We start from the raw sequence: 57,671 nt of genomic DNA on the forward strand, positions 1-57,671 counted from the left end.
GTCATTATAAAAATAGAGTATAAATTCTATTTTTACTGTCATTTAAATGCAATAATTAACCGACTCATCCCATAGGCTTATTCTTCTGATATGCTTTATTTTTCATCTATTTTAAGAACCTAATACCTAGTTCGCTAAAAACAAAAAAGGCAAGCGAAAATGCTTGCCTTGATGCTGCTATACCCACTAAGAGGATTTTTTGTTCTGCATTGTTTGCGCACTACTGGCACTTTGCTCACGAGCAACCAAATCATCAAATTCAGAGACTCTTGCTAAAAAGGCTGGCTTGTCTTTAGTAGAAATGGAACTCGCTAATGGTAAATCCGCTTTCATAGCATCCACTGCACGATTACGTACCAACACTTCGAAATGAAGGTGTGGCCCAGTTAATCGTCCTGTCGCTCCCGACAATGCAATCTTCTGCCCACGCTTAACATGGTCGCCCTTTTTGACGAGAAAACGGCTTAGATGCAAATAACGCGTTTTATAGACACTATTGTGCTCTATCACTAAGTATTTACCCGCATAAGGATGGTTACGAACCGCTATCACCTTGCCATCGCCAGTTGAGTAAACCGGGGAACCAACTGGTGTTGCGAAGTCCGTACCGTTATGCGGAGAGATTCGTCCCGTAACAGGGTGTTTTCGGTAAGGGTTGAATGGAGAGGTAATACGACGGAACTGTTTGTCGATCGGATAACGGTTAAATGCTTGTTCAAGGCTGTTACCTGCTCTGTCATAAAAACGACCGTCCTCCGCTAAGAATGCTTCAACGTCTTTAGCTCGCATTTTGATCGCGATGCCCTGCACTTCTGCATTACCAGTAAAGTGATCATCAAGATATTGTCGATTCACCAATACATGAAAGCTATCACCAGCACGAAGCTCACGAGCAAAATTTACTTTGTCACGTAATACGCGAGTGATGTTAGCAATCTGCGTTGTGGTCAATCCTTGCTTATGCGCAGAAGAAGAAAAACTGCCATTGATCGTGCCTGAGTACATTTCTTCACGCCACTCTCCCGGCTCCTCAATAAAGTCATAAGCAAACGTGCCATCGTCGTTTTGCGTATAGACCGCGCGTTCGACAAGGCTTTCATGGAAAATCACTTGTTTTAGGGTCTTAGTATCTCTATCTACCACGAGCTCAAGGTGGTCGCCTGGTTTGATGGTATCGAGCTTCAGTGACGTTAAGTCAGCTTCAAGAAGCTTTTGAGTGGTGTCGTATGATACCCCCCATGAGGAAAAGATCGTGCTGAGCGTGTCACCAACTTTAACGAAGTAGTGAATACGCGCGATGTTGTCATGCTTTTTGACTTCACGTTCGGGATTTTGAGGTGTTTCATTTGTTTGAGTCTCGTTTTTTTGAGCGCTCTTTAGTTCTGAATAAGGCGTGACCTTAATGGTGATTTCTTCTGGTTTCGTTTCTGCTTGATAGGTGAGATAAGCTGCAAGAGAGAATGCGGTAGCAGCGACAGCAATTAAGGAATAACGAACAAACTTCATAGTACTAGGGTTAACTGAGAATAGTAATTGTTATGTTATAACATCATGCAGGCACAATTTAAACGTTACGTATTTGAGAACTTTGTTTCTAAGCTTTGCTATTCTCACTAAACGTCTATTTTGCTTAGATAAACCTTACAACAAAAAAGGGAAAATTATCTTACCCTTCCCTATGATTACTAAATCGTTTTGAAGTTCCATCCTCTTTGATGAATTGAAAAGTAAACAAACTAAACGCACATACCTGATTTCAGCACCGATAAACATAGAGCAACGGATACTCAGAAATGAGCTGACGTTAAGGTACAAAGTACGCTTTTAGCTCTTCGATAAAGACTTTGACCTTTCTCGGTGTGTTAGAGCGTGCTCGATAAAGCGCGTAGACCGTTCTTGTTGGTAATTGGTAGTCTTTCAGTACTTCTATCAATTCGCCCTTACACAACTCATCTTCCGCCAATGCTCTTGGAAGCATCGCAACTCCATAGTTTTGTTTTAGCGCCGTTTTCACTGCCTGTACGCTGTTAACGGAAAGAGATGGTGACACCTGCACATCCAGCTCTTTTCCCGCTTTGTTAAATCGCCACACCTTATAATTCTTTAAATTTGGGTCTTCGATAATTCGATGAGAATGCAGATCTCTCGGTTGCAAAAGTGAAGAAGAGGCTTCTAAGTATTGCGGCGAGGCACATATGATATTCCTGTTTTCAGTGATCTTTGTTGCGATCAAATCTGAATCTTGCCTAACCAAACGACCAGATCGAATTGCTACGTCATACCCTTGTGAGGAGATATCATCTAAACCATCATCAAGCAGCAAATTCACTCTTAGCTCCGGATATTTATCACTGAAACCGCAAATAAACGGCATGAGCAAGATTTCTGTCAAACCATTTGGCGCGAGAACATTCAAGGTGCCAGAGATTTCATTACTATCAAACTTCATCGTGTCATTCAGCGCTTCAAGTTGCAAAATCAGAACATGTGCTTCTTGATAATACTGATGACCAGCGTCCGTAAGAGACAGCGCCTTGGTTGAGCGATTCATTAATCGCGTTCCAAGATACGTTTCTAGATCTCTAACATTGCGACTCACGAGAGATTTAGACACTTCTAGTTTCTTAGATGCGCCCGTAAAACTGCCTTCCTCCACGGTGCAAATAAACGATTTAATTAGCGTGATTAAGTTCATCAAAACATTCATTGTTTACTATTTGTTGACAGACTATCGACCTTATCTGATCTATTCAAGCTTCATTTTTTGATTAAAAATCCCAGCAATTCAACAAACAAAGAGAAGATAAATAAATGGAAAGTAAACAAGTCCAAACCATAAGAAATTACTTTAAGATTTGTGTTGACGGTAAGGCAACAGAACGTGTGGGGGAATTTTTCGCTGAAGATGCTCTTATTCACCGCCCTGATTGTGGAAAAACCTTAAAAGGGTTAGTCGAATTTGAAGCCAAGTTGAAATCTTGCGTAACTGAACGTTATGAGAGCCTTGAGACAAGCTTTCAACGCATTGTAGAAGCAGAAGATCAAGTGGTTGTCGCCCTGACTCACAAAGCCAAAAATGCAAATACGTGGATGGAGTTCGATGTACCAGGTAAAGACGTTACATGGACAAGCCTCACCTACTTTCGCTTTAACCAAGAAGGTAAAGTGATTGAAGAAATCGTAGAGCGCAACGAGTTAAGCATGGCAACTCAACTTGGGTTAACGATCACACAATAACCAATGCTGTTACGTAAATGTGAGGGCTCACAAATGGAGTCCTCTTTTTACATTCGATCTATAAGATTATTCAGGCTACCACTTCACGATACCCAGCGTGACTTTAACACCGCCGACTAACGTCGAACCACCATAGTCTTTTGCTAGACGCAGCAAAGTGTCATGAAAACCTAAGTTTGGAAAGGCAGCCTCAACTTCTGCGATGGTTTCTTTACTCAACCCTTTACGAACACGGCCTTTGGTCGCATCAATCCAGTCAGCTTTGCGGCATGCTTCAATGACTTTTTGGTGCGGACCTTTGTACGGAGAAATCTTATGGTGCCAATGAATCGCTCCACGCAAAGCATCAGGATCTAAACCCCATTCAAAGTGTTCATTGTCAGCTAACGCTGCAGCCTCTGATGGCTCCAAATAAGCCAACTCATGATCGGTCCACAGTCCGATATCGTGGTACACAAAAGCCGTTTCAACGAGCGGTTCATACCGTTCATCGTTACCTAGAAAATGCATCGCATAGGTGATTGTCCGATATACATGATTTCGATAACCGGGAAAATCGTCACCGATCTGCTCTTTGTATTTAGCAAACAACAATTCGACGCGTGGTCGATCTCGTTTGATTTCTATTTGCGACATGTTTGGTTTCCACGGATAAAGTCTTTAAAGGATTATAGACTTTGTCTTTTCGTCGGGAGTTATCACCACCGTAAAGCAATTGCGCTCCCCTTGATGTGATACAGAAAACGCATCGGTCATTTGGGCTATGAGCATCAAACCTCGTCCTGAAGGCATCCAACTCTCTTCATCGAATAGATTTGGCGTCTCAATTTGCTTTGAGGTGTAACTTTGGAAGGTTTCATCAGAAATGCGATTACCATAATCAAATACACGCACTTCTATGTTGTGCAGCTCACCTTGTGTTAGTTCGCATTCTAACTCAACCGTTTTTCCGCTTTGTTCTTGATAGGCATGGATGAAAGCATTGTTCATCAACTCAACCACGCATAACTCTAGAGTTTGCGCGACATGAGAAGAAACCGAGTGTTGTTGAAGGAACTCAACCAATTCGAGACTCGCTTGGCGTGAAACTTCTAAAGACGCTTGATAGGATTTTTGGAATACCGAACTTGTCGACTTAACGGCTTGCGATTGTGCACAGCCCAACCATTGCACTTTCAACAAGCTCACATCATCGTCGATTTCTGGTTTTCCTTGCCAGTTTTGCACTTGCTCCAAAACGGCATTGGTTTGTGCCTTTTCTGGCATCGCTTTACTCTCTTCGATGTTAGCTAGCAGTCGGTCAATACCGTAAAGCTCCTCGCCTTGCTTGGCTTCCAATAAGCCGTCGGAGAAAAACCAAAGCGCGTCATTAGGCTTAAGTTGGATACTTCCACCTTGGTACATCATCGGCTCCAATGCCCCGACAATGAAGTTGTTGTCGCCAACAAGTTCCAAGCGGTTTTGCTCCGTCTGTTGCCAAACGAATTTAGGGTGCCCTGCGGTGCAATAATTCAGTTCACCGGTTTCGGTGTTCAACACGGCATATTCGATAGTGAAATAGAGCTTGCTGTTTTGCGTTTGCTGATAGCGTCGATTAAGCCTTTCAATCACAGCAGCAGGCTCACTGATGCGGTATTCGTTGTCGCTCCAGTCTAACGTTATCGACTCCGATTTGTTACGTTGTGACAAAGTTTGTTGAATAGAGAACGCCATTAAAGCCGAAGAAATACCGTGCCCGGAAACATCGAAGACATAAAACGCAACGTGGGACTCATCGAGCTCGACATAGCCCAACATATCCCCACCGATCTTGGTACAAGGAACATAAGTGAAGCTAAATTGTGCCGTGTGAATCTGTTCTTCAACGGGCAACAGTTGTTCCATTAACTCTCCGGCAGAATCCAAATCCTGCTGAATGGTCTGATACGCTAAATCGAGCTCTTGGTTTTTTGTCGTGAGCGTGTTGTGCAGTTCTAAGGTACGAAAGCCCGCACGGATACGCGCTTGTAGTTCCTCTACAGACGTCTTTTTGTCGACAAAGTCATCGGCGCCTGCGTCCATGCCTTTGATGATGGATTCTTGATCGTTACGGGAAGAGAGAAGCACAAAGAAGATATAACGAGAAAACGCCGACGATTTGAGCTCACGGCAAAGCTCAATGCCACTGATGCCCGGCATCATCAAATCACTGAGGACAAACTGAATGTCAGTTCGGTGAGTCAGCACTTCTAACGCAGACTCACCATCTTCAACGGCAATGACCTCGTATCCTTGCTTTTGCAAAGCACTGGTCATGTAGAGCAGGACCGTTTTGCTGTCGTCGACCAACAATATGGACTTCATACCTCTCCTTGCCTGTTTGTTCTATTGCGGCACGCTACTCATGGATTGCGCATCTCTGAAACGGCTGTAATCTTCCGCTAAAAGTTGATGTTGATAACGAGTGTAAGACAACGCCTCATTAGAGATGACGATTTGGTTTTCTTTTTCCATCAATTGCCCACGCAGCAACTCGATCTGTTGATGCTGCTGACTGTGGTTTTGATACATGGCAACGAGTCCGCACACAGACGCTACGAGCAGCGTACACAACACGCCATTGATGGTTTTACTTCGAACACGCATAACCTCTCCTTGTCGCTTGGTGTCCTTCATTACTTGGTGAAGTCCAATAATGATTGGGACGTCTACAAACTAAGAACTCAAGGTTCCAAAACGCCGTGAGAGCCAATTGATGTTGTTTCATTAACAGAGTTAATTATAGGAGAAAGGCAGAAAAAGAAGAGAAAACCTGAACAAATTGAAGATCTTTGCGCTTAAAACGACAAAAAGCAGCAAGTCTACAAAAGCCTTGCTGCTTAGAAAAATCACGCTAGAAGTTAGCCTTGAAACGCTTCACGCACCGATACTTGTTCAAACCAACGTGCAATATTTGGGTAGGTTTCGAACACTTCAATACTCAAACCATTTACGGCAAAACCAACAAAAATGTAGCCGGTAATGTCTACGATGGTGAAGTTGTCCGTGGCGATGTGCTCACTTTCTGACAAGCGCTTGTCGAGAATTGGTAGGAATTCTAATACGCGAGATTTCGACTCGTCACCCCACGCAGCCACACAGTTTTCACGGTCTTGGTATATTGCGGTGATATTGCGAAACGCCTGAAAAGCCGTGTACAAACCTTGGAATTCGACAACGCGATGCCACATTTCCACCTGAGCACGTTCAAGTTGGTTAGCACCAAACAGCGCCAGATCATTTTCAAACGCTTCATCTAGGTAGCGACAAATCGCCACGCTTTCACAGATCGTCGTACCATCATCCAGTTCTAGTAGAGGCACTTTGCCGTTCACGCTTTTCGATTTAAACGGTTCAGATAGGTTATCGCCCTCACGAACGTTCAGCGCAATTCGCTCAACCTCGCCACCGATTTCCTTTAGAAAAATGCTAACTCGCTTACAACTTGGAGTCATTGCGGTTTCATAGAGCTTCATTTCACATCCTTTTATCTTTTTCTAACCGATTGGTTAGGATATACTGTAGCCAGTTTATAAACGATCAGTCAAGAACTTCACTATCAAAAATTTTCAAACAGTTGTGGGTCTGTTTGCTGAGCGAGATTTTTGATGCCGTTTGTGAGTTCACATGAATTTGGGGGCTGATACCCAAGAACAGTTGGGTATTCATCATATTGGTTCAGTTCGAACGCTAGAGGTTCTCTGTACCATCCCTCCAAAGCAATTTAATTACCCGATAAGCAGACCCAGGCAGGTAATTTATGGCAAGAAAAGCCAACTTCGACCGAGATGAAAAGCTTCTCGTGGCTATGGATGTGTTTTGGCGCAAGGGCTTTGCGAACACGTCTATCTCGGATCTCACCGACGAGTTGAACATCAACCGCTTCAGTCTTTACAACACCTATGGTGACAAGCAACAGCTCTACTACGAAGCACTCGATACTTACTTAAAAAAGGTCTCGCTACCGTCACTGAATGATTTGGAAAAAGACGATGCGTCTTTACCTGAGTTAGAATCGTTCCTCAAATCTTTTGCTGAGCTGCAACGCAAACGCAACTGTGGGTGCTTTATTCAAAATGCGTTGATTGAGCACGCTGGCGAAGACGATGACGTACTGCGCAAAGGGCATTTTTTGTTCGACCATCTTATCGACATCATTGCGGATGCGCTGACCAATGCGCAAAAAGAAACCTTAGTGCCGAAAACGCTGAAACCAGAAGAGCTTGCTCGTTTTGTTCTCAACAACATGCAAGGCATGCGCGTACTTGGCAAAGCCAAACGTTATGCCGACTTGGATACGGCGCTTTCCTGCTTGCTGGTTTTAATTAGGAAATAATATGTCGATTGAAGTGATAGCAGTACGTCTTACCAAAGGCATGGACTTAAAACTGAGCCTAGCGAAATTGGTCGAGCAACACGGTATTAAAGCAGGCTCGATTGCCTCATGCGTTGGCTGTGTCTCTGACCTCAACCTTCGTTTGGCCGGTGCAGAGAGTACGTTAACCAAACAAGAGCCATTTGAAATCGTCTCTGTGATGGGAACCCTAACGCCTGAACATCAACACGTTCATATCTCGGTGTCTGATCGTGAAGGACAAGTCTGGGGTGGGCATTTGCTGGAAGGCACAGTGATTGATACTACCGCAGAATTGATCATCCATTCTTACTCAGAGCTTGAGTTCACTAGAGCGATGGACGACTCGACTGGCTATACCGAACTACAAGTGAATCCTTCCAAATAATTGAAAGCTCCAGAGCCATACTGTGCTGTCTCTGGAGCTTTATTCGCTTGCCTCTTACGCTAAGAATTTACTCATATCGAGCAAGCTAATTTCGAGGATCATTCTTCGACTATATGACAAACCTGATTATCGTCGACCGTTACTTGCCACGTTTTTAGACAGTGCGCATCGTCTTCTAAACACTGCCCGCTCTTTAAGCTGAAATGCTGTTTGTACAGTGGTGACGCAACACACATCTCTCCATCAATATCACCGACAATCCCTCGACTCATCACATAAGCCTTACCAATTGGGTCCCAATCTTGAACGGCGTAAACACCGTTATCAGGAATGTAGAATAACGCCACATGCTCGCCTTCAATCAATACAGTGGCACCGATAAACGGCATTAAGTCATCAAGCTGACACAATTTCACTTTGGTTAAAGCTGCCATTTACACCTCCTGTTTCACGGGAATACGCTGACCGCGCACACGTTGGTACGGCAAGACTTTGCTGCCTGACGTGCTGTTCAAGAAAGGACGGAAGCGTTGCAGTTTTTGAGGATTATCCAGCGTACTCTTCCACTCACATTGATAGGTATCTACGACGCGCACCATTTGTTCATCCAATGAATCACATAGGTTGAGCGAGTCATCCAAAATCACTTGTTTAAGGTAATCTAAGCCCCCTTCCATGTTCTCCATCCACACCGACGTACGCTGCAAGCGATCTGCGGTGCTGACGTAGAACATCAATACTCGGTCGATCATGGTGATCAACTCTGATTTGGATAAGTCGGATGCAAACAAATCTGCGTGTCTTGGTCTCATGCCGCCATTACCGCAAACGTATAGATTCCAGCCGTTTTCAGTGGCGATCACCCCAATGTCTTTACTTTGCGCTTCTGCACACTCGCGAGTACAGCCCGATACGGCAAACTTAAGCTTATGGGGCGCTCGCAATCCTTTGTAGCGGTTCTCTAACTCAATGGCTAATCCGACTGAGTCATCAACACCATAGCGACACCACGTAGAACCGACGCAAGATTTCACGGTGCGCACAGATTTACCGTAGGCGTGCCCTGTTTCAAAACCAGCATCAATTAAGGTTTGCCAGATTTCAGGAAGCTGTTCTAACTGCGCACCAAATAAATCCACGCGCTGACCGCCAGTGATCTTGGTGTACAGGTCGTATTGCTGAGCAACTTCGCCTAGCACGATGAGTTTGTCTGGTGTGATTTCACCGCCCGGAACACGAGGCACAATCGAGTAAGAGCCATCTTTTTGCAGGTTAGCCATAAAGGCATCGTTGGAATCTTGTAGAGACTGATGCTGCGGCTCCATGATGTGTTCATTCCACAAAGAAGCAAACACAGATGCTGCTGTCGGCTTACAGATATCACACCCATGCCCTTTGCCATGCAGTGCAATTAAGGTGTCGAAGTCTTTAATTTGTTCCACTTGGCAAATATGGAACATCTCTTGGCGACTTAACTCAAAGTGCTCACAAAGGTGGTTGTTAACCTCTACCCCCATGGCTACCAATTGAGTATCCAATACCGACTTGACCATATTGCTACAGCCACCACAGCCAGTACCGGCTTTGGTGTTGGCTTTAAGGTCCGTCAGGTTGGTAGTGCCAGCTTGTATCTCGGCAACTAAGTCGCCTTTTGTGACGTTGTGACAAGAACAGATGATGGCGCTGTCTGGCATCTCTCCGTCCAGCATTCCGGTATCAAACAACAGGTTCGCGGCGTGGTCTGGTAGAACCGTTTTGTTCAAATAACACTGTAAGAGCGCATCGTAGTCGCTGTTGTCACCAACGAGAATCGCACCAAGCAATTGGGTGCCGCTCGCATCAACCACCAGCTTTTTGTAGATGCCTGCAACCGCATCTTGCAACACCATTTCTTGCGCGCCTTCGGTTTGCATTTGTGCATCGCCGATAGACGCCACATCCACCCCAAGCAGCTTAAGTTTGGTGCTCATGTCTGCACCTTTAAAACCTTCGCTCGGCATACCAGTCAAAACATCGGCAGTGGTTCTCGCCATCGTGTAACCGGGTGCGACCAATCCAAAGATCTTCTGTTCCCACAGCGCACATTCGCCAATCGCGTATATGTTCTCATCGCTGGTTTGGCATTGGTTGTTAATCACAATACCGCCTCGCTCGCCTACTTCTAGCTCAGCCATTTTTGCCAGCTCATCTTGAGGGCGAATACCTGCGGAAAAGACAATCACATCCACTTCGAGAGGATCTTTGTCTTTAAACATCATGCGATGCTTAGCCGTTTCACCATCGCAGATTCGTTCCGTACCCGTTGAGGTGTGAACGGTTAGCCCTAGCGCTTCAATCTTCTCTTTTAGCACTAAGCCAGCACCATCATCTAACTGTACGGGCATCAGGCGAGGTGCAAATTCAATGACGTGAGTTTCTAGCCCCAATAGTTTGAGTGCGTTTGCCGCTTCTAAACCCAACAAGCCGCCGCCAATCACTGCGCCTGTTCTTGCACCTTCACATGCCTTTTTGATCTGTGAAAGATCATCAAGCGTGCGGTAGACAAACACATTGTCGCGGTCTTTACCTTCAATTGGAGGCACAAATGGGTAAGAACCGGTCGCGAGCACGAGTTGGTCGTAACCCAGCACATCTTCACCATCAAGCAGAATGCGCTTTTGCTCTCTGTCGATGCCTGTTACTTGGCTGCCAAGTACGAGTTGGATGCCATGCATGTCGTACCATTCTTGGTTACTCAGCATCAAATCATCATGAGACTTACCCGCGAACAAAGAGGACAACTGTACACGGTCATACGCGATAAAACGCTCTGCACCAATCACGGTAATTCGGTGCTCCAAATGCGCGTTTTTCTGCACTAATTGCTCGACGAGGTGTTGCCCGACCATACCGTTGCCTACCACAACGATGTGGCTCAATGCGTTCTTTACTGGAATCGTTAAAGGACTGTTCATCGCTGCCTCCTTATGCCGTTTGCGCTGCGGTTTTGGGTTGCTCTTCTTTCGAAGCAGGAATCTCGACTTTGGATTGCTTCTCGTAAAGGAACTTCAGCACCGCTTGTCGACACTTCTGATACTGCGCATCATCTGCCAGTGCGACACGCTCACGAGGGCGAGGTAGATTCACTTCTAACACTTCTCCAATGGTTGCTGCCGGTCCGTTAGTCATCATCACTATTTTGTCAGATAGCAGCACCGCTTCATCCACGTCGTGGGTAATCATGATGACGGTATTGTTTAGCTCGGCTTGAATCTTCATCAGTGCATCCTGCAAATGCGCACGAGTTAACGCATCCAACGCGCCAAATGGCTCATCCATCAGCAGAACCTTTGGTTGAAGTGCCAGTGCTCTGGCGATGCCGACTCGCTGCTTCATACCGCCCGAGATTTCATCCGGCTTTTTGTGCGCAGCATGCTGCATTTGAATCAACTCTAAATAGTGGTTCACTTGTTCCTGAATCCACGCTTTGCCCTTTTTGCCGGCAATTTGCTTTACTGCGAGCTCAACGTTTTGATACACAGTGAGCCAAGGCAATAGTGAATGGTTTTGGAACACAACCGCGCGGTCGGGTCCCGGTCCAGCTACTTCTCGTCCATCAACGATCACGCCGCCGTCTGTTGGCATGTGCAGACCCGCGACTAAGTTCAATACCGTTGATTTACCACAGCCAGAGTGACCAATCAGCGATACAAACTCGCCTTTATTGATTTGTAAATCGACGTTCTTAAGCGCGATAAACTCGCCATCTGGCGTTGGGAATCGCATCCCTAAACGCGTTAGATCTAATAATGCTTTTTCCATGATCTTTTCCCTTATCTCAACGCTTGTTGTTTATTCCAAGACAACCACTTTTGAAGTTGCAGCATGCCTCTATCGAGCATCAAACCGATAAAACCAATAGTGATGACTGCCACCATGATGCGACCCAATGATGCTGAACTGCCGTTCTGGAACTCATCCCAAACGAACTTGCCTAATCCCGGGTTCTGCGCGAGCATCTCTGCTGCAATCAATACCATCCAAGCGATACCTAAAGAGAGACGTAAACCTGTGAAGATCATTGGAATGGCAGAAGGTAAAACGATGGTACGAATGTGCTGCCACCACGAAAGTTGAAGCACTTTGCTCACGTTGATTAAGTCTTTATCAACGCTCGTTACACCCACAGCGGTATTAATCAGCGTCGGCCATAAGCTACATAGCGCTACTGTGATCAGAGAGTTAATGAACGACTTAGCAAACATCGGGTCATCACTCACATAAGTGGCACTTACAACCATGGTAACGATGGGTAGCCAAGCTAAAGGTGAAACAGGCTTAAGCAATTGAATGATTGGGTTGAACGCTTGATAAAGCCCTTGATTAAGACCAAGCACGATGCCAAGCGGAATCGCGACAACCGTCGCCAGCAAAAAGCCCGCAGTTACGGTCACTAAGCTTGTTATGATTTGGTCGAAAAACGTCGGTTTACCTGTGTAGGGACGAATCTTCACTTCCGCGTCCGGATTCTTGGCTAACTTCGCAGCATTGCGTTTTTCCTGACGCTCGATAAAAGCTTGTTCCTTTTCTCGCTCTTGCCAATGGTCATCGACAAGGTTGCTGAACTGCTGAAAAGTTTGCACAGGTCCCGGTAGCGTACCTAATGAAGTTTGCACTTCTCTCGCTGCTAAGTGCCACATTGCCAAAAAGATCAGCAAGCCAATGACGGGCAAAAGCACCAACCGACTTCGGTTCACTACCTGCTTAGCAGGAAACAGGGAAATGACATTACTAGACATACTCACTCCTAAGAAATTTACATCCTTGTTATTGCGGGAAGACTCACCTGCCCGCTGTATTTTTTGTAGGACTGCTCATCCTAAACTTTGTCTTTTCCTTTAAGCCCGATAGAGAACTTCTCTAGATATTTATTTGGCTCGCGACCGTCATAAACGATGTTGTCGATAAAGTGTGTTTGTGGCGCACGGAAACCATCTTCAGCACTGAAATCTGGGAAGTCTTTTTTGCTCAACACTCCATCTTCAATTAGCGCTTGAGCTGCTTGTTGGTAGATATCTGGACGGTACACCTCTTTCGCCACATCCATGTACCAATCATCGGATTTCTCGCTTGAGATTTGTCCCCAACGGCGCATTTGAGTCAGATACCAAATCGCATCGCTGTAATACGGATACGTGGCGTTATGACGGAAGAACACGTTGAAGTCTGGCACGTCTCGTTTATCGCCTTTCTCGTATTCAAATGTGCCGGTCATTGAGTTGGCGATAACTTCGGCATCGGCTCCAACGTATTCGCTTTTTGATAGCATCTTCACTGCTTCTTGGCGGTTGGCATTGTCGTTTTCATCCAACCAATGTGCAGCTCGAATCAAGGCTTTCACTACGCGAATGTGCGTGTTTGGATACTTCTCAGCCCAAGCTTTGGAAACACCAAACACTTTCTCTGGGTTGTTCTTCCAGATCTCGTAATCGGTCACAACTGGCGTACCAATACCTTTGAATACGGCTTGTTGGTTCCATGGTTCGCCTACGCAGTACCCTTTGATCGTGCCCGCTTCCATTGTTGCTGGCATTTGTGGTGGCGGTGTAACACTCAAAAGAACGTCAGCATCCAACTGGCCACTGTTATCGCCTGAGTCTGGTGCGTAAAAGCCTGGATGAATCCCACCTGCCGCTAACCAGTATCGCAACTCATAGTTGTGCGTCGATACAGGGAACACCATCCCCATGTTGAACGGTTTGCCTTTATCCAGATAGCTGTCGACAACTGGTTTTAACGCATCTGCTTTGATTGGGTGAACTGGTTTGCCATCTGGTTGCTTTGGAATGTATTGCTTCATCTGTTCCCAAGTATCATTGGAAACCGTGATTGCGTTGCCGTTCAAATCCATACTGAACGCGGTAATCACTTCTGCTTTTGTGCCGACACCAATCGTCGCGCCCAATGGCTGACCAGCAAGCATGTGCGCGCCAGCAAGCTCACCGTCGATGACTCGGTCTAAAAGCACCTTCCAGTTTGCTTGCGCTTCTAAAGTGACGTACAAGCCTTCGTCTTCAAAAAAGCCTTTTTCATAAGCAACCGCCAGCGGTGCCATATCGGTTAACTTAATAAAACCAAACTTCAGGTCTTCAATTTCGGGTTCACCCAACTCTGCCTTTACGCTGACCGTGGTGAATACCGATAACGAAATTGCTGACACTTTCAGCATCGAACTCCATTTCATTGGTTTGCTCCCATAAAAAAAGCGCCACTACTCCGAAGAGCAGTAGCGCCGTTGCTAAGTCTACAATTACCGCCGTTGATAATTGAGATAAGCGATTCAACAATAAACCCAATTCTACTAATCCAATTACTGTGCCAACTTATTTTTCACAGCAAACACAATAAGTTAGTATATCTTGCCGTTTGTTATTCCCTGTTATTGCTTGCTGATAGTGCAACACGCACCACGTTAGAAAACGCACTCTAACCCCAAAGTGGTAGAGCAACTAATCAAGCACCTCCAAAGTAGTTATCAAATTCTTGGCAACTTGTGCGAGCGTTTGGCTCGATTGCATGGCTGAATTTCTAAGTGCTTTATAAGCCTGTTCTTCATCAACGCTGTGCATCTTCATCAGCAGACCTTTGGCTTTTTCCACCAGCTTGCGCTCTTCGATCTTATGGGTCAGCGATTCAATTTCCGATTGCATACTTTCGAATTTCGCTCTCACTAATGTCGCATGTTCAATCCAAGGTTGAAGTGCAAACTCACTATCGTGCGGCATAAGAACATAGTCCATTTTTTCTGATAAACGATTGATATCATTGGATGATAATTGCTTTAAGACGATAAGAAGTGGTGCCGATTTTCTGCGGCAGAAATCGACGATCAAACGCAGTTCCGCGGTTGGTTGCTGCCATCCAACCACAACGCTTGCTGACGGTTCTCGTTGCATTAACGTTTCTAGTTGTGCCAATTGGCAACCCATGATGTTGTCGTAATCTTTGCTCAATAAGCCGGACAATCGAGCCTGCTCTTGGAGGCTATCGCAGCATACTATGATGGGGGTTTTTGACGTTGATTGAGTCATGCACATTCCTTGTTTATATCTCACTCACTAAGAGAGACATAACAAGGAATGTGCCAACTAAAGTAGACGCGCTTTAACTAGAGGCGAGATGTTCTTTGAAGAAGCCGAGTGTGCGTTCCCAAGCGAGTGCTGCTTCTTCCGGTGCGTAGCGTGCTGTTGAGTCGTTATGGAAGCCGTGGTTGACGTTCTCATACATTAACGCTTGATACTGTGCGTCGGTTGCGATCAATTGCTGCTCATAAGCAGGCCATGTGTCGTTAACACGCTTATCGAGCCCTGCAAAGTGAATCATCAACGGTCCTTTGACTTGCTTTTGGATCTCTTGCGCCGCTGGTGTTCCATAGAAAGGCACACCTGCATCGAGCTCTTCTGGCATTACCGCGGCAAGCATGTTGACAATGTATCCACCGAAGCAGAATCCAACCGCGCCCAATTTACCGTTGCCACCCTCGTATTGTTTGAGGAAGTTAGCGGCTGCAATAAAGTCTTGTTCGATCTTTGCTCTGTCCATCTCTTTCTGCATTGCGCGACCTTCATCGTCGTTCCCCGGATAGCCGCCGAGTGGATAAAGCGCGTCTGGAGCGAAAGCAATAAAGCCGTCTTTTGCAAGTCGCCTTGCGACATCTTTGATATAAGGGTTCAGACCTCGATTTTCATGAATCACCAACACGGTCGGCGATTTTAATGTTTTCTTCTGTGGCATCACCAAATAACCACGCCCCTCTCCATGCCCATTTGGAGATGGAAAGGTTTCGTAAGTTGCTTTGATGTCAGGATCGTTAAATGAAACTTGTTCTGCGAGTGCGTAATTCGGGGTTAGCGCGTCGACCAGTGCTGTCATGCTAAAGCCAAGCACAGCAAGGCCACCCAGCCTATTTAGAAACTCACGGCGCGAGATTTTTCCGTGGGCGTATTCGTCGTACCAATCGAAGGCTTCTTGCGGGATCGGATGAGAAGCCTTTTCACTAGGAGTGGTATGCTTTAGAACCATTATCCATGTCCTCTGTGTCTTACCATATGGGAATTTCTAATTCTCAAACGCGAAGTAAAGAATGAGCGCAATTGAGGTCAAAACTGCAGTTTCACCTCTCTGATACGGAGCAAGGTGGTGAAACACATCACTGGTGAGCTAGGATCTTTAACCTTCTTCAAACAATAGATAATGGATTCAGATTCAACAACTTTGCGTTGTTTGTTTTGAGTGGATTTGTCTAAAACCAATACTTTGGTTTAGCCAGTCAACTCAAAATTACTCGTAATGACAGTACGTCTGCCAATAACTAAAGGCACGTTCAAAGGCTTTTTCTCGATCATGCATTTGTGCAAACAAGACCACTGTCATCGTAGCGAGAACCGTATTTGCCATTTGGTTCATGTCGTCTTCTGACGTCCCAAATGGGCAGTTCGCAGGCATTGGCACCTCAGATAGCATTTGCTCCGTCCAGTAATGCGATGTCACACCGCTTGTTTGGCTTAACCACACTGTTTGGCTTACTTTCGGGTTGTATTCTGACTCACCAGATTGCCCTTTGAATGACACAACGGCATGAGCGGTTTGACCAACCTCGTATTCGACTTCAGCATGAAGTTGTTGGAACCCAGGATGGAAGCTACCACGAATACCAATCGTTGCTTGCCCCGGGTTCAATGCTCGAACCACGGTATTAATCGGCGTTCTAAGCCCATAACGATTCTTCCAACCAATCATGGTTTCTGCTTGAGGAGCAAACGCACTCAGCGGCAGATACACAATGTTTTGTGTTTCTAATACACGCTTTGCGTCTTCTGCTGATTCCGCTTTCGTAATAGCAAATTTGTCGAGGTAGTCTTCAGCGTGTAAACGACCAGATTGACGATCGTGATAGCCGTGCATCAACACTTTATGACCATTATCGGCGAGGATCTTTGCTGCCAACAGGTGCCAAGGTTGACCTGCCGCTTCACGTTTGCCTGCATAACATGGCCAGTCGATGTCTGCGCCAATAGCAGGCATGCGGGATTGGAATGCTTTCACAAAGCCAGCGATTTCTTGTTGAGTCTCGTTCTGTACGCGGATCAGCATCAACAGCATTGCCATCTGATCGTCGTCGCACTCACCATTTAGGTATTCATCCATAACTCGAAACGCTTGGTCAAAGTTCAGTGGTTTTCTACCACGTTCGCCACGACCGACTGTTCTAATACATTCCAAAATGCTGCTCATATTCCCTCGTATTCCGTCACTGACTGTACGGTTTCTATTAGTTGTTCGCGCAGTTTGACAACTTCTCCCATCACAATCAATGCTGGGCTCACGCCTTTAAGTGTAATCGATAAATCATTGAGCTGATTGAGTTGTGTAACGTGCACTTGTTGTTGAGGGCTGCAACCATGAGTGATGATCGCGACTGGGAAATCTACTCTCAAACCGGAGTTGATTAATCCCGTTTGTATTTGCGATGACTTTTCTAACCCCATATAGAAGACTAACGTTTGTCCGCTTTGCATCAGTTGACTCCACGCTTCAAATGCGCCTGTTACCACTTGCCCCGTAACAAAGGTAACGCTACGAGCAACGCCACGATGAGTCAGCGGAATCAAGCTGTTTGCTGAACATCCAATCGCAGCAGTAATGCCGGGAATAACTTCGTAAGCGATTGAGTGTTTGACGAGTGCTAACGCCTCTTCGCCTCCACGGCCAAATACGAATGGATCTCCCCCTTTTAAGCGTACAACTCGCTTTCCTTGCTGAGCGAGCGACACCATCAAATCACAGATTTCTTCCTGACCAATACTTGGTTGTCCGCATCGTTTGCCCACGTAAATCCAATCGGCTTGTGGCGAAGCCAACTCCAAAATATCTTTGTTAACCAAACGGTCGTACAGCAGAACCTCTGCCGACATAATCGCTTTCACAGCCTTCACGGTTAACAAGTCAGGATCGTGCGGCCCTGCTCCAACAATCGACACAAAACCTTTTTGGTTCGCATCTAGAGTTGCGTTGTTATTTTCTAAAAGTTGGTTCAGTTTGCTTGCTTGATCATGCTTAGAAAAGCGAGACGAGCGTTCTTGTTTCTGACTCGCTTGTCCTTTCTTAAACCAAGACTTTTGATAAGGCGCTTCCATGTGCTTATCCTCTTTGTGACTTACTTTATTTGAATAGCCAGACTTTGCTGGTTCGCTTGCTGTTTGCCCTTTTGACGCTGATGGCTGTCGATCATTTGTTTGATTTGAGAAACGCACGAACCACAGTTAGTACCGCATTTGAGTTTGTTTTGAAGTTGGGTCAATGAAGTGCAGTCTTGTTTCTCCATCGCGTCATGTATTTGTTTATCGGTGACGCGGAAACAACTACAAACCAGTTTGGCGCAGCTTTGCGATTGAGTGATGGTAAGCAGTTGCGATAGCTCCATCGGTTTGCCAATCAAGCCGGTAAAGTTCGTGTAGTCGGTTTGAATCGGTTCACAAGACACCACCAAAACAGAGCGAATGATACGAACGTCTCCAACAAGGTCGTAATCAACCGCTAGCCAACCTTGGGCAATATCTATCGTAATTCTGCGGCTCTTTTCCGTTCGACAAAAACTCTGCTTCTTTGGTCGCTTATCGTGTGCAAAGCGCCAAATGCCCAAATTGCTTTCTGCTTGAAATGCGCTGTAGAGAAATTTACCGGAATCAAACTGTGTACCGATGAACATACCGTAGGTTTTTACCGCTGCATCTTGCACCTCAACATAAGACGACTTAAACGCAGGCTGCCCAGAAATAGGGTCTTTTGCGCTGTTTACTATCGCGTTAACACTGCTTTCACCGCCATATCGTCCCGCCCAGTGCATTGACATAAACAGCTCTTGAAAACCTAAACCTTCATCAATGGCAACTTTGGCATAAATACTGGTGTTTGAAGTGGGCTGGAACAGCTTGGTGAGTTGTCCTGCTTTTAAGCGACTTTGAGTAGCAGAGAGTGTGTTCATGTACACGGTTGGTTCTAATTCAGAGGCGGCAAGGTGTGCGATATGCCCTGTGCGCGTCATGGTATGCCATTGATCGCGTTGTCTGCCCGTATTTAGCCACCAGTCTTTTGTTCTCTCTAAGCGTTGAGGCAATTCGCTGGTCACGACAAAACGCGCTTTTCCATCTGGGTGTGAATAGACGCCATCAGAAAAAGGGCGTACTCCTCCCCATTGAGTAGGCTTCCAAGCTTCGTATTCTTGCTCGGTTAAGTTCGCGTGTTGAGAAAGATCTAGCTTCAATGGCGAATCTGCATTCATGCCTGTCATCGCCGCATACTCCCTGAATACCGCGTGTTCTGAGGTAAATGCAAAACCACTCTTGGTCTTCTCTAGTTCACACAAAGCTTGCCCAACTTGGTTTATCGCCCACCAATCCGATTTTGCTTCACCGGGAGGTGTTTGAAACTGACGCTGCCTTGAAAGTCGACGCTCAGAGTTGGTCACCATGCCTTGCTTTTCCCCCCACCCGGCGGCGGGCAACAACAGGTTCGCGTAATGCGCTACATCCGAATCCGCTGTGATATCTGAAACAATCACAAATGGACAAATCTCTAGCGCACGTTTTACCAATTGGTTGTCTGGCAAAGACACAACTGGATTGGTTGCCATGATCCACAGAACTTTAACCTCACCGCGCTCTACCGCCTCAAACAGCTCGACGGCTTTTAATCCGGGCTTAGTGGCAATCTCTGGTGAATCCCAAAACGCCTGCACTTGCTTGATAGACTCTGCGTCAAAAGCGCGATGAACCGCTAACTGGTTTGCCAATCCACCGACTTCTCGCCCACCCATCGCATTCGGCTGACCAGTTATAGAAAAAGGACCGCAACCAGCTTTCCCAATCTTACCTGTCGCCAAGTGTGCATTAATAATGGCATTGCCTTTATCGACACCATTTTCAGCTTGGTTCACGCCTTGGCAAAACAGCGTGATTGCGGTTGGGCTTTGTGCGAACCATTGGAAGAATGTCGTGAGCTTTTCTTCTGAAATACCAATGGAAGACGACAGATTAGTGACATCGTAACGCAAATCAAAAACTTCTTCTGCAAGCGCCTCAAACCCGTCGGTATAGGAGTTTATGTATTGAGAATCAATGTATTGCTGCTCAATAAGAAACTTAAACAACCCATTGAAGAGTGACACATCACCATCGTTTTTAATCGGTAGATGCAAATCCGCTTGCTGCGCGGTGACCGTTTCACGAGGGTCAATCACCACCAATTTTAAATTTTGATTCTTCTCTCTCGCTTGTTGGATTCGGCGGAATAACACAGGATGTGTCCATGCAGTATTGGCACCGCATATAATCAATAGTTCGGTATTATCAATGTCATCGTAATTGACGGGAACGACATCTTCACCAAATGCTCGTACATGAGCTGCAACCGCCGAAGACATACACAAACGCGAGTTAGTATCAATATTCGCGCTGCCGACGTAACCTTTCATCAATTTGTTGGCGATATAGTAGTCCTCTGTCAGCAACTGACCAGAAACGTACATTGCGACGGAATCAGGTCCAAACTCCGCCTTTGCTTGGTGGATCTTTTCTGCAATCAGATCTGTCGCCTGCAGCCACTGTACTTCCTTACCCTGGGGTCGCTCCGGACTTACAAATTTCGGATACAACAACCGTGACGGCATATTTAAACTTTCGGCCAATGCCACACCCTTTACGCACAATGAACCCGCATTCGCCGGATGACACGCATCCCCAACAATTCCTTTCGCATTGACCTCGACACCACATCCAACACCACAATAGGGACAAGTGGTTTTTTTGCATCCTTGCGACATTCCGCCCCCTGATTCTTTCCTTAGAATGACGAGCTACAAGCGAAAAAAAACCTCTCCCGAAACGAGAGAGGCTGCATTGCCTATAAAAGCTCAAAAAAGTAATACCCTATCCGCTTAACCGCCTGCTAAGGGAAAGCGGCGCATCGAGTTAACGATGAACACAATCTAATTTGCAATCCCAATGCCAACTATGAATACCATTCATTTTCAATAAGTTATAAAGATCCGTTTTCTCTTTATATTTGGTTGTGCACTGATTAGGTGCGGATTTGTTTCACAGAAGTGCAGCACTAGCGAGCGAATTGCATCACCAAGCGCGGTTCTTGATCGCCAAAATAGTTATCCTCTTCCGCGACCACAACAAAGCCAAGCGATGAGTACAGTTTGAAGGCAGGTATATTGTCAGGATCAACGGTCAGCTTCACTACTGAGCCTGTTTCAACTTTACTTAGCACCTTATCCACTAGCAAACGCGCAACCCCCTTGCCTCTGTGTGTCGCATCTACCGCTAATGACAGAATCCATTGCGTGTTTTGTTCATCACTTGTCGCCATCAGCACATAACCAGCTATTTGCCCTTCTTCTTTGGCCACCAACAAACCTTGAGACCAACAATCAAATGCTTGTCGAAAGAAAAATTGAGGGTAAGCGTGATGACCAAATAACTTGTGCTCCAGTGTATATAGAGCTGCTAAATCATTTTTATCTACTGAGGTGATCTGCATTGGCAATGTTTCCTTATAAAACTCTCCGAGTGAATATAGTTGCAAAGCGCGATAAAACCTAACGATTTCATGCAGTTCACATTGATATACCCAAGTGACTTCAAGATGCAGGGTTCAGAGCGTTGTCATCAAGTTGGGTGACGCAGAAATCAACTCAATGACATGCTCCCGAAGGGCGAGTCTCCTTGGGTATACTTCTTTTTGCTTTGGTCAGACCAATTCTTGATGATGAGAGCCAGTTTTAACTAATGGAACGTCATACCAGTTTTTATTTGATTGTTGGTCGTTTTTTGTTGAATAATCGCCGCTCTTATATACAAAAATAATAATAACGAGACGAAAGCAGTCGTCCTTATTGAGCAATCAGGTTCATTAGCAAGCGAGTCATTACGAAAATGTACCGCTAGCGTTTACGTCAGCGCTTCAATTAAGTTGTCATAATTAGAGTTGAATAATGTCGATGTCTGGATTCGAGCAAATCAACCCTTTGCTCGATTATAAAAATAAAAAGTGGTGGCAGTTTTTAGGCATTCAAACCCTAATTTTTTGCGCGATACAAGTCAGTTATAGCCTGTCTAATTTCTATGTTATCTCGCAAGATCGTGTCCATGTACTCTCTTTCACAGCCGCTTTTGTCGTTGCTGTGACCTTAAGATACAGTTGGCGAGTATTGCCGACCATTGTCGCGAGCCTGCTATTTTACTATACCGTCTTCTCCCAACGTCCTTGGGAGATGGCGCTGTTATTTGCCTTCTTTTTGCCCACCCTGCCATTACTATTTTGCCAACTTTATCGCTCTGCATTAAAGCGTGTACTGGCTTACAACTTCACACTAAAGTTAGGTTACTTCGCCATTTTAATCGGCATTCTTTACCCAATAGCGAACACTGCACTTTTGCTTATGATCAGTGCTCTTCTTGGAGGAACGCCAGATTTTTCTTTTGAGTTTATCGCCTATTCGGTTTTGAGTGCGATTTTAACGCAAATGGTACTGACCCCTTTATTAAGCCTAGGACTGAGCTACGTGTTAGATGGCGATAATGCGCCCTATTTAAAGCTCGACCGCGCCATGATGGACGCACATTCCAGTCCTTTGCATTTCAGATTATGGCTGATGATTTGTGCGCTTTTCCTTGTGGCGGCTATGTCAACGACTAACCCACTAACACTTAACACCTTGAGTTTGATTTTGCTTTGTCTGGTAGGCATGGCGTTAGGCAAGTTTGGCTTGGTACGACCAATGTTGGTAGGCGCCGCCACTTTATTGATTTGTATCGAAAGCATCATAAAACGATTCAACGCGGATATTCTCTCTAGAGAGCAAGTTTACGCCATGCTTTTGGTGTTGTTTGTTCTCACCATGCTTACGTTTATGCTTGGCGCTCACACGATTAAAAACTACGTCACCACACGCAATGCCATTCGTAAAGAGCGTATCGACAGCTTCACGGGGTTATACAATCTCGCGCAACTTAAAGACGATGTCGCAAAGCACACGAATGCTACTTTGATTTACATAGACCTTGAGCCTACGTTGTCGAAGCTAAGTGGTCTAGGGCATCATGGTAGAGCGCAATTAATGAAACAGCTCAGTCAATATCTCGCATCAAATACTGAGCACTTACAGCGCGCCTACCTGCCTCCTTTTGCGAGTGGTTTACTCTGCATCGCGCCCCGCTTACCAAACATGGAAAAAGAGCTCGATACTCTGATTAGCCTACTAGATAGCTTCTATTTTTACTTCGACGACAAAGCTATTAGTCTCGTAAAACGAACGATTCAGTGCGCTTCAATCTTTGGCAATAGTAACCTTGACCCACTTATCTCTAAACTGTGTGAGCAACAAGCTCATCAGCAAAGCTGTGTGAGTTGGGTAACTCACAACCACCAGCAATCTAACACACTCAATCAACTCAGCTTTATCCAACAGTGCTTTCGTGAGAATCAGTTTGAGCTCTATTGTCAGCCGTATCGCGCCCTGACGCTAACACCTCAAGCCGCGCATTTCGAAATCCTTCTGAGGTTAAAGCCAAACCAAGGTGAGCTCATGTCACCTGCTGAGTTCTTCCCGTTGATCAATGAGTTTGGACTCGAATTAGAATTAGATCAGTGGGTTATTGAACACACGTTCAGCGCACTAAAGGCGCAAGTGGAAGATTGGAACCTTGTTGGACGCTGTGCCATCAACTTGACCGCTAAGGCACTCAATTATGAAGGGATGGCGGAAGACATACAGGCAGAAGCTAGGTTGCATCATATACCAATGGATAAACTGTGCTTTGAGATAACCGAGTCGGATGCGCTGCGCAATGAACCCATCGCTATTCACAATCTCGATCTTCTTCGCGCATCAGGGTCGACCATCGCATTGGACGACTTTGGTACCGGATACGCCAGTTTTGACTATTTACGTCGCCTCCCACTGGATGTGCTCAAAGTTGATGGCTCTTTTGTAAAAAATATCGTTGATAGTGAAAACGACCGAATTATCGTTCAAGCCATCAGCCAAGTTGCCACCAGCATGAAATTAGTAACCGTTGCCGAATTTGTGGAGTCACAAGCACATATTGACACCCTAGAGTCGCTAAATATTCAGTTTGCTCAAGGGTTTGGTGTTGCTAAGCCACTTCCCTTACATGACTACCTTACAAAGTTATCGAACAAAGCTTAACCACAACATCTAAAACCAAAAAATCGTTAAATTTCACGATATAGTTTCAGCTTTAATATGCAAAATTGAAACTATATATCGCTTTTTGCAAATTTTCATGGTTCGATAATTTACACCACTGCCTTTTCACCAGCATGATTCACCACTCCACCAATGTGATAACAATCACTAAAACATATAACATCCGCGCGATTATTATTTTTATAAAGGCGAGTTTTAAGTGAAAGAATCTCGAGAAACGTTAAATTTTAGTGAATTAAACACAACAAATAATTGGACAAAACATGATACTCACTGGGTATTAAGCTTGTTTGGTACTGCCGTGGGTGCAGGCATTCTATTTCTTCCTATTAATCTAGGCATCGGTGGTTTCTGGCCCTTAGTTGTTATGGCGATCCTCGCTTATCCAATGACTTACTTAGCGCACCGAGGTCTTGCTCGCTTTGTGCTGTCATCCAAAATCAAAAATGCAGACTTTACAGATGTTGTAGAAGAGCACTTCGGAGCGAAAGCTGGTCGTTCGATTTCGCTGCTGTATTTTCTTTCTATCTTCCCGATTCTACTTATCTATGGCGTAGGTATTACCAACACCGTTGACAGCTTTATGGTCAACCAAGCGGGTATGGAGCCACTGCCACGTGCCCTACTATCTGGCGTATTAGTATTCAGTTTGATTGCTATCATGATGGCGGGTGAAAAAGTGATGCTACGTGCGTTCGCTATCATGGTTTACCCGTTGGTTGCGATTCTGGCGTTTCTTTCATTTTATCTAATGCCAAACTGGAGCATGCCAGTGATGGATGCACCAGAAATGTCATCTTTCGCAAGCACAATGTGGCTGGCGATTCCAGTCGTCATCTTCTCATTTAGCCACGCTGCGGCGATCTCAAGTTTTGCGAATGCACAACGCCGACACTATGAAGAAGGTGCCGATGTAAAATCAGAGCTGATCTTGCGCCGCACAAGCATTATGCTGATCGCATTTGTGCTGCTTTTTGTCTTCTCATGCGTGCTTGCTCTTTCCCCGGAGCAATTGGCAGAAGCAAAAGCACAAAACGTATCGGTACTGTCTTACTTAGCTAACGCAACAGAAAACCCATTCATTGCAACTTTGGGGCCACTTGTCGCCTTCGTTGCCATTACTTCTTCATTCCTTGGTCACTTCCTTGGCGCGCGCGAAAGCCTGAATGGTTTGATCACTAAGCATTCTGATATGCCAAAACGACGTGTTGATCACATCAGTGTAGTCGTACTGTTTGTGTCTATTTGGATTGCAGCAATCATGAACCCAAGCATACTAGGCATGATGGAAGCTCTATCAGGTCCAGTCATTGCCATGATCTTATTTATTATGCCGATGTTAGCGGTATATAAAGTGAAAGGGCTGCAGAAGTATCGTGGGAAAGCATCTACATACTTTGTACTAATGACAGGTATTGTTGCAGTAAGTGCGTTGGTTTTTAGCTTGTTGAGTTAAGAAAAGAGATTTAGGCGAGATTTTCAGGGGAATACCTTATTTTTTATTAAGGTAATTCCCTGAATTTTGCTATGGTTTTCTTATCAGTGATGATTCGTTACTGTCTCATTGAATGAGAGTGAAAACACCTGCGATCATCAGTACTGAAGCAATACAAGTACGACCGATAATACCGAAGCGAGAAGGTTGAATCATTTCGTTGTGCATAGGCAATCTCCTTTTTGATGGGAACAGCCAGTTTTTCATGGCTTAATAACACTATGTCTAAAAACGCCTTTTTCCACAAGACATAGCAATATTAAATATTTATGACAACGAGATGAAATTTTAGAGATCAACCGTTTTTTAAGGCAGATCCCTCTCTTTGTTTGCTAACTCACTCTCCTCTTTTAAGCTTCTAACAACTTCAGTTCGTTTGTATCTGGTTAGGGTTCATCAGCCGACTCTCTCCTTTCTCCAAAGTCCTTCGTTTTTTAAATTCCCGTAATGTCAACCCTCTACAAACATTGATCTGATAAAGGTTTTACAAGCATAGATAGACTGCCTAAATCTATGGGTAATCACTCAGAATAAGTGATAGACTTCACATGTGTTTCAATTATAAGAGTCAGCTCTTATCACCAAACTAATGCTTTTCCCGCTTAAAACGTTACGAACTATTTTTCCGATTGTCCTAAGTACACTTTGTCTGTCTTCTAGCTTTGCCTCTGAACAACCAAACAAAGAGAGTTACCTAAGGCACCATATCGCTAAAGACGATTATCCGATGCTTGAGTTCTACTTTGACTCCATCGGCAAACCGCGATCAATTAAATCCAGTGAACTTTCACTACCTAAAGACGCCTCACCAGAATCCCAAGCTCTGTATTATTTTGCTCGTATTTATCTTGAGCGTTATGAAGGTGTTCCTCTACCTAAAATCCCAAACCTAGTCGAATTCGGTACCATTCATAATTTGCAGTGGGTTATTGCCGAGGCAAAACTGAATCAAGCAGTAGAATTGGTGGAGGCCGATGAAGTCTGGCAAGGTGAACTTCTTCTTCATGACGTTATTAATATCTCTCGAAAAATTGGCTATAACTCCCTTCAAGGACGCGCCTACCGTTGGTTGGGAAATGCCGAAGTTCAACGCTCTCAGGTACAAACAAGTCTAAAACACTATCTAACTGCTTATGACTTGTTGGAAAATTCAGAGTTCGAAATTCAAATCGCGATGACGCTCAACAACATTGCCTCTCTGTATATGGAATTATCAGATTGGGATCGTGCAAAGACTTATCTAGACCAAGCATTAAAAGGCTATTTAAACAGCCAAGAGAAGTACGACAATAGCCTTTTCTTAGCCATTATGTACGCAAACTTGAGTGTCATTAACTTTGGGATGGAAAAGTACGAGGAATCTGAGCGTTACTTCGAAGAAGCAGCCAAACTATCAATGGCGACAGGGTCAGTTAGAATTAAGCATAACTCGGTATCTAACCTATCCCAGCTACTCAGCACGCTTGGGAAAATGGAAGAATCCTATCAGTTGGCGCAAGCTTGTTTAGATTTACCCAATCCACAAAACCTAAAAGGCATGAAAGCAGCATGCTATGAAGCATTTTCAGAAGCTTATCTTCAAGATGGTAAGTTCGAGCAAGCGATAAAGAGTGCAAATCTCGCCCTAGAAGGGTTAAGTGAAACAGCAAGTGCAGAGACCAAACAAAAAATGGATCTGTATTTAGTTCTTATCCGAGCAAACCAACAGCTTAAGCATTTCGAAGAAGCATTCAACGCATTAGAGCTTCTCCGCAATCTAGAAAAGAGCTTTGAAAATCATATTCATGGCGACGAGATGATTAATATCAAACTCGATTTGGAAGCGAAACTGGCACAAAAAGAACTGACTCTTTTAGAGGCTAAGAATGCTTTGCAAGCTTCTGAACTGGAGTCGCAGCGTTATCGCGAAATCTTCTACTTCTTTGTTGTCGCCGTCATTGGTTTTTGGTTGTTCCGTTATATCAGGCAGATGAACCGAATCAATGAAGTACTTGCACAAGAGAACACAACGGACCCATTAACTAAGGTACACAATCGCCGCTTCTTACCGAACTGGCTCGATAATATGGCGCGCAGAAGCCCAAGTCGTCGATTTGCTCTCGCGATCATCGATATTGATTACTTTAAAGTGTTCAACGACCAATATGGTCATGATTTGGGCGACAAAATGTTGATGCATGTGGCACGAATACTCGATGAAGCGACACGTTCTGGCGACTTGCTGGTTCGCTGGGGCGGTGAAGAGTTTGTGCTTCTCTTCGAAATTAGCCATGCCGACGACTGTGCAAAAACATTGGACCGTTTGAGACTTGCGGTTGAAAACAACAACCTAGAGGTTGACTCTGACTCCATGGGCGCGACAATCTCTCTTGGCGCGGTTAATGAATTAAGCGCGCAAACCATCAAACAAGAGTGGGATAAGTGGTTTTTCGCTGCTGACCAAGCTCTGTATGATGCAAAGCAAGCTGGTCGTAACCAGTACAAGATTCACTCGACGTCATAGAGCAGAACAATGAAGAAAACATGGATTTTTGCTGCGATTGCGCCTTTGTTTTTAGCAGCATGCAGCAACCAACAAGCTGCACAACTTGGGATGAGAAGCAGCAGCGTCAACGTATACGCTCAACAGATGAGTAACATGCAGTTGTGTGAGACCTTGTATTACAATCGCGCTTCAAACCAAACACGTGTTGCGATTGGTGCTGAGTTCAACCGTCGAGGTTTGAACAAGCGTTGGTGTGACCAACAATATAAGCAACTCTACATTGAGAAAGTGGTTGACGGTCTGTTGTCTCGTAAAGAGAAAGCCCCTACAGAACCTGAGGCAACCATACAACCTGCCATATAAATCACCCCATTCCATAAAAAGCAGGAAATTACACTAATATTCCTGCTTTTCAAACACGCTATATTTTCACCAAATATCTAGAATCTTACGTACCTTCAAGTGGTTAACACTAAGATACTGTCGTGCGTCGAAAAACAAAAGTAAATAAGATGTAAACAGTTTTCGTCTCCATTTTTAACCGCTAGCTTTGTTTAGACCTGTTTAAAGGAGTACCGAACAGGAAGAAAAATTCCAAACAAAGACATGAGGTCACAAATGGAAACACGCATTAATCGCCTATTCGTTGCGATGCTAGCAGTAGGCATTTCACCTGCCGTCTCGGCATACGATCCGCTCTATTCTGAGCAATGGCACCTAAACAACACCGGACAAACTGCGTTTGCAGCGAACCCTGCGGTTGCCGGTAACGACCTAAACACAACACTCACTCAAGCAATGGGCATTGCTGGTGTTGGCGTTAAGGTTGCGGTCATTGACTCAGGCGTACAGATCGATCACCCAGATCTTGCAGGTAACGTAGTCACAGGTAGCCGAAACTTCATCGAAGACTCTCCTTTCCCATCTGATTATCCGGTAGACGCAAATGGTCACGGTACCGCGGTTGCCGGTCTGATCAGTGCCGTTGGTAACAATGGCGAAGGGGTTCGCGGTGTCGCTTCTCGCTCTTCTCTTATGGGCTTTAACTGGCTCGCAAACCAAACTCTTGAAGGTTGGTTGATTTCTCACGGTGCAGATGCGTCAACAAGCGATGTTCGTGTATTCAACCAAAGCTACGGCTTTAGCCCTCTTTCCCCAATTGCTTTCGATGAAAACGATCCACAGTTCAAATTGGAAGTGGATGTGATGAAAGACGTCAGCGAGAATAACGCTTGGGGTCGCGGAGCCGTGTTCGTAAAATCAGCAGGTAACGGCTATCGTTACTTCAATACGGGTCGATTCTTTGTATTACCGGGTGACTTCTTTACTGGCGGTGGCAACAAAGGACTACCTATGCACAACGCAGTGCAGTCTTATGACAACTCAAATTACTACAACTTAGTAACCAGCGCTTTGCGTGCTGATGGTACCCGCGCAAGTTACTCTTCAGTGGGTTCAAACGTTTGGGTTGCAGCGCCTGCTGGTGAATACGGTCAAGATTTCCCAGCAATGGTCACCACCGACTTGATGGGTTGTGAACAAGGTCAAAACACCAGTGCTGATCTTGGTATTAACGGTCTCCATGGTGGTACAGAGCAAGATCCAAACTGTAACTACACCAGCACAATGAATGGCACCTCATCTGCAGCGCCAAACACTTCAGGTGCCATTGCTGCCATCATGTCAACTAACCACGCACTGACTGCTCGTGACGTTCGTGCGTTACTTGCAGAAACAGCAAGTGTGACAGACGAAGATCACCCAGGAGTGCCACTTGAGTTCGTCAATAATCAAGGCGAAGTTGTTAGCTATGAAGCGATTTCTCCATGGCAGACGAACGCAGCTGGCGTTAATTTCCATACGTTCTATGGCTTTGGTGCTGTAAACCTAGACGAAGCAATGAAACGTGCACGCATGACAAACAATGTTCTGCCAGCACAAATCATTACGCCTTGGGCAAGCAACTCGACAGAAGTCAGTGTTCCAGACGCAAGTCTAGCGGGCGGAGCATCAGCCATTGCTGTTACTGATGACATTACGGTTGAATCGGTTCAAGTGAAGCTAACACTGGAGCACTCACGTCTACCAGATTTGGCAATCGAGCTGATCTCTCCATCAGGCACTCGCTCTGTTCTACAAACGCCTCGCAACGGTCTGGTTGGACAATCACTGGATCCAAGCATTGCGGGTTACGAGAACCAACTGATGCTTTCGAACCACTTCTATGGTGAAAACGCGAAAGGTGAATGGACGCTACGCGCTATCGATACTAATGGTGATGAAGTGTTCTCATTCATTGCATATTTCAATTCTTCAGCTATCTATGATGTACCGATGGCGAACAATGCTAAGCCAGGCGTTATCAAGAACTGGTCTATGCGTATCTTTGGTCACTAAGGAGTCATTCACATGAAATTTATGACATTTTCGATTTTGGCTCTATCAACGTTGGCAACTGCCGTACAAGCAGAGCAACAATTAGCGGAGCAACCAACACCAGACTTGTTCATCGCGTCTGATGCAGTAGAAATTAACGGTCAAGATTACCGTAAACTGTCTGTCGACAACCTTTCAGAAGCCGCTGAATTGCATGCAGGTGACGAGGTGTTTAAGAATGCATTTAGCAATGTATCAAAAGCAACCGGCCTTATCTTTGTCACGGTAAAAAATCCAGCAGACGCTAAAGCAGTAGCAAAAGAACTCAAACTTGAAGTTGTTTTCGCTCAGGGCGAGTCAGCGGTATTCAAAGCCTCTGAAGGACAAGACCTTTTGGGCATCAGTGACTATCTGAACGCTGACAGTCGCGTAAAAGCGTCTAAAATTGAACTAAACAGCGGTAAATACCGTGCACAATAATTCTCTAGCAAGAGAAGTTGGCTTTTAATCAAAAAATACCTCAGCAATCGCTGAGGTATTTTTTTTTAAGAAATGAAGAAGCACGTAAAACTATCAACTTTACAACAACTTCGCTCCCAAGAAGCTATCAATCGACACCCATCCATTATTGAATAAAGTTGATTAGTTTCTTAGCGATATCCGTATTGTTTTGCGAACCAATAAACTGCTCAGAGCCTTTACCATAAGCGAAGACCTGAACATCGACTGCGGTATGTCCTTTCGTCGTCCAGCCGGTATAACTCTTCTTATTGATAATATCCTTCACTTCTTTGTAAAGCGCTTTAGCTGGCTCTTCACTCAACTTTGCGTATGCCAGTTGTCGGCTTTGATCTTTAGTTAATGCCCAATCTACGGACTCATTCCACGTCGCGATCATATCGTGAGATTTGGCCAAAGACATCGCCAACGGCCACGCTGTAGTATGAACGCCCTTAATCGCTTCTGTATCCCATAAATACTGACCATTAGCGCCGAGGGTTAAACCACCCGTGGAGTGGTCCGCCGTAACGACTAAAAGCGTATCTGGGTGAGCATCAACATAAGCTTTTGCCAGTTCAATTGATTTTGCAAAGTCATTCATTTCTGCCATCGCACATGCAATGTCGTTCGCATGAGCACACCAATCTATTTGACTGCCTTCAATCATGACGAAAAAGCCGTTATCTTGGCGTTGAAGTAAGGACAACGCCTTGTTGGTCATCACTTGCAATCGAGTTGGGTTTTCATCCAATGCGAACGGAAATGCTTTATCTGCAAACAAGCCAAGAGCAGGTAAGGTTTGCAACGCCGGAAGTTGTTTGAAGTCCGTAATATACTGATACCCTTGCTCTTTAAACTCTTCAACTAAGTTACGATCATCTCGTTCGAAATAACGGACACCACCTCCGAGTAACAAGTCGACTGGCAATTGATCATCCACTTTATTGTCGACGTAATCATTGGCGATTTCATCATAGTTTCGGCGTGATTCGTTATGTGCGGCAAAACTCGCTGGGGTAGCGTGATTGATCTGCGAGGTTGCGACAAGCCCCGTCGTCATACCCTGCTCTTTTGCCATCTCTAACATTGTCTTAATTGGCTTCTTCTCAGCATCAACCGCAATCGCACCATTGTAGCTTTTGACCCCTGTGCTCAATGCCGTTGCACTCGCAGCGCTGTCAGTGACATAAGTAGCATCGTCTGGATAGGTTTTCGCCATACCGACTAAAATTGAGTCAAATACTGTTGGTTCTATTTCTTCTGTACTTGGATCATCGTGGTAGTAACGATATGCAGTCGTAAAAGCAGGTCCCATGCCATCACCGATCATGTAGATGATGTTTTTAGGGGCTTCATCCGCATAAGAAGTAGACGCAAATAAGCAGGCAGTAATTAGGGAATATTTAAGTTTCATATCTCATCCATGACATAATGCGATGGTGCTATTTATCCAAGTAACTGAGAGGTACTTGAGCATCGCACTCATCAACTTGGTTATCGTTCTAATTGATTAATCAATATTATCATGCAGTTGGATTGAAACATGGTGTTTCTTCATACTTTTACAACGCACATCATTTCTTGAAGACAATTACCTCAGTCAACAAATCTGCTTTCTCTGTCTCATTGGGGTTGTTCATATAGCGTTCGATCCCTAACGGCTTGGTTTTCACTTTAATGCCATTTTGTCGCGTTAGGTTCATCACCAATGACCACGCGTTACCTAAGAACCAGTATTCGCCCTTATGTTCAACGACATAAGTATCACTGGCGGGGATAGTTCCAGCAACAAACTCGCCACTCGCCACGACTCCTGCTTGTACTGGTAAGCACGTGATAAACTCAAAATAACCACGCTTCATGTCCATCGAAAGGTAGTAGCAAAACAACTCTCCAGTAACGGGGAGGTTTTCTTTTTCTGCCATTTCAAACAAGCGTTCGACATGCTGCTGCATAACAGGACCAATCTCTGAAATAGTTCCTGCCCCAGCCAAGCCAATGTAGCTGACTTCGTTTTGTTTCCGGGAACCGAGGTCTTTGAGTTGAGATAAGACTTGCCCGGTTTCCAACTGGCTTTTTAGCATACGTAAACCGCGATCATAATCCATTTCAATCATGGATTTAAACATCCCCTTAAGGAAGAATAAAAACCAAGGTACACGGGATTGCATCATCCATTCTACTGTACACCCCTTCTGTGACGGCGTCACAACCAATGTCACTTTCGCCTGACTTTTAAATGGTCGAAAGAAGTGTAACTCCATATCAAGGCGATGCTCTTGTGTACTTTCCAGTACCACTGCCCCTGTACCTATACGTTTACCATTCCATTGATATCCTGAGCCAACTTTTCCTTGTTCTTCGCTGTACGTAAGTTCGCAATCCGGTTCCAAAATTATCCATGGTGACCATTCGGGCCAATGGGTAAAATCTTTCAGATAATCGATGATTTCACTTTGCGTCTTTTCGATTTCGATACTTCGGCTGACCTGATAAGAGAGCATAACCATTCCTTGGGTTTCATTTTTACTATTATGAGTCTAATTCAAATCGAGATTTTTTCTTGTTTCACTGGCAGTTAGGAACAAAAAAGCCAGAGTCGAGGCTCTGGCTTTACAACTAACCGTTTATGAGTGTGTTACCGGAATTTAATGATCTGATGACTTTACGATCGAAAATCAACCGTAGCGGTAAACCTTACGCCATCATCATCCAGTTCAAATGGCCAACTCATGCGCTCACAAATACGTTCGACAATAACTAAGCCACAACCATAACCTGCATTGTAGGTTTCATTACCATCGTGTCGATTAACAATCGTAAGTTGCGTGCCTATCAACACGATTTCAATATCGCCAATACTGTAGCTAAACGCATTTTTGATCAGGTTATTAATTACAATCGTCACAAAACTCTCTGGGGCATGAACGAGCCCACTCTCATTTTCGCTCAGGTTGTATTCTGCTCCCTGTTTAGCAAATAGAGGTGCAAGCTCAGCTAACTGCTGTTTTAAGCATGTGGTTAACGCATGATCGGCATAGTGTTGCGGCTCTACCTTCTCCTTACCCAATAGTAAGAAGGCTTCCGTTAACACTCTCATTTCCTCACAAGCCGATTGCATACGTGTGATAGCTTTGTGAGCAATGGGCGGTTGATCCGGTACGCGAGCCAAAATGTCTGTTGAGCCCTTAATAACCATAATGGGCGTGCGCAGTTCGTGAGAAGCAAAGCGACTAAACTCTTGCTCACGACGAAAATACCCTGCGATTTCATTTTTACTATCTAACAGAGTCTGTTCAATATGACGAGTCTCGCTGAATTTGGTATCCACATCGAAACCCGGTTGGTCAGGTGGCATTCGCCCTATTTTGTCTTCAATCTTGGCAAGTGGACGCGACAAAATGCGCACCATATAGACACCGTAGCCAACCATGATCAAAGAAAACAATCCACCTAAAAAGAATGTGAATTGGTGCAGCGAGCTTTCGTATTCATCCAAGTAGTCATCCGAGTCATCTTGAAAGACAATGTACATCAAGCCCTTACCAGACGGGTGATCAAACACGACAAAATGCTTATCCTCCTCGCCTAAAAGGTATTCATAGAAACCGGGAAACTTGAAAGACAACAGCCACTCCGGCGTTGGTGCTTCACTCCAATAAGAATCAAATTCTAGAACGTTAGGAAGCGGCGCATCCCACCCCATGTTTTGGAAGTTCTCTTGGTACAGCTCTACCTCTGTATCTAACCAGTGGTGTAAGCTCAGTACTTCGAGTTTGTTCTCCGCTACATAAATTAACGACCAAAATAAGGTAAACATCGCAAAGGTCATTAAACCGAATCCCCAGCGGATCTTGCGATAAATACTTGGGTATTCTTTATGCTTTAAGTCGGTAACCTTGTCCATGAATCGTCTCTAGTCTGGAATCATCAAAACCCTTGTCGAGTGCCGTTCTTAAACCATAAATATGGCTTCTCAATGCATCGCTGCCTGGAGGCTCATCACCCCATACATTATCAATGACTTCGGTACGAGACACCGCTGCAGGCGCGCGCTTTAAAAGCAGCTTTAGAATTTTAGTTTGAATGCGGCTGAGTTTGATGTGTTTACCATTGCGAGTCACTTCATCGGTTCTCACATCTAAGCTTATGTCTGCAAACTTTAACGTGCCAATATCTTGCCTTGGACCTCGATTGGCTAATGCATGTACTCTCAAGCTAAGTTCTTGCATGGCAAATGGCTTCATCAAATAGTCATCACCACCAGCATTGAATGCCGCGACTTTATCATCGAGAGTATCTTTGGCGGTCAAGAACAAAATTGGGGTACCACAAAGTTGCTCACGACGGAGTTTCTCGACTGTACTGATGCCATCAAGTTTTGGCATCATGATGTCCATAATGATGACATCATAATGATTTTCTTGAATTAAATTTAGCGCAGCCTCTCCATGGTAAGCGCAATCTATCGTCATTCCTTCGAGCTCTAGATAATCCGCAATAGTTTCTGAAACATTGTGATTATCATCGACAATTAATATTTTCATAGGCTCACGTTTCTTCACGAACACTTCACGATAAGCGCCATAAGATACAACCAAATTCATAAATAAGCTTTCAAAATAGGTCGATATCATGAAAAAATTAGCGCTTGTAGCGGCAGTGGGTTTGGCATTATCAGGTTGTGGTGGGTCTGGAGGTAGCGATAACTCTACAACTCAACCTGTAGCGAAACCAAGTGCGGCTATCGGTACCGTAGAGTCTGTAAGTAGTGAAAACAGTTCAATCACAGTAAATGGCTACACTTACCGCGTATCAGAAGTTATGTATGGTGGTAAACAAACCAACCTTGCTTCGGTGAAGCCTAACATGATGGTTCAAGTTGGTTCTGGTCAGGAAAAATCGTCTAGTGCACCCGTTGTTGTAACACTAGAACCAACCATGACTGGTCACATTAAGATCATCGACAAAAACGCGGGCAAGTTCACCATCAATGGTTTTGAACTTGTCTATCCAGAACTCATTAACTCTGATATTGACAGTGGTGACTGGGTAATGGTGTCGTCTCTACCTGGGGCGAACAACCAATACAAAGTACTTTCAGTCGTAAAATTTGAAACCAGCTTGTCTGATCAAGATGAAGTTGAAGGTCGAATTTCAAGCATTGACCTTAATAAGAAAGAATTCAAACTTGGTGCAAATGTGACTGTCGCTTATGACCGCATTGCGGATCTACAAGTGGGTCAATGGGTGGAAGCAGAAGGCTCTTTCAATGGCAACGTTTTTCATGCCTCGTTAGTTGAAGTTGAAAGCTACAACCAACTACAAGGAGAAAATGATGTTGAAGGTATCATCACTTGGGTAAACCAAGACCAGAGCGCCTTCGAGCTTAACTACCGCGGAACATTTATCATTGATGGCAAAACTTGCTTCCAAAATGATGATGACGCACCTTGTAACCCAGCGTTGATCGCCAATCTAGCCGTCGGCTCTGAAGTTGAAGTGACTTCTGTCATGGGAACATTGAACACCCCGGTTGCAACTCATGTCGAGTTTGAAAAGCCAGACTGGGCAGATGATAACGAAGAAGATTGGAACGTTAATGAGTTCGAATGTTCTGGCTGGGTAGCAAACCACAAAATTAACGGCGTGGACACCGCAACTTTCGACATCGATCATTGTTGGAATGATTTAAACCAAACTATCGATAACTCTAGCGTGGTCGTAAATAGCAAAACAATGTTTGAAGATGGTCTGTCATTTTCAAACATCGCTAATAAACATGTAGAAGTGGAAGGTACTATCATCAATAACACAAATGTTGCACTTGAGATTGAGCCTTGGGAATCTGACGACTAAGTCAATATAAATACAACAAACACAACTAAGAAGCACCGACTCCGCTGTGGTGCTTCTTCCCTTTCTCGTATCGTCTTTTCTTTTCAATTTTCACCACAGATACGTATGACCAAATGAGGGATTAACAATGCGTAAAATGACACTACCTCTAATTATGCTTTTCGGTGCTTGTATTTCAGCAAGCAGTTTCGCGGCAACAAACAACGATAATACATCAGAGCGATTAGAGTCTTTTGAGTGCACAGGCTTAGTAAACAGTTACGACGCAAACTCCCGAACTTTCGTGCTTGCTTGCCAAAACGATCATGGACCAGAATTCCAAACCAAAACGGTTGTGATTGATACCAATACTCAGCTTAATGGCGTACAAGAAGCGAACTTAGACGGTGCGACTATTGAAGTTGATGGTGTAGTTGTAAACGATCAAAATATCGCAAGAGAAATCGAGGTCGCGAACGACTAAGGCTCCGAAATTACAACAGAAACTCACAAGTGTCGCGTCTGCGGCACTTTTCTTTTCCTGCAAACTCATATCACTCAGTTACACTTAATCCATGTTGACATGAAGACGGTAACTGTAATGAGCAAACGTAACCTTGCCTTACTTCTCCTCCTATTTGGCGCAACCTCTGCGGATGCTGGCGTATTGGACCCAGACTGTGACGCAGAAAAAGCAGCCAAAGCAACAGCCACTAAAGCGGTAGTGGGAGTCGGTGGTCGATGCACACCAAAAGAAGCCTTAAAAGACAGCACGGTAGAAGCCGGTAAAGACGCGCTACCCGAGGAAGGACTTGCAGGTAAGGTCGTCGACGCTGCAATGCCAGAGAAAGAGAAGAAACCTATTAAAAACACAACCAAGAAGATCATCACTGATTAATCGTCAGCCTGAAGTGAGTCGATTGGTGAAATATCGGTTTAGAGTAAATGAAAAGAGCGTCCATCTGGACGCTCCTTTGTTTTTCGTTCGCGATGCTTAAGCCACTTCGGTCTGACCAATCCAGTGGTAATGGTGGTTGGCTTTCTTACCGACTAAACCAAGTTTAGCTAGTTCTTCAAACACTTTGTCGACCTCTTCTGCCGAAAGTCTGAACTGCTTCGCCACTGCTTTTTTGGTGCAAGTAATTTGGTGACCTTTTAACGCGTCACTCACCTGCTCTAATAACGTTTTTGGGTCTTCTGGTTCAAGCTCTTGTTGCGCTTCAGGCTCGGCTTCCTCTTTGATATGAGGCAAGTATCCCGCTGGCTCTGGGTCAATATCTCGAACGTTTGCGAGCGTTATCCCGCCGTTACGACGGAAGAAATGGCGGAAGCGATTCTCTTCACCAATCAAACCCACAAAGAAAGCAGCAAAGAAATCCAACAAGATAGATAAGAACACCACCAAGCCCAACTGCGCTTGAGAAGAAGTCGTTCCAAATGCTTTCGCTAAGCTGTCGATCAAACCAATCACCGAACCTTGCGCCACTGGCGGTAAGCTATCACGCTCTGTTGCTAAACGTTGTTGCTCTTCACGTAGCTTCTTGTTCTGCTCTTGAATGCGCGTTACGCCAGTTGCGATACGCTCCATCTCGATGTACTTTTGCGCCGCCATGTTGTTCAGTTCAATCTGCTTATCGATTGACGCAATCTGACGGTTGTAGGCTTCCACTTTCGCTTGTTCTACAGAGATATGACTTTGGGCGCTGTTGGTCGCACTGTTGATGCCACCGATACTGCCGCCGATAGAAATAGCGGCAAGCACCAAATAGAAAACTAACGCCGTTAGGGCTCCGGTGTAGTTTCTGTGTGCACGACGCTCACCGTATTCATACCAAGCGTAAAACTTGCCCGCTTCAAAGATGATTGCCAGACCGCCAAATAGCGCCTGCATCATTGGGTTTTCGTCAATCGACAAAAACAATAAAAGAGAAAAAATAGTCGATGCTAAAATCGCAGCGCCAGTAAACGCGTACACGCTCACCATAGCAAATCGACCTTTAGGATATCGATATCCGATCTGTTGTTCGTATTTCATTGGAGAAATTTCTTAAGATTCCGCAACCCTTATGTGACGGGCGCTTCAAGCAACTACAAAGGTGCGGAGAATACCGTATCCTTTATTAAATTACTGTCATAATTCCGTTAATGGAAAACAAGTGAGGAATAGATAATCAGTTTGAATTGAATCAGTGCGATTCTAGCACGCAAAATCACCAGCTCAATTTGCGACATTCAGCACACCAATAGGTTTGAAAGCTTCCGGAACGATAAATCTTTGCGATATGTGTTCTCAGAATAAAAAACCGCAAAACAAATAAAACACACTCACATCACCTTTTTATAAACTCGCGATTACAATTTAATGTTCGTTTGTTACTATCCTGCGCCGAAACATAGTCTTACAGCCAATTAGCGTATCTCCGCTTCATAATAAAAAGTCGTATGGACACACTCAGAACACAGCATGGAAAGAAAGCGATAAGCGCAGTCATGATCATCATTGCTGTGCTGTTTCAGCTGTACCTAACGTCGACTGCGGCACTGAATCCTACGCAAATCCACAGCGAAAACTGGCTAAACCAAGTTCAAGATGAAAAGGTGTTGCTGTGTACCGCTGATGGCTTTAAATGGGTGGATATTAACGAACTGATTGAAGCCAACGCACTGCCCAATTCTGAATTTGTTCAAGATCTTAACCTGCACGATGGCTTTCAGTTTGAATGTCCATTATTACAAGCGGCGCAATTCTTTATCGCTATCGCGTTCGGTCTGTATCTGACCACGCTCTCTTGGTTAAGACGCACCAAGCACGTTTTCACTCCCTATCATTTCGCAGCTTGCGGAAGAAAAGTTTACAAATACGTAGCGCCCAAGCAGTCTCCGCCTTGTGTTTTCCACACCTAAATACTCAACGAAGTAGTCGGTAAATAAACATAACGTATTAATCCTATCGAAGAACCGATAGAGAACAGCCAGATTTAAAAAGGAAAACACAAATGATCAAACTGATGAAAACCACAGCCATCGCTCTTGTCGCTTTATTGGCAAGCCCACTCAGCCTTGCTCACGAATACGAAGCAGGCAAGATTCACATCGATCATCCTTGGAGCCGTGAAGCGCCACCAAATGCCCCTGTGATTGGCGGTTTCTTCCAGTTAAGTAACCTAGGTGACGCCGATGACGCGCTGATTGCGGCTTCAACACCGATTGCTGACCGTGTGGAGATTCATACTCACACGAAAGAAGACGGCATGATGAAGATGATTAAGATTGATGAAGTTGTGGTAGAGCCTCAGCAGAAAGTGGAATTCAAGCCAGGCAGCTTCCATCTCATGATCTTCAACCCAACCCAAACGCTGAAAGAAGGCGACCGTTTCCCTGTGACTTTGACGTTCAAAAAAGCAGGTAAAGTGGAAGTAGAAATGGCGGTTGAGAAGAAAGACCACATGGAAAAGCACACGCACCATCATTAATCGCTTAAACAAAAAGAGCCCGCTACTTCAGCGGGCTCTTTTGCTTTTGGTACCTATGATTCTAGTCGTGTGCACCTTTGGTTGTACTGATGTGCACTTTAGAGATTCCCTACTCGCTCGTTCCTCGCTCTAGGGAATGACCCTATTTAGTCTTCTGTCAAAGTTTGAGTGGCTTAGTGCAACACATCAGCCAAACTCCAGCCTCGTCATTCCGACGAGCCTAGGCGAGATCAGGAATCTAATAACAGCTAACTCAGTCTTACTTAAAGCAAACCTCTGCCCAGCGCGCTAGACCAGCAGTGACCGAACCAAAGTAGTTGCCACTCACCACTGGAATGTTTGGCAATACTGTCTGCACTGCATCACGCAAAATAGGCGAACGTGCCGAACCACCTGTCATAAAGATCGCATCCGGTTTCACGCCGGCTTGCTCTACCGCTTCGATAACCAAAGCCGTCATCTTATTCTTCGGTGATTCAATCGCTTCGATCATCTCATCACGTTGAACATCGACTTCAATCAACTCAGACAACAAATTAATGCCCGCACGGTAAGACGCTTGGTCAGACAACGCGACTTTGGCTTCTTCTGCGCGACGCACGATGTTGTAGCCCAGCGACTCGTGGTAAACCTCTAACAAACGAGCCAGCTTCTCAGGCTCTTGCGCTTGCTTGTGCAGCAGTTTCAACGCCGATAAGTTTTCACGTGAGTAAAAATCGCTCTGCGCTTCCACATTGTTGATCGCAATTGGGTTCCAGAACTGCGTGGTTGGCATCATGATGCCCGATTCCATCTTGCTCTCCATACCGAATGGGAACATCAGTTGTTTGAACGCCAAGGCGATATCCAAATCGTTACCACCAATACGCTGACCACTGTGCGCCAGCAGACTTGCTGTACGGTCGGCTTTACCTCGCCAAGACGGTCCCATTTGAATCAAAGAACAGTCTGTCGTACCACCACCGATATCGACCACTAATATGGTTTTATCTTCGGTTAGCGTTGCTTCGTATTCCAGACCTGCGGCTACCGGTTCAAATTGGAATTCGATGTTCTGAAACCCAGCACGTTTTGCTGCTCTTAAAAGAATGCCTTCCGCTTGAATGTTTGCCGTCTCACCGCCACGACCGTGGAAGTTGATCGGACGACCAATCACTGCATCAGTAATAATTTGCTGCGCGCTGTTCTCTGCTTGCGATTTGATGTTGTCCATCATGGCGCAAACCAGATCTTCAAAGAAACTCAGCTGAACATCACGCAGACCAGAAGCACCGAGGAAAGACTTTGGTGACTTCACGTAATAGATATCGCGAGGATCTTCCAAGTAGCGATTCAATGCCGCTTGACCAAACGCCATGTCTTCTGGCTCAAGTTCAATACTTTCCTCACGATTAAGGTTAATCGCGCGACGCAAAACCTGCTCACCAACCTGATCGAAAGGTTTGATGCTGCGATGGCGGAACAAGTGTTCAGACACCGATTCACGCGTTGGTGCAGCAAGGGTGGAAGGAATGTAAGGGCTATTCCCTTCAAGGTTTAAAAGTTGCGGTTCACCTTGTTCCATTTTCGCCACCGAACAGTTCGCGGTGCCGTAGTCAAAGCCGATATACATAAGTCCTCCCACTGACGAAAAAAGGTCGGCAATCCTACCTCAACCTCAGTGGAATTACTACCGCAACTCAATGAAATAAGTGTCGCTTACTCTTTCTCGGCAGGTTCTTTCTTCATTGATGGCAATACAACCGCAAGCAACAAAGCCAACAACAGAAATACCGGAGTAAGCGTAAGCCCGTGCCAAATGGAGTATCCATCGTGGAACAACCAGAAAATGCCGACAGTCAGCAGGTAAGCAAAGTAACTGCAGAACACCAAACTGATCGCAACGAAGCGCGTACGATTGATGATTAAGATTCGCACCAAATACTGGCTCATGATCCCCGCGCAGTGTACCGCCATTTGCCAATTAATGATGAAACACGCCAGTGCGACGAACCCAGAAATCACCAAGGCATCGTGCGTGTTGAGAATGAAATAGCTACCGAAGCGACTGATGATGACGGAATAATCGCCCTCGTACACGATCGACCAAGAAATGGCGTTTGCCGCAGCGACAAAATTGGCAAAATAAGCGATGGCATAGAAGGTAGTTTGAGAACTGAATGGCTGAAAGACCTCGGAGCAATAGCCCTGCCATTCTTTTTGATTTGACGTGGGTCCGACCCAGTTACGTTTTTTGTTCGGCACTCGCTCTGCAAACGCAGGACCGTTACGAAACAACAACCAGAAAATATACAGCGCAAGTGATACTAAGAGTATTGTAAGCATACCCTTTCCCCTCCAGAAATGTCCTTTTCCACTGCCAATGGCGTTGGGGTCGTAAACTGCACTTCCCTGTTTTTGTGCTTAATCTTGTTTTAATGCATTGTTAAACATCATAAATGTACTTAAAACGGCAGCGACTACTTTATCACTACCGTTATTAAGGTTTAGCACACGATGGACGGAATTGCTGAATCTGGATAGACCAAACAGGAGGGAAAGAAACGGTCTACCCAAACGAATTATGCTTCGAGCTTTTCTTCAAACACGCCAAGCTCACGACCTAACCAAATCGCACGCTCGGTATGATCACGCAGCTCGTTGTCACTGACTGGATGAATCAGAACCGAAAAACCGCCACGGATGGTATCAAGCCATGCGATAAACTCATCACTTATCGATTCAACATGCAGCTCAAACATCGGCATCTTATGTGGACCAACCAACTTGCACACTAAAGGGAAAACGCGCAAAACATCTTGGCGTTCTTGACGAATGATCTCATTCAAGGCTTGAGCTTTATCCTGCTGCTGAAGCGGGAAGTAAACATGAATGTGGTACATAACTTCTCCATGCGTATCACTGACTTTCATTAGTCGCCACACTACCTGCATTCAACTATCGAGGGAAGCGACAAATTCAAATCTATCGTCAAAGCGTGACGGAGAGATTAACGTGTTACTGGATCTGCACGAATATGGTTGATAAATCACTCAACCTGTCGAATTTTACAGCATAATTTTATTACAAATTTCCTGTCAAACTCAGTGATTCCCTTCAACTTCAAAAACGTACAATTCAAAAAAGCAGTGTTTTATCCTAGAAAAGTACGGTGTAAGCGAAACTTTACTGTGGGTTACAACTCAAATTAAAGCATAATTTAACAATTTGTTTACACTTACTGTATCTGGTTATACCAAGATTCATCACTGGATTAGGCGGTGTAAACAGCAGTAATAAATGACGCCTTGTGTTTACCAGAACACACTTTTGTTAGAGAGACGAGCACCAAAAGCGTCGATAACTATCAAAACAACTGCAATCCTAGGTATGACCTTTTGCGCTGATATCAAAGCCTGAGTACCCATACAGGCTGAGATCGAAATAATGAGCAGCTGCAGTCCAAAAGACCCGCAGCGTCAAAAGGAGCTTGAGATGAACGTTCAGGCATTACCCATGCATCGGTTTATCGACCATGATGGGAACCTCGTCAGCCAACTACCCAACTGGGCTGATCTCGAAACATTAGTCGGGTTTTACCAAGACATGGTATTAACTCGCACCTACGATAACAAAGCCGTTGCCCTGCAACGAACTGGTAAATTAGGTACCTACCCATCACACCTTGGCTCGGAAGCCGTTGGGATAGCGGTAGGCAGAGCGCTAAAAGCCAGTGATGTGTTTGTTCCCTACTATCGCGATATGCCAGCCATGTGGTGTCGTGGTATAGGAATGGAGAAGAACCTGCAATACTGGGGAGGCGATGAACGCGGCAGCGACTTCGCTCCTGAAGGCAGCCCTTTTCCTAGCAAAGATCTCCCCTTCTGTGTCCCAATCGCAACTCAGTGTACCCATGCCGTTGGTGTTGCAGCAGCCCTGAAAATCCAAGGCAATCACGATGCGGCTTTGGTGATGTGCGGTGATGGCGGCACTTCCAAAGGCGACTTCCTTGAATCCATTAACTGTGCGGGCGCTTGGAACATCCCATTAGTCTTTGTGGTGAACAATAACCAATGGGCGATCTCCGTACCGCGCAGTTTGCAATGTGCTGCAGAATTTCTCTCAGAAAAAGCCAAAGGCGCTGGTATCCCTGGTATTACGGTGGATGGCAACGACGTCGTCGCGGTATTTGATGCGACAATGACTGCCCTCGAACGAGCCAGAAAAGGCAAAGGCGCAACGTTAATTGAAGCAATAAGTTACCGCCTGAGCGATCACACCACCGCCGACGACGCGACCCGTTATCGTAACGAGGATGAGGTTCAAACGGCTTGGCAATATGAACCCGTTCGTCGACTTAAAGCCTTTCTCACCAATCAAGGTGTTTGGAGTAACGAGAAAGAACAAGAGTGGCAAGCCCACTGTAAAGAACAAGTAGAACTCGCCGTTGAACGTTATCTCAACATGCCGAATCAGGCGCCTGAAACGGGCTTCGATTTCCTTTATGAATCCCTACCCCAAGAGCTTCATGCGCAAAGGGATGAGCTAATCAACAAAGCAATGCGAATGCAGGGAGGGAAACATGGCTGAACTCACGCTAGTTGAAGCAGTGAACCTCGCACTGCACCATGAAATGGAACACGATCCGAATGTCATCGTCCTTGGCGAAGACGTGGGTGACAATGGCGGTGTATTCCGCGCCACTGTTGGACTCAAACAAAAATACGGTCTTAAGCGTGTTATCGACACACCTTTAGCTGAAGCGCTTATTGGCGGTGTCACTGTCGGCATGGCTACGCAAGGTTTACGACCTGTAGCAGAGTTTCAATTCCAAGGCTTTGTCTTCCCTGCATTGGAGCATTTAATGTGTCACGCGGCGCGAATGCGCAACCGTACTCGTGGTCGACTCACCTGCCCTGCAGTGTTCCGCGCGCCCTTTGGTGGTGGTATTCACGCACCAGAGCATCACTCCGAAAGCGTCGAAGCGTTATTTGCTCACACTGCAGGTTTTAAGGTTGTGATTCCTTCATCACCGCAACGCGCTTATGGTTTGCTCCTGGCAGCCATTCGTAGCAACGATCCGGTAATGTTCTTTGAACCAAAACGTATCTATCGCACAGTGAAATCTGAAGTGGTAGATAACGGCGAAGCGCTACCTCTCGACACTTGCTTTACCCTTCGCAAAGGTCGCGACATTACGTTAGTGACTTGGGGAGCATGTGTTGTCGAATCACTGCAAGCGGCTCAAACGCTGTCCAATCAAGGCATCGAAGTTGAGGTGATTGATTTAGCCAGCATCAAACCCATTGATACCGCGACCATCTTCCGTTCCCTTGAGAAAACCGGACGCCTCTTGGTGGTACATGAAGCCAGCAAAACCTGTGGTGTCGGCTCAGAATTGCTAGCCAGAACCGCAGAACATGCGATGTGCCTACTCAAAGCGCCACCAAAACGTGTGACAGGTATGGATACCATCATGCCGTACTACCGCAACGAAGATTATTACATGATTCAGGAAGAAGACATTGTGCTCGCAGCGCGCGAACTCGTGGAGGATTGGAAATGAAGACGTTTAACTTACCCGATCTCGGCGAAGGTCTCGCTGAGTCAGAAATTGTGAAATGGCACATTAGTGTCGGCGATATGGTCAAGCTCGATCAAGTGGTGCTTACTGTCGAAACCGCAAAAGCGACCGTGGACGTCCCTGCGCCTTATGGTGGTCGTATCGTGAGTCGTCATGGCAAAGAAGGCGACGTAATCAACATTGGTGCTCTACTTCTTGAAATCGATGAAACGGGAGCAGAACAAACCGTCTCTGAACAGAAACAAACTGCCGATGCAGCAACCGTGGTCGGTAATGTATCCCAACATGCGCACAGCGTGAATGTGGATGATTTCTGGATTGGTGGCGAACACAATCCATCACCAGATAATCTCATCACAGCCCTACCTTCTGCTCGCCTATTAGCGAAGAAACTGGGGGTGGATTTAGATTTGGTTAAAGGCAGCGGTCCGGATGGTTTGATCGTCGATGCCGATATCTACGATGAAGCAGGCAAACAACGCCCAGGTACAGAAGTACTTAAAGGCGCACGCCGAACCATGGTGTCGACGATGGCGGAATCTCACCATAATGTCGCAGCGGTCACCATTACTGAAGAAGCGGTGTTGGAAGGCTGGAAGCAAGGTGAAGACATTAGTATTCGTCTGGTCCAAGCGATCGTGCATGCGTGTCAGGAAGAGCCAGCTATGAATGCATGGTTCGATGCCGAAACCATGACACGTTGTGTCCACAGCACGGTGAACATTGGTATCGCCGTAGACAGCCGACACGGCTTGTACGTGCCTGTTCTGCGACATGCCGACGAATATGAGCCTCAAGAAGTACGTCGTTGGTTAGACCAAACGGTGCAAGGCATACGTGAACGTAAGATCGGTCGTGAGCAGTTGCAGCACGCCACCATTACGCTTTCAAACTTTGGCGCAATTGCAGGCATTTACGCAACACCAGTGGTCACGCCGCCACAAGTCGCGATTGTCGGTGCAGGTCGAATCATTGAGAAGGTTGTAATTCGAGACGGGCAAGCTATAGCAGTGAAAGCCATGCCGTTGTCGATTACGTTTGACCACCGTGCATGTACCGGCGGTGAAGCAGCAAGGTTCACAAAAGTGCTGGCAGAGCACCTAAGAAAACCAAGTGTTTAGAAAGTGTTTGCTATGAACAATAAAGGGCTTCCGATTGGAAGCCCTTTTGTTTTGAGGATGAATTTAAAGAGATATTCCCTACTCGCTCATTCTTCACTCTAGGGAATGACGCCCGAAAAATAGCGAACTTAAACCTTATCCAACAACTCCGGCATAATCTCAAACAAATCACCAACCAAACCATAGTCTGAGACTTGGAAGATTGGCGCTTCAGGATCACTGTTGATCGCCACAATCACCTTGGAATCTTTCATCCCTGCCAAATGCTGAATAGCTCCGGAAATACCTACGGCAATGTACAGTTGAGGCGCGACAATCTTGCCTGTCTGCCCTACTTGCAAATCGTTAGAGACAAAGCCTGCGTCTACCGCAGCGCGTGATGCGCCAATTGCGCCACCAAGCTTGTCGGCAAGCTGTTCCACCAGCGCGAAATTCTCTTTACTGCCTAACCCTCGACCACCCGAGACAACAACGTTTGCCGCAGGTAGTTCTGGTCTTTCACTTTCCGCTTTTTGCTGTGAAACAAACTCACTGTGCTCTGCCTTAATGAGCGTTTCTAACGTCACGACATTCTCGACTAATGGTGAGTCAGACACAGCAATTGCATCGAACGCAGAGCTTCGAACTGTCATCACTTTGGTGGTATCGTCCGAACGAACTCTGGCTAACGCATTACCGGCATAGATGGGGCGAACAACCCTATCGAGCGATTCAATTGCAATCACATCTGACAGTTGCCCGACATCCAATAAGGCAGCGACTCGGGGCATCAAGTTCTTACCGAAGGTACTCGCGGGAGCTAGGATATGCGAATAATCCCGACCAACTTCGGCAATCAAAGTAGACAGGTTTTCTGCCAATGCATGTTGATATTCGGCAGCATCAATCGCAATGATCTGTGAGATACCTTGCACACACTTCAACTCATTCAATACCGAGCTGCACTGATGTCCGACTAACAAGGCGGTGACAGGCAAAGAGGCACCGTCTTGTTGAATCTGAGAAGCCGCGCTCAACGCACGTAATGTATCGACTGAAAGTGATTGGTTATCGTGCTCCACCACGACCAAGGTTGCTAACGGTTTGTTTTCCATGGTTATGCCTCCTAAATCACTTTCGCTTCATTTTTGAGCTTGTCGACTAACTCGCTCACACTGCCAACCATTTCGCCCGCTTTTCGGGCAGGCGGCGTCATGACTTCCAGCACTTGCTGAGAGCGCTCAACACTCACACCAAAGAAGTCTGGCGTCATTACCGATAGCGGCTTCTTCTTCGCTTTCATGATATTCGGTAGAGAGGCGTAACGCGGTTCATTTAATCGCAAATCCGTACTGATGATCGCAGGCAGATCCAGTTTGAGCGTTTCTAAACCACCGTCGATTTCCGAGTAACAAGAACCGTTTCTCCTTCGACTTTCACTTCCGATGCAAATGTCCCCTGCGGACGATTCGTCAGTGCTGCCATCATTTGCGCGACTTGGTTGTTATCCGTATCGATTGACTGTTTACCCAGAAGCACCAATTGAGCCTGCTCTTGCTCCATCACAGCTTTGAGTAACTTCGCGACCGCAAGCGGTTCTGGTGACTGTTCAACATCAATATGAATCGCACGATCCGCACCTAATGCGAGCGCTGAGCGCAATTGTTCCTGACAACTGGCGTCACCAATCGACACCACTAACACCTCTTCTGCTACCCCAGCTTCTTTAAGGCGAACAGCCTCTTCCACCGCAATTTCACAGAATGGGTTCATCGTCATTTTCACGTTGTTGGTTTCCACACCGGAACCATCAGATTTCACTCTTACTTTAACGTAAGGGTCAATTACACGTTTAATCGCAACCAGTACTTTCACATTCCCTCCTAGCAGATCGCAAAGCGATACGCGTCCTAGCAATTGGGTCATGCGTGACAAAGATTGGTGTTAAAGCTCTTGCTTTTCATCACCTTGCTAACAAAAAATGCATTGTGACATTGTCACTCAAAATCTTTATCACGCCCTATGACGTTACCATTTGAGCTTAGTTTAGTTTACGTTTACGTCAACTGGACTATAGTTCTTTATACGAGCACTGCGTAATAGAAGAAGCACCTGAAACACAAAGAAAGGTTTCGCATAAAGGAAGCAAGAAGATGGAAAGAGAATGCATGGAATTTGATGTGGTGATTGTTGGCGCCGGACCTGCAGGTTTGAGTGCAGCATGCCGCTTAGCGCAACTCAACCAAGAACGTGAGGGTGAGCCGCTGTCTATTTGTGTGGTAGAAAAAGGCTCAGAAGTTGGCGCACATATCTTATCTGGTGCGGTATTCGAAACACGTGCATTAGACGAACTCTTTCCTGATTGGCAAAGCATGGGCGCGCCTCTTTCCGCCGCGGTAAAAAACGATGCCTTCTTGTACCTAACCACAGAACTTAATCACGTTCGTGTTCCCCACTTTCTTACTCCCAACCCAATGCACAATGACGAAAACAACTACGTCATCAGCTTAGCGAACTTGTGTCGTTGGTTAGCAGAACAAGCAGAATCACTTGGTGTTGAGGTCTATCCCGGTTTCGCCGCATCCACAATTAACTACGATGCATTTGGTGCAGTTACAGGGGTAAACACCAGCGATATGGGCTTGGACAAGAACGGAGAAGCCAAACCCAACTTTGAAGCCGGTATTGAGCTAAAAGCCAAATACACCGTATTCGCCGAGGGGTGCCGAGGTCATTTAGGTAAAGAGCTCATTCAACGATTTGGTTTAGACGATGATAAACAACCGCAACATTATGCGCTTGGGCTTAAAGAGATTTGGGAGTTACCTGCCGATGCCAAAGACCAATCAGGCAGCGTGATTCATTCTGCAGGGTATCCTCTGAGTGAATCCAACACCACGGGGGGCGGTTTTCTCTATCACATGGAGAACAACCAAATCGCCGTTGGGCTTATTGTCGACTTGAATTACAGCAATCCTTACTTAAGTCCGTTTGACGAATTTCAACGCTTTAAGCATCACCCTGCAATCGAACAACATTTGAAAGGCGCTCAACGTATCGCTTATGGCGCAAGAGCCATTGCAAAAGGTGGGTTGTCTTCTCTGCCGAAACAGCAATTTCCCGGCGGTCTGTTGATCGGCTGTGATGCAGGTACCTTGAACGTCGCCAAGATCAAAGGTAGCCATACTGCGATGAAATCCGGTTTGTTAGCCGCAGAAGCCATTGCTGAAGCATTCACACAATCCAATTCGGAACCGGATTACCAAACCAAGTTTGAAGATTCATGGTTGTATGAAGAGCTTAGTGACACACGCAACTTTGGTGCGAACATTCACAAATTCGGCAGCGTACTCGGCGGCGCACTTTCCACCTTCGAACACAATCTGTGGCAGCCTCTGGTTAAGAAACCAATACCATGGACAATCACTGATCCTTCGCACGATCATGAACAGCTGAAACCAATTGATGAGTGCCAACCTATTCAATACTCGAAACCAGATGGTGTGATCAGCTTCGATAAACCCTCATCAGTATTTTTGTCTGGTACACAACACGAAGAAAATCAGCCTTGCCACTTACAACTCACCTATCCTCATATTCCGATTCAAGTCCATTTGAAGAAGTTTGATGAGCCAAGCCAGCGCTACTGCCCTGCTGGCGTGTATGAAGTGGTAGAAGTCGAAGGTGAGCGAACATTTCAAATCAATGCCGCAAACTGTGTGCATTGCAAAACCTGTGACATCAAAGATCCTTCGCAAAACATCACATGGAAAGCACCAGAAGGTGGCGGCGGACCGAGCTATCAAAACATGTAGAAACGTTAGTATGTTTACGATCTAACAAATGGATAAACAAACCGATTGGCAGAGCCCTATTACTCCTGCCAATCGGCAAAATGATCAAGTAAAAAATCGATAGCTAATCGAGCTCGTAGTGGCAGAAAGTGACGATTCTGATAAACAATCCAGCTGCTGTTACCACTTCCCCAATAGGGCTCTAGTATTGGCACCAAACGACCAGACGAAATAGCATCGTTGAAACTGCTCTTGGGTAAGTACGCCACGCCTAACCCTTCTGCACAGGCTTGCAAGACCGTGTGTGCGTTATTGCTCTTCCATCTGCCCTGCACTTTTACGCCATCTAAAGGCTTGCCGTCTTTTTCAAACAACCAAACGTCCTTATTGGCAATAATGCAGCTATGACGCTTGAGTTGCTCGGGGTGCGTTGGTAAACCATGTTCATCGAGATAACGCTGACTGGCTGCCGCTGCCATGGGACGATCCACCAACTTTCTCGCAACCAAGCCTGAATCACTCAACCTGCCGTAACGAATGGCAAAATCGAAACCATCTTCAATAAAGTTGACCATGCTGGTGTTGAAGTTGATCTCCACCGTGAGATTAGGATGTTGCTTGGCAAACGCCATTAAGGCAGGCGCTACATGGTTCTCAGAAAACGCACCAGCGGCACTCACGCGTAACGTACCACTCAATTGAGTTTGCTGCGTGGTGAGTTGTTCATTGGCTTGCTGAAGTCCAATCACCAACTCTTTACACTGTTGATAATACGCTTGCCCCGCTTCCGTTAGACTCACCATTCTTGTCGAACGTGCTAACAAGGCGACACCTAATCGCTCTTCTAATCTTGTGACTTGGCGACTGACATGACTGGTACTGCAACCCAATTGTTTTGCCGCTGCAGAAAACCCTAAGCTCTCAGCAACCGTAACAAACTCATTGATGCCTTCAAAACTGTCCATACTTACCTTTGCTATATAGCAATAATGTTTTGCCAATTAATCGTATTATCACTTATTTGTTTAGCAATTAGTATGAAGGTGTTCAACAAATATACGTAAGCCAAAAAGGAAACCATCATGAAGAAAGTACTCATCATTGTGACCAACCATGCGACCCTTGGTGAAACTGACCAAGCAAACGGAACTTACGCGCCAGAGCTCACTCATGCCCTTAGCGAACTACTGGGTGCAGGCTTCGATTACGACATTGCCTCTATCAAAGGCGGGCAAGCACCACTGTACGGAACCGACATCGAAGGTGACGCAGTAAACGAGAAAATTTTGGCGGATGATGATTTCCAGAACCGCATCAACAACACGATTCCAGTGTCGCAAATCAACGGTGACAACTACGATGCGATCTTCTATCCGGGTGGTTTTGGTCTTCTTTCAGACCTAGCGAGCAACGAAGATTTTGCCAAGATTTCTGCAAAACACTATGAAGATGGCGGTATTGTGGCAGCAGTTTGTCATGGTCCTGGCGCTCTTCTCCCTATCACGCTTAGCAATGGCGAAAAACTGCTTGCGTCTAAATCAGTGACAGGTTTCACTCGCGAAGAAGAAATCGACTTCGGCACTATCAACGATATCCCATTCCTATTGGAAGAGTCTCTAGCACGTGGCGCAGCGCGCTACTCTAAAGTGCAACCATGGCAAGAGCTTGTGATTGTGGATGACCGAGTCATCACAGGTCAAAACCCAACGAGCGCACATGGCGTAGGTAAAGCAATCGTGGATCTATTGAGCTAGTCCCTAGACACTCTGCCCACGAAGAACAAAGGAAAGCCGCATTCATGTCGCTTTCCTTTTTGTTTGTCGTCTATTTCACTATTCAGCCAAGACCGTTCAGTTCCCTCACCCCTTCCCAATACAATAACGAGTGATGCCTCGCAAAACTTGAGTTACTTCAAACTCATCCGCTTGTATTTCTTTGATTCATTGAAACTCACCAAAAATTGAATCAAGGTGAATTAACAATTCAATAACAACAAGTCAGGACGACAATGAATAATGAATTAGTACTGAAAACGCCTGATGCGCTCTCCATCCATGCCAAAGTTTTCCACCCAGAAAGCGAGGTAAAAGCTGGCATCATCATCAACGCAGCTACCGCAGTTAAGCAAAGCTATTATCAACGTTTTGCTCAATTCCTCGCGCAAAATGGTTATTTGGTGGTGACCTATGACTATCGCGGTATTGGTCAATCCGCCATTCAAGATACGCGCGATCCTCGCTTAACAATGCAAGCATGGGGAGAAAAGGACTTGGCAACCGTCATTGATTGGGCGACAACCCATCACCCTGCACTCGATTGGCACTGTATTGGGCACAGCGTTGGCGGTCAGATCTTAGGTTTATCGGCAAACAACACGGTATTTAAAAGCGTTTACTGTGTTTCCTCTCAGAGCGGATATTGGGCAAATTGGGAGGGTATATCTAAACCTAGAATGTTTGCCATGTGGTATTTCGCCGTTCCAGTGTTATCAACGCTGTTTGGCAAAGTTCCGGGAGTCTTTCTTGGTGGCGAAGCTCTACCAGAATGCATTGCCAAACAATGGGCATACTGGGGACGCGATCCGCACTACATCATTGATGAAAACGGCACGCCAATCCGCGAAAACTTCGAGAAAATGACTTGTGATATTAAGTTCAAACTGATTGATGATGATATGGACTTTGCACCGCCGAAATCCGTCCATCAGCTTGCCAGCTTTTACAGCAACGCGAACGTCGAAATAGAGACAGTGAAAACAAAACAACTGGGCACCAAAGTTGGACACTTTGGCTTCTTCCGTAAGAAACATGAAGACGATCTCTGGTTAGATGCTCTAGCTTGGCTGAACAACCAATATCTGAGTGAGGTAGAGTCGGTGGCGTAATGCGATATTATCGCCATTCCTCATCAATTCCGGATATAATGCCGCCCTTGTTCCAGCTGATGAATCATCACAATGCGAAAATACTACGTAACTGAAGGCGACACGACGTCTAAGAAAGAGAAAATTGCCTACCCAAAACTGGCGCTATGTGACCAATGTGTAGGTAGTTATGTTGTGATCAGTGAAGGCGAACGCACGTACGAAGAGTGCGCTAAATGTGGTGCGGACGATTAACGCTAACGCGATAAATTAATGATACGAGGCAGGTTTAAATCTCTGCCTCATCTTACTCTTCCAGAACTGACTCTTCGCGCAATAAAATACAGCCTTTGTAGTCCTTCAACCCTTGTGTGACGTGCACTTCACCTTGCTTTGAAACAACCACTGCCTCGATACCCTGTTGCTGATTTAGGTACGACATCGCTTCTTCTACACTTGGTAAAAAGCCTGCGGTACTCCAAATTTCACCATCGACAGACAGGCGAGAGATAATAGTCAAACTGGCGATATCGGTTGAGATTGGCATTCCCGTTTTGGCATCCAACAAGTGATGATAACGCTGCCCGTTGGATTCAAAAAATCGCTCATTGATACCCGATGTCACCATCGACATGCCTTGTAAAGGTACGACGCGAACGACGTCACCACGCTCTGATAATGGGTTCTGAATGCCCACATTCCATGCTTTGTTGCTGTTAACTGGCGAATGACCGATGGTCAGTACGTTCCCACCCAAACTGATAAAACCACTTTGTACGCCTGCTTCAACCAGTTTGTTCTTTACCTGATCGGCGAAGTAACCTTTAGCAATCGCGCCCAAGTCTATCTCCATGCCCTTTTCACTTAAGAACACCGAATGGTCGTCTTCGTTCAAAATGATCTTGGTAGGATCGACCAAGGATAACTTGTCGATAATCACGTCATGAGACGGCACTTTGGCATCCTTAAAACCAATTCGCCAAGCTTTTACAAGCGGACCAACTGCAATGTTAAAAGGATTTCTTTTGTCTTCACTGTGCTGTTTAGCAAGCTTAATCAGGTCAAATAGATCATCCGCTACCACCACAGGCGCAATGCCCGCATTTTGGTTGACGCGCATTAACTCAGAGTCGGATTGATTGACCGTAAATCGCTCTGTGTAATCGGCGAGTTGGTCGTAAGCTTCTCTTATCAATTGCTCACCGTTCGAGTGATACACCACCACATCGATAAAGGTGCCCATCATCTGAAATCTGGCGCTGTATTTATTGGTGCTCATCGATTTCTCCAAACACTAAATACGGAAAAAGAGGGAAGCATCACTCCCCTCTTATTGATTACTTATCTTGCTCTGTTTCGCTCTTGAATAAGTGCTTAAATAAGATCAGAAGCACTTTCACCAGCGATACGACCATAAGTGAAGATATCGATCAGCGCGTTACCACCGAGGCGGTTACCCGCGTGGATGCCTCCCGTTACTTCGCCCGCTGCGTACAGACCTTGAATAACTTCGCCGTCTTTACCAATCACTCGCGCCTTAGTATCAATCTTCAAGCCGCCCATTGTATGGTGAACTGAAGGCTGACGTGGCGTCGCGTAGAACGGTGCTTTTTCCACTTTCAAACCGAACGCACTCTTATGAAATTCAGGATCCTGTCCTGCATCCACACAAGCGTTGTATTGTGCGATGGTGTTAGTGAGCTCTTGCGTCGGAACGCCAATTTTCTCTGCCAACTCTTCTAGCGTGTCAGCTTGAATAATGATGCCTTCTTTGATTTCGCGTTCGATGGTTTCATCTGATGTATTCGCTGCGGTTTGACGAATGTTCTCGTCCGCAATCATGTAAATCAGACCACCGTTGTCGAAGAACGCCTCAGAAAGCACGTCACGGCTGCCACACTCATCAACAAAGCGTTTACCTTGCTTGTTCACGAACACAAAGTTCTCTGGTGGCACAATCAGACCGGTTAACAGCGCACCTGATTTAGGGTCACCAACTGGCATTAATTGCACAAAGCCCATGCCGACTAATTCTGCGCCTGCTTTCTCACCAATTTCGATGCCGTCACCAACCAATGCTGGTGAGTTTGTGGTCTTGATGTCGTCCGCGATTTCTTTCCAGTATGTGTTGTACTTTTTGATCATCTGAGTGTTTGCGCCGAAACCACCAGAAGCCAACACCACACCATGATTCACGTGAAGGATAAGCTCTGTACCGTCCGCCTGAACCGCTTTGATGCCCACCACTTTACCGTTATCAACCATCAAATCCGTTGCACGTGTATCTGTGATGATGCGTCCGTTTTGTTCTTGAATGCGTTTTGATAGTTTGTCGACAAACTCTACGCCTTTTGGACGTTTAGGTTTGTGTGCACGACGCCACAATGCACCAACTGGGATCTCAACAACGCTACGGTCAAAATCAATGCCCTTTTCACTCAACCAATCAATGGATTCCATAGAACGAGTTGTTAGGGTTTCAACCAAATCGTATTGACCATAAATCGATTCACCGTTCAGGTCGGTACGTTTACCGCCAAGGTAGGTTTGAATGCGGTGTAATTCGACAGAATCAAACAAGTACTGCTTGCCGTTTTCAAGGTCTGTAAAGTAACCGTCTAGTTGTGCTTTAAGTACTTTGAAGTCTTCTAAGTACTCACCCGCAAACTCGGATTCCGCTGTTTTCGCTAGCAGCATCAAGGTTTCTTTTTCGCCAGGAAGTGCTGGGAAATCACCTTGCCATTTTGGTTCTGCCGCGTTCACCCAACCGCCAGTACGCACCGTGTTACCACCGATTGCAGGGAACTTCTCAAGCAAAATAACCGACTTGCCTTTATCTAGCGCCGTTAACGTTGCACTCAAGCCGGCACCGCCGCCACCAACAACCACGATATCCACGGTTTCTTCGATGGTTTTCGATGACCATGCCACCGCTTCTTTGGCTTTGCAGCGCAGTGCTTCTGAGTTACCGCCCGCCAGATCAACCGCGTTCGATACGCCGTCTAGTACTGCTTGGCTGCTGACTGTCGCACCTGAAATCACGTCGATATTCAGTGTTTGACCATCAAGAATTTGTTGAGGAATACGTTCAAATGCTGGGTTTGCGATGCCGTCCGATTCTTTTGAAGAGTCCACCACAATGTCGAGGATCTTATCTTCAGAGAAAGTAACGGTAACAGGTAAATCACCATTGTGACCACGACCATACGCCGTGTATTCACCTGAATTAAATTTGATTGGAACGTTCTGCAGTTCTTTGATGCGTTGGTGCTTCAATGCTTCTGCTGCACTGTCCACAATCATGTAATCCATGATTTCCCAAAGTGGCGTTGGAATTTGCAGTGCTTCTTGTTGCGCGATGTCCGCGAACTCGGCACAGGTCTCATCGTTAAGCGCTTTGTTTGCCCAAGTAGGTTCAACCAAATAACCTTTACCGACACTAACCATGTCGTAACCTTGCTCAAGTGCGTTTTCTGCATCTTTGCGTTGAGCAATGCCACCAACACCAATCACTGGCACTTTCGCCACACTTTCAGATTGAAGCTTACGGTATTTGTCGATTAGCGGCTCTTGGTCCTCAGGCGTAACGATTGAGTTACGTAACCAACTACCCATTGAGAAATGGAAGTAATCCAAGCCGTGAGTCGCAAGCTTGTCTAGTAGGAACATGGTGTCATCAAAGCGGATGCCCGGTTGTTCAATCTCTTCAGGAGAGAAGCGGTAGCCGATGATGAAATCAGATTTGTTATGTTGCTCAGCCACTTGCTTAGTTTTTGCAAGTACAGCCAGTGGGAAAGAAGTACGTCTTTCAATGTTGCCACCCCATTTGTCGTTACGACGGTTTGAGTGTGGCGAGAAGAATTGCTGAATCAGGTATGTGTTTGCGCCGTGAATTTCTACGCCATCGAAA

The 57,671-nt window shown here is 45.6% G+C and carries 50 protein-coding genes and 1 pseudogene (1 of these 51 running past the window's edge); 21 read left to right on the forward strand and 30 right to left on the reverse strand.

From position 1 onward, the window contains the following. Nucleotides 1–186 precede the first annotated feature (186 nt). Both OH459_RS23965 and OH459_RS23970 read right to left on the reverse strand, forming a co-directional pair. The gene (locus tag OH459_RS23965; protein WP_269989054.1) at nucleotides 187–1,506 is read right to left on the reverse strand and encodes a peptidoglycan DD-metalloendopeptidase family protein; all 1,320 of its coding nucleotides are present in this window, start codon (nucleotides 1,504–1,506) and stop codon (nucleotides 187–189) included. A gap of 298 nt (nucleotides 1,507–1,804) precedes the next feature. Further along, nucleotides 1,805–2,695: a LysR family transcriptional regulator gene (locus OH459_RS23970; protein WP_199479816.1), complete on the reverse strand. Its 891-nt coding sequence runs from the start codon at nucleotides 2,693–2,695 to the stop codon at nucleotides 1,805–1,807. A gap of 116 nt (nucleotides 2,696–2,811) precedes the next feature. Between OH459_RS23970 and OH459_RS23975 the strand changes: the two genes are divergently transcribed. Next, nucleotides 2,812–3,237: an ester cyclase gene (locus OH459_RS23975; RefSeq protein ID WP_017190861.1), complete on the forward strand. Its 426-nt coding sequence runs from the start codon at nucleotides 2,812–2,814 to the stop codon at nucleotides 3,235–3,237. Nucleotides 3,238–3,312: 75 nt separating this feature from the next. Here the strand turns inward: OH459_RS23975 and OH459_RS23980 are convergent, their stop codons facing one another. The 4 genes from OH459_RS23980 to OH459_RS23995 all read right to left on the reverse strand — a co-directional run bounded on the left by OH459_RS23980 (nucleotide 3,313) and on the right by OH459_RS23995 (nucleotide 6,731). After that, complete coding sequence (locus tag OH459_RS23980; RefSeq protein ID WP_017190862.1) at nucleotides 3,313–3,873, reverse strand: hypothetical protein; 561 nt, start codon at nucleotides 3,871–3,873, stop codon at nucleotides 3,313–3,315. Nucleotides 3,874–3,897: 24 nt separating this feature from the next. Then, nucleotides 3,898–5,580 carry a SpoIIE family protein phosphatase gene (locus OH459_RS23985; RefSeq protein WP_017190863.1) on the reverse strand — a complete coding sequence of 561 codons (1,683 nt, stop codon included), beginning with the start codon at nucleotides 5,578–5,580 and terminating at the stop codon, nucleotides 3,898–3,900. 21 nt (nucleotides 5,581–5,601) lie between these two features. Next, the gene (locus tag OH459_RS23990; RefSeq protein WP_017190864.1) at nucleotides 5,602–5,862 is read right to left on the reverse strand and encodes a hypothetical protein; all 261 of its coding nucleotides are present in this window, start codon (nucleotides 5,860–5,862) and stop codon (nucleotides 5,602–5,604) included. 254 nt (nucleotides 5,863–6,116) lie between these two features. After that, nucleotides 6,117–6,731 carry a glutathione S-transferase gene (locus OH459_RS23995; protein ID WP_005450075.1) on the reverse strand — a complete coding sequence of 205 codons (615 nt, stop codon included), beginning with the start codon at nucleotides 6,729–6,731 and terminating at the stop codon, nucleotides 6,117–6,119. Between the two features lie 284 nt (nucleotides 6,732–7,015). Here OH459_RS23995 and OH459_RS24000 point away from each other — a divergent pair, with 284 nt between their 5' ends. Continuing rightward, nucleotides 7,016–7,591: a TetR/AcrR family transcriptional regulator gene (locus OH459_RS24000; protein WP_005375904.1), complete on the forward strand. Its 576-nt coding sequence runs from the start codon at nucleotides 7,016–7,018 to the stop codon at nucleotides 7,589–7,591. Nucleotide 7,592: 1 nt separating this feature from the next. Next, entirely contained in the window at nucleotides 7,593–7,997 is a 405-nt protein-coding gene (locus tag OH459_RS24005; protein WP_017190865.1) for a PPC domain-containing DNA-binding protein, read from the forward strand. A 98-nt stretch (nucleotides 7,998–8,095) separates the two neighbouring features. On the opposite strand, the gene nirD is transcribed toward OH459_RS24005, so the two are convergent. From nirD to OH459_RS24060, 11 genes are all read right to left on the reverse strand, one after another. After that, a complete protein-coding gene (nirD, locus tag OH459_RS24010) occupies nucleotides 8,096–8,431 on the reverse strand; it encodes a nitrite reductase small subunit NirD (RefSeq protein WP_017190866.1) in 336 nt (111 codons plus the stop codon). Beyond that, nucleotides 8,432–10,951 carry a nitrite reductase large subunit NirB gene (nirB, locus tag OH459_RS24015; RefSeq protein WP_269989066.1) on the reverse strand — a complete coding sequence of 840 codons (2,520 nt, stop codon included), beginning with the start codon at nucleotides 10,949–10,951 and terminating at the stop codon, nucleotides 8,432–8,434. 10 nt (nucleotides 10,952–10,961) lie between these two features. Further along, nucleotides 10,962–11,798 (reverse strand): ABC transporter ATP-binding protein, encoded by an 837-nt coding sequence (locus OH459_RS24020; protein WP_017190868.1) that lies wholly within the window; start codon nucleotides 11,796–11,798, stop codon nucleotides 10,962–10,964. A gap of 11 nt (nucleotides 11,799–11,809) precedes the next feature. After that, nucleotides 11,810–12,775 (reverse strand): ABC transporter permease, encoded by a 966-nt coding sequence (locus OH459_RS24025; RefSeq protein ID WP_101960701.1) that lies wholly within the window; start codon nucleotides 12,773–12,775, stop codon nucleotides 11,810–11,812. Nucleotides 12,776–12,855: 80 nt separating this feature from the next. Beyond that, nucleotides 12,856–14,220, reverse strand: a complete 1,365-nt coding sequence (locus OH459_RS24030; protein WP_005375887.1) for a CmpA/NrtA family ABC transporter substrate-binding protein — start codon at nucleotides 14,218–14,220, stop codon at nucleotides 12,856–12,858. A gap of 265 nt (nucleotides 14,221–14,485) precedes the next feature. Then, complete coding sequence (locus OH459_RS24035; RefSeq protein ID WP_171306487.1) at nucleotides 14,486–15,067, reverse strand: ANTAR domain-containing response regulator; 582 nt, start codon at nucleotides 15,065–15,067, stop codon at nucleotides 14,486–14,488. A 73-nt stretch (nucleotides 15,068–15,140) separates the two neighbouring features. Continuing rightward, nucleotides 15,141–16,058 carry a dienelactone hydrolase family protein gene (locus tag OH459_RS24040; RefSeq protein WP_009704599.1) on the reverse strand — a complete coding sequence of 306 codons (918 nt, stop codon included), beginning with the start codon at nucleotides 16,056–16,058 and terminating at the stop codon, nucleotides 15,141–15,143. 258 nt (nucleotides 16,059–16,316) lie between these two features. Further along, on the reverse strand, nucleotides 16,317–17,270 hold the full coding sequence (locus tag OH459_RS24045; protein ID WP_269989073.1) for a glycosyl transferase family protein: 954 nt from the start codon (nucleotides 17,268–17,270) through the stop codon (nucleotides 16,317–16,319). Next, the gene (gene cobA / locus OH459_RS24050; protein WP_172580978.1) at nucleotides 17,267–18,172 is read right to left on the reverse strand and encodes a uroporphyrinogen-III C-methyltransferase; all 906 of its coding nucleotides are present in this window, start codon (nucleotides 18,170–18,172) and stop codon (nucleotides 17,267–17,269) included. Before cobA ends, OH459_RS24045 begins: the two co-directional genes overlap by 4 nt. 20 nt (nucleotides 18,173–18,192) lie before the next feature. Then, nucleotides 18,193–20,856 carry a nitrate reductase gene (locus OH459_RS24055; protein WP_269989075.1) on the reverse strand — a complete coding sequence of 888 codons (2,664 nt, stop codon included), beginning with the start codon at nucleotides 20,854–20,856 and terminating at the stop codon, nucleotides 18,193–18,195. Nucleotides 20,857–21,146: 290 nt separating this feature from the next. Continuing rightward, entirely contained in the window at nucleotides 21,147–21,581 is a 435-nt protein-coding gene (locus OH459_RS24060; protein WP_172580980.1) for a GNAT family N-acetyltransferase, read from the reverse strand. 454 nt (nucleotides 21,582–22,035) lie between these two features. On the opposite strand from OH459_RS24060, the gene OH459_RS24065 reads away from it, so the two are divergent. The 6 genes from OH459_RS24065 (at nucleotide 22,036) to OH459_RS24090 (ending at nucleotide 31,109) form a co-directional block, all read left to right on the forward strand. Beyond that, on the forward strand, nucleotides 22,036–24,252 hold the full coding sequence (locus OH459_RS24065) for an EAL domain-containing protein (protein ID WP_050937915.1): 2,217 nt from the start codon (nucleotides 22,036–22,038) through the stop codon (nucleotides 24,250–24,252). A gap of 220 nt (nucleotides 24,253–24,472) precedes the next feature. Continuing rightward, nucleotides 24,473–25,729 carry an aromatic amino acid transport family protein gene (locus tag OH459_RS24070; RefSeq protein ID WP_269989079.1) on the forward strand — a complete coding sequence of 419 codons (1,257 nt, stop codon included), beginning with the start codon at nucleotides 24,473–24,475 and terminating at the stop codon, nucleotides 25,727–25,729. Nucleotides 25,730–26,357: 628 nt separating this feature from the next. Continuing rightward, nucleotides 26,358–28,271 carry a tetratricopeptide repeat-containing diguanylate cyclase gene (locus OH459_RS24075; RefSeq protein WP_005450105.1) on the forward strand — a complete coding sequence of 638 codons (1,914 nt, stop codon included), beginning with the start codon at nucleotides 26,358–26,360 and terminating at the stop codon, nucleotides 28,269–28,271. A gap of 9 nt (nucleotides 28,272–28,280) precedes the next feature. Further along, entirely contained in the window at nucleotides 28,281–28,616 is a 336-nt protein-coding gene (locus OH459_RS24080; RefSeq protein WP_005450107.1) for a hypothetical protein, read from the forward strand. Between the two features lie 255 nt (nucleotides 28,617–28,871). Further along, nucleotides 28,872–30,650, forward strand: coding sequence for a S8 family peptidase (locus OH459_RS24085; RefSeq protein ID WP_269989082.1), 1,779 nt, complete (start codon nucleotides 28,872–28,874; stop codon nucleotides 30,648–30,650). 12 nt (nucleotides 30,651–30,662) lie between these two features. Beyond that, nucleotides 30,663–31,109: a hypothetical protein gene (locus OH459_RS24090; protein ID WP_005450111.1), complete on the forward strand. Its 447-nt coding sequence runs from the start codon at nucleotides 30,663–30,665 to the stop codon at nucleotides 31,107–31,109. A gap of 145 nt (nucleotides 31,110–31,254) precedes the next feature. On the opposite strand, the gene OH459_RS24095 is transcribed toward OH459_RS24090, so the two are convergent. The 4 genes from OH459_RS24095 to OH459_RS24110 all read right to left on the reverse strand — a co-directional run bounded on the left by OH459_RS24095 (nucleotide 31,255) and on the right by OH459_RS24110 (nucleotide 35,677). Then, the gene (locus OH459_RS24095) at nucleotides 31,255–32,544 is read right to left on the reverse strand and encodes an alkaline phosphatase (protein ID WP_029790729.1); all 1,290 of its coding nucleotides are present in this window, start codon (nucleotides 32,542–32,544) and stop codon (nucleotides 31,255–31,257) included. Between the two features lie 160 nt (nucleotides 32,545–32,704). Next, the gene (locus OH459_RS24100; protein ID WP_188014677.1) at nucleotides 32,705–33,634 is read right to left on the reverse strand and encodes an SRPBCC family protein; all 930 of its coding nucleotides are present in this window, start codon (nucleotides 33,632–33,634) and stop codon (nucleotides 32,705–32,707) included. A 161-nt stretch (nucleotides 33,635–33,795) separates the two neighbouring features. Further along, nucleotides 33,796–35,037 (reverse strand): sensor histidine kinase, encoded by a 1,242-nt coding sequence (locus tag OH459_RS24105; RefSeq protein WP_045487284.1) that lies wholly within the window; start codon nucleotides 35,035–35,037, stop codon nucleotides 33,796–33,798. Continuing rightward, nucleotides 35,009–35,677, reverse strand: coding sequence for a response regulator transcription factor (locus OH459_RS24110; RefSeq protein WP_005450120.1), 669 nt, complete (start codon nucleotides 35,675–35,677; stop codon nucleotides 35,009–35,011). Before OH459_RS24110 ends, OH459_RS24105 begins: the two co-directional genes overlap by 29 nt. Nucleotides 35,678–35,765: 88 nt before the next feature. On the opposite strand from OH459_RS24110, the gene OH459_RS24115 reads away from it, so the two are divergent. The 3 genes from OH459_RS24115 (at nucleotide 35,766) to OH459_RS24125 (ending at nucleotide 37,866) form a co-directional block, all read left to right on the forward strand. Continuing rightward, nucleotides 35,766–36,989, forward strand: coding sequence for a DUF5666 domain-containing protein (locus tag OH459_RS24115; RefSeq protein WP_269989089.1), 1,224 nt, complete (start codon nucleotides 35,766–35,768; stop codon nucleotides 36,987–36,989). Between the two features lie 127 nt (nucleotides 36,990–37,116). Next, nucleotides 37,117–37,452 carry a hypothetical protein gene (locus tag OH459_RS24120; RefSeq protein ID WP_017190880.1) on the forward strand — a complete coding sequence of 112 codons (336 nt, stop codon included), beginning with the start codon at nucleotides 37,117–37,119 and terminating at the stop codon, nucleotides 37,450–37,452. Between the two features lie 117 nt (nucleotides 37,453–37,569). Further along, a complete protein-coding gene (locus OH459_RS24125; RefSeq protein ID WP_269989090.1) occupies nucleotides 37,570–37,866 on the forward strand; it encodes a hypothetical protein in 297 nt (98 codons plus the stop codon). A gap of 96 nt (nucleotides 37,867–37,962) precedes the next feature. Here OH459_RS24125 and OH459_RS24130 read toward each other — a convergent pair whose 3' ends face one another. Next, on the reverse strand, nucleotides 37,963–39,003 hold the full coding sequence (locus OH459_RS24130; RefSeq protein WP_050939090.1) for a hypothetical protein: 1,041 nt from the start codon (nucleotides 39,001–39,003) through the stop codon (nucleotides 37,963–37,965). Between the two features lie 407 nt (nucleotides 39,004–39,410). On the opposite strand from OH459_RS24130, the gene OH459_RS24135 reads away from it, so the two are divergent. Both OH459_RS24135 and OH459_RS24140 read left to right on the forward strand, forming a co-directional pair. Next, complete coding sequence (locus OH459_RS24135; protein ID WP_039985069.1) at nucleotides 39,411–39,872, forward strand: hypothetical protein; 462 nt, start codon at nucleotides 39,411–39,413, stop codon at nucleotides 39,870–39,872. Nucleotides 39,873–39,964: 92 nt separating this feature from the next. Beyond that, nucleotides 39,965–40,441, forward strand: coding sequence for a copper chaperone PCu(A)C (locus OH459_RS24140; RefSeq protein WP_009702614.1), 477 nt, complete (start codon nucleotides 39,965–39,967; stop codon nucleotides 40,439–40,441). A 259-nt stretch (nucleotides 40,442–40,700) separates the two neighbouring features. Here the strand turns inward: OH459_RS24140 and yegD are convergent, their stop codons facing one another. The 3 genes from yegD to OH459_RS24155 form a co-directional block, all read right to left on the reverse strand. Further along, on the reverse strand, nucleotides 40,701–42,053 hold the full coding sequence (gene yegD / locus OH459_RS24145) for a molecular chaperone (protein ID WP_269989096.1): 1,353 nt from the start codon (nucleotides 42,051–42,053) through the stop codon (nucleotides 40,701–40,703). Between the two features lie 86 nt (nucleotides 42,054–42,139). Further along, nucleotides 42,140–42,766, reverse strand: a complete 627-nt coding sequence (locus tag OH459_RS24150) for a hypothetical protein (protein WP_269989097.1) — start codon at nucleotides 42,764–42,766, stop codon at nucleotides 42,140–42,142. A gap of 236 nt (nucleotides 42,767–43,002) precedes the next feature. Next, on the reverse strand, nucleotides 43,003–43,323 hold the full coding sequence (locus OH459_RS24155) for a DOPA 4,5-dioxygenase family protein (RefSeq protein WP_005450131.1): 321 nt from the start codon (nucleotides 43,321–43,323) through the stop codon (nucleotides 43,003–43,005). Between the two features lie 592 nt (nucleotides 43,324–43,915). On the opposite strand from OH459_RS24155, the gene pdhA reads away from it, so the two are divergent. The 3 genes from pdhA to OH459_RS24170 are packed head-to-tail and all read left to right on the forward strand — an operon-like array spanning nucleotide 43,916 to nucleotide 47,125. Then, on the forward strand, nucleotides 43,916–45,010 hold the full coding sequence (gene pdhA / locus OH459_RS24160) for a pyruvate dehydrogenase (acetyl-transferring) E1 component subunit alpha (protein ID WP_009704619.1): 1,095 nt from the start codon (nucleotides 43,916–43,918) through the stop codon (nucleotides 45,008–45,010). Continuing rightward, the gene (locus OH459_RS24165; RefSeq protein WP_009696326.1) at nucleotides 45,003–45,986 is read left to right on the forward strand and encodes an alpha-ketoacid dehydrogenase subunit beta; all 984 of its coding nucleotides are present in this window, start codon (nucleotides 45,003–45,005) and stop codon (nucleotides 45,984–45,986) included. Before pdhA ends, OH459_RS24165 begins: the two co-directional genes overlap by 8 nt. Further along, nucleotides 45,983–47,125 carry a dihydrolipoamide acetyltransferase family protein gene (locus tag OH459_RS24170; RefSeq protein WP_269989100.1) on the forward strand — a complete coding sequence of 381 codons (1,143 nt, stop codon included), beginning with the start codon at nucleotides 45,983–45,985 and terminating at the stop codon, nucleotides 47,123–47,125. The genes OH459_RS24165 and OH459_RS24170 overlap by 4 nt, the downstream gene beginning before the upstream one ends. 128 nt (nucleotides 47,126–47,253) lie before the next feature. On the opposite strand, the gene OH459_RS24175 is transcribed toward OH459_RS24170, so the two are convergent. Together OH459_RS24175 and OH459_RS24180 are read right to left on the reverse strand one after the other, a co-directional pair. Further along, complete coding sequence (locus OH459_RS24175) at nucleotides 47,254–48,219, reverse strand: electron transfer flavoprotein subunit alpha/FixB family protein (protein WP_269989101.1); 966 nt, start codon at nucleotides 48,217–48,219, stop codon at nucleotides 47,254–47,256. 11 nt (nucleotides 48,220–48,230) lie between these two features. Then, a pseudogene (locus OH459_RS24180) lies at nucleotides 48,231–48,979 on the reverse strand (electron transfer flavoprotein subunit beta/FixA family protein). Between the two features lie 278 nt (nucleotides 48,980–49,257). Here OH459_RS24180 and OH459_RS24185 point away from each other — a divergent pair. After that, nucleotides 49,258–50,919 (forward strand): electron transfer flavoprotein-ubiquinone oxidoreductase, encoded by a 1,662-nt coding sequence (locus OH459_RS24185; RefSeq protein WP_269989103.1) that lies wholly within the window; start codon nucleotides 49,258–49,260, stop codon nucleotides 50,917–50,919. A gap of 59 nt (nucleotides 50,920–50,978) precedes the next feature. On the opposite strand, the gene OH459_RS24190 is transcribed toward OH459_RS24185, so the two are convergent. After that, on the reverse strand, nucleotides 50,979–51,863 hold the full coding sequence (locus tag OH459_RS24190) for a LysR family transcriptional regulator (RefSeq protein ID WP_005388553.1): 885 nt from the start codon (nucleotides 51,861–51,863) through the stop codon (nucleotides 50,979–50,981). A 117-nt stretch (nucleotides 51,864–51,980) separates the two neighbouring features. On the opposite strand from OH459_RS24190, the gene OH459_RS24195 reads away from it, so the two are divergent. From OH459_RS24195 to OH459_RS24205, 3 genes are all read left to right on the forward strand, one after another. Beyond that, on the forward strand, nucleotides 51,981–52,652 hold the full coding sequence (locus OH459_RS24195) for a type 1 glutamine amidotransferase domain-containing protein (protein ID WP_009704625.1): 672 nt from the start codon (nucleotides 51,981–51,983) through the stop codon (nucleotides 52,650–52,652). 254 nt (nucleotides 52,653–52,906) lie between these two features. Continuing rightward, nucleotides 52,907–53,782 carry an alpha/beta hydrolase family protein gene (locus OH459_RS24200; RefSeq protein ID WP_269989106.1) on the forward strand — a complete coding sequence of 292 codons (876 nt, stop codon included), beginning with the start codon at nucleotides 52,907–52,909 and terminating at the stop codon, nucleotides 53,780–53,782. A gap of 72 nt (nucleotides 53,783–53,854) precedes the next feature. Beyond that, a complete protein-coding gene (locus tag OH459_RS24205) occupies nucleotides 53,855–54,016 on the forward strand; it encodes a hypothetical protein (RefSeq protein WP_009696331.1) in 162 nt (53 codons plus the stop codon). Nucleotides 54,017–54,068: 52 nt separating this feature from the next. On the opposite strand, the gene OH459_RS24210 is transcribed toward OH459_RS24205, so the two are convergent. Together OH459_RS24210 and OH459_RS24215 are read right to left on the reverse strand one after the other, a co-directional pair. Then, nucleotides 54,069–55,040 carry an FAD:protein FMN transferase gene (locus tag OH459_RS24210; RefSeq protein WP_269989109.1) on the reverse strand — a complete coding sequence of 324 codons (972 nt, stop codon included), beginning with the start codon at nucleotides 55,038–55,040 and terminating at the stop codon, nucleotides 54,069–54,071. A gap of 95 nt (nucleotides 55,041–55,135) precedes the next feature. Continuing rightward, nucleotides 55,136–57,671 carry the 3' portion of a flavocytochrome c gene (locus OH459_RS24215; protein ID WP_269989111.1) on the reverse strand. It continues 479 nt past the right edge of the window, so only the last 2,536 of its 3,015 coding nucleotides appear in the window; its start codon lies beyond the right edge, outside the window — the gene reads right to left on this strand; the stop codon is at nucleotides 55,136–55,138.

Source organism: Vibrio sp. MM46 (genome assembly GCF_027587135.1).
GTDB lineage: Bacteria > Pseudomonadota > Gammaproteobacteria > Enterobacterales > Vibrionaceae > Vibrio > Vibrio harveyi.

Coding starts and splice junctions, on each gene's coding strand:
- OH459_RS24085 (WP_269989082.1), top strand. CDS start 28,872: ATGGAAACACGCATTAATCGCCTATTCGTTGCGATGCTAGCAGTAGGC.
- OH459_RS24080 (WP_005450107.1), top strand. CDS start 28,281: ATGAAGAAAACATGGATTTTTGCTGCGATTGCGCCTTTGTTTTTAGCA.
- OH459_RS24065 (WP_050937915.1), top strand. CDS start 22,036: ATGTCGATGTCTGGATTCGAGCAAATCAACCCTTTGCTCGATTATAAA.
- OH459_RS24135 (WP_039985069.1), top strand. CDS start 39,411: ATGGACACACTCAGAACACAGCATGGAAAGAAAGCGATAAGCGCAGTC.
- nirD (WP_017190866.1), bottom strand. CDS start 8,431: ATGGCAGCTTTAACCAAAGTGAAATTGTGTCAGCTTGATGACTTAATG.
- OH459_RS24210 (WP_269989109.1), bottom strand. CDS start 55,040: ATGAGCACCAATAAATACAGCGCCAGATTTCAGATGATGGGCACCTTT.
- OH459_RS23980 (WP_017190862.1), bottom strand. CDS start 3,873: ATGTCGCAAATAGAAATCAAACGAGATCGACCACGCGTCGAATTGTTG.
- OH459_RS23985 (WP_017190863.1), bottom strand. CDS start 5,580: ATGAAGTCCATATTGTTGGTCGACGACAGCAAAACGGTCCTGCTCTAC.
- OH459_RS23990 (WP_017190864.1), bottom strand. CDS start 5,862: ATGCGTGTTCGAAGTAAAACCATCAATGGCGTGTTGTGTACGCTGCTC.
- OH459_RS24040 (WP_009704599.1), bottom strand. CDS start 16,058: ATGGTTCTAAAGCATACCACTCCTAGTGAAAAGGCTTCTCATCCGATC.
- OH459_RS23975 (WP_017190861.1), top strand. CDS start 2,812: ATGGAAAGTAAACAAGTCCAAACCATAAGAAATTACTTTAAGATTTGT.
- OH459_RS24045 (WP_269989073.1), bottom strand. CDS start 17,270: ATGAGCAGCATTTTGGAATGTATTAGAACAGTCGGTCGTGGCGAACGT.
- pdhA (WP_009704619.1), top strand. CDS start 43,916: ATGAACGTTCAGGCATTACCCATGCATCGGTTTATCGACCATGATGGG.
- OH459_RS24170 (WP_269989100.1), top strand. CDS start 45,983: ATGAAGACGTTTAACTTACCCGATCTCGGCGAAGGTCTCGCTGAGTCA.
- OH459_RS24125 (WP_269989090.1), top strand. CDS start 37,570: ATGAGCAAACGTAACCTTGCCTTACTTCTCCTCCTATTTGGCGCAACC.
- nirB (WP_269989066.1), bottom strand. CDS start 10,951: ATGAACAGTCCTTTAACGATTCCAGTAAAGAACGCATTGAGCCACATC.
- OH459_RS24150 (WP_269989097.1), bottom strand. CDS start 42,766: ATGCTTACAATACTCTTAGTATCACTTGCGCTGTATATTTTCTGGTTG.
- cobA (WP_172580978.1), bottom strand. CDS start 18,172: ATGGAAGCGCCTTATCAAAAGTCTTGGTTTAAGAAAGGACAAGCGAGT.
- OH459_RS23970 (WP_199479816.1), bottom strand. CDS start 2,695: ATGAACTTAATCACGCTAATTAAATCGTTTATTTGCACCGTGGAGGAA.
- OH459_RS24095 (WP_029790729.1), bottom strand. CDS start 32,544: ATGAAACTTAAATATTCCCTAATTACTGCCTGCTTATTTGCGTCTACT.
- OH459_RS24110 (WP_005450120.1), bottom strand. CDS start 35,677: ATGAAAATATTAATTGTCGATGATAATCACAATGTTTCAGAAACTATT.
- OH459_RS24120 (WP_017190880.1), top strand. CDS start 37,117: ATGCGTAAAATGACACTACCTCTAATTATGCTTTTCGGTGCTTGTATT.
- OH459_RS24130 (WP_050939090.1), bottom strand. CDS start 39,003: ATGAAATACGAACAACAGATCGGATATCGATATCCTAAAGGTCGATTT.
- OH459_RS24155 (WP_005450131.1), bottom strand. CDS start 43,323: ATGTACCACATTCATGTTTACTTCCCGCTTCAGCAGCAGGATAAAGCT.
- OH459_RS24060 (WP_172580980.1), bottom strand. CDS start 21,581: ATGCAGATCACCTCAGTAGATAAAAATGATTTAGCAGCTCTATATACA.
- yegD (WP_269989096.1), bottom strand. CDS start 42,053: ATGTATATCGGCTTTGACTACGGCACCGCGAACTGTTCGGTGGCGAAA.
- OH459_RS24190 (WP_005388553.1), bottom strand. CDS start 51,863: ATGGACAGTTTTGAAGGCATCAATGAGTTTGTTACGGTTGCTGAGAGC.
- OH459_RS24185 (WP_269989103.1), top strand. CDS start 49,258: ATGGAAAGAGAATGCATGGAATTTGATGTGGTGATTGTTGGCGCCGGA.
- OH459_RS24205 (WP_009696331.1), top strand. CDS start 53,855: ATGCGAAAATACTACGTAACTGAAGGCGACACGACGTCTAAGAAAGAG.
- OH459_RS24090 (WP_005450111.1), top strand. CDS start 30,663: ATGAAATTTATGACATTTTCGATTTTGGCTCTATCAACGTTGGCAACT.
- OH459_RS24075 (WP_005450105.1), top strand. CDS start 26,358: ATGCTTTTCCCGCTTAAAACGTTACGAACTATTTTTCCGATTGTCCTA.
- OH459_RS24035 (WP_171306487.1), bottom strand. CDS start 15,067: ATGACTCAATCAACGTCAAAAACCCCCATCATAGTATGCTGCGATAGC.
- OH459_RS24165 (WP_009696326.1), top strand. CDS start 45,003: ATGGCTGAACTCACGCTAGTTGAAGCAGTGAACCTCGCACTGCACCAT.
- OH459_RS24175 (WP_269989101.1), bottom strand. CDS start 48,219: ATGGAAAACAAACCGTTAGCAACCTTGGTCGTGGTGGAGCACGATAAC.
- OH459_RS24005 (WP_017190865.1), top strand. CDS start 7,593: ATGTCGATTGAAGTGATAGCAGTACGTCTTACCAAAGGCATGGACTTA.
- OH459_RS24030 (WP_005375887.1), bottom strand. CDS start 14,220: ATGAAATGGAGTTCGATGCTGAAAGTGTCAGCAATTTCGTTATCGGTA.
- OH459_RS24115 (WP_269989089.1), top strand. CDS start 35,766: ATGAAAAAATTAGCGCTTGTAGCGGCAGTGGGTTTGGCATTATCAGGT.
- OH459_RS24000 (WP_005375904.1), top strand. CDS start 7,016: ATGGCAAGAAAAGCCAACTTCGACCGAGATGAAAAGCTTCTCGTGGCT.
- OH459_RS24200 (WP_269989106.1), top strand. CDS start 52,907: ATGAATAATGAATTAGTACTGAAAACGCCTGATGCGCTCTCCATCCAT.
- OH459_RS23995 (WP_005450075.1), bottom strand. CDS start 6,731: ATGAAGCTCTATGAAACCGCAATGACTCCAAGTTGTAAGCGAGTTAGC.
- OH459_RS24100 (WP_188014677.1), bottom strand. CDS start 33,634: ATGCTCTCTTATCAGGTCAGCCGAAGTATCGAAATCGAAAAGACGCAA.
- OH459_RS24105 (WP_045487284.1), bottom strand. CDS start 35,037: ATGGACAAGGTTACCGACTTAAAGCATAAAGAATACCCAAGTATTTAT.
- OH459_RS24195 (WP_009704625.1), top strand. CDS start 51,981: ATGAAGAAAGTACTCATCATTGTGACCAACCATGCGACCCTTGGTGAA.
- OH459_RS23965 (WP_269989054.1), bottom strand. CDS start 1,506: ATGAAGTTTGTTCGTTATTCCTTAATTGCTGTCGCTGCTACCGCATTC.
- OH459_RS24055 (WP_269989075.1), bottom strand. CDS start 20,856: ATGTCGCAAGGATGCAAAAAAACCACTTGTCCCTATTGTGGTGTTGGA.
- OH459_RS24020 (WP_017190868.1), bottom strand. CDS start 11,798: ATGGAAAAAGCATTATTAGATCTAACGCGTTTAGGGATGCGATTCCCA.
- OH459_RS24025 (WP_101960701.1), bottom strand. CDS start 12,775: ATGTCTAGTAATGTCATTTCCCTGTTTCCTGCTAAGCAGGTAGTGAAC.
- OH459_RS24140 (WP_009702614.1), top strand. CDS start 39,965: ATGATCAAACTGATGAAAACCACAGCCATCGCTCTTGTCGCTTTATTG.